This is a genomic window from Methylobacterium sp. J-026, from assembly GCF_022829585.1.
GTDB lineage: Bacteria > Pseudomonadota > Alphaproteobacteria > Rhizobiales > Beijerinckiaceae > Methylobacterium.
On the sequence record NZ_JAKSYC010000069.1, the window covers coordinates 114,123 to 168,634 of the forward strand.

Here is a 54,512-nt window from a genome sequence, read left to right on the forward strand (position 1 = left end):
ACACAGCGGGCGGATGCCGTGCGGGCTAACGGCGAGCGTTGGCGCGCGCCCTACGCCACGGATCCGGCCCGGACCCGCGGACGCCTGATCCCGGAGGAGGCCTCGCCAACCCGGAGCGACTTCCAGCGCGACCGCGACCGGATCATCCACTCCACGGCGTTCCGGCGGCTGAAGCACAAGACCCAGGTCTTCGTGCATCACGAGGGCGACCATTACCGGACCCGGCTGACCCACACCCTGGAGGTCAGCCAGATCGGCCGGGCCCTGGCCCGGGCGCTGGGGCTCGACGAGGATCTCGCCGAGGCGCTGGCGCTCAGCCACGACCTCGGCCACACCTGTTTCGGCCATACCGGCGAGGACGCCCTCGACGCCTGCATGGCCGCCCATGGCGGGTTCGACCACAATGCCCAGACCCTGCGGATCGTCACGCGCCTGGAGCGGCGCTACGCCGGGTTCGACGGGCTCAACCTCGCCTGGGAGACCCTGGAGGGGCTGGTCAAGCACAACGGCCCGCTGCTCGATGCCGACGGCCGGCCGACGCCGCGCTACGCCGACCGGGGCATCCCGGCGGCGATCCTGGAATACGACGCGCTGAACCCCCTCGACCTGTGGAGCCAGGCCGGTCCCGAGGCGCAGGCCGCCGCGCTCGCCGACGACATCGCCTACGCGGCCCACGACCTCGACGACGGCCTGCGCGCCGGCCTGTTCGAGATCCCGGAATTGCGGGAGGTCCCGTTCCTGGCCGAACTCCTGGACGAGATCGACCGGCTCCACCCGGACCTGGAGCCGTCCCGCCAGATCCACGAGCTGGCGCGGCGCGTGATCACGCGCTTCGTCGAGGACGTGATCCGCGAGGGCGGCCGCCGGATCGCCGCGCTCGAACCCCGCAGCGTCGCGGATATCCGCCGGGCGGGTGACCCGGTGATCGCGTTCTCGCCGGAGATCGCCGCGGCGGATGCGGACATCATGCGCTTCCTCTGGCGGCGGATGTACCGGCATCCCGGGGTGGTGGCCGTGCGCAAGAAGGCCGAAATCATCGTCAACGACCTGTTCGCGCGTTTCACCGCGGACCCGGCGCGGATGCCCGAGGAGTGGAGCGCCGGCCTCGACGGCGCGGGGCCGGCGCGCATCGCCCGCCGGGTCGCCGACTACATCGCCGGCATGACCGACACCTACGCGGTGCTGGCGCATCGCAAGCTCCACGACACGACCCCGGACCTGCACTGGGCGTTGCCGAGCCGGGGATTGCCCCTCGCCGAGCCCTGAGCGGCGTCCCACCGGTGCCGTGACACCCTATCGCCCCCTTGCTAGACGGCCCCGGCGGGCGCAGGCCGGACGGGCCGGGCGACGCGATTGCGCGCGAGCGAGACCGAGACCGATGAACATTTTCGCCCTGTTCGAGGCGCGCGTGCGCGAGGCCGTGGAGGCGCTGACGCGCGCCGGCCAGCTGCCCGAGGGCCTCGATCTCGGCCGCGTGGTCGTCGAGCCGCCGCGCGACCCGTCGCATGGCGACCTCGCCACGAACGCCGCCCTAGTCCTGGCCAAGGAGGCCCGGACCAACCCGAAGGCGCTGGGCGAGGCCCTGGCGGCGGAGCTGCGCGGCGATCCGCGGGTCGTCGAGGCCAGCGTCGCCGGCCCCGGCTTCATCAACCTGCGCCTCGCGCCGGCGATCTTTCACGCGGTCCTGCGCAGCGCCCTCTCGGAGCCGGAGGCGTTCGGCCGGGCGCGGATGCAGGGCGGCGCGATCAACGTCGAGTACGTCTCGGCCAATCCCACCGGACCGATGCATGTCGGCCACGGCCGCGGCGCCGTGTTCGGCGACGCCCTATGCAATCTCCTAGTGGCCGCCGGCCGGACGGTGACCCGGGAGTATTACATCAACGACGCGGGCGCCCAGGTCGACGTGCTCGCCCGCTCGGCCTTCCAGCGCTACCGCGAGGCGCTTGGCGAGCCCTTCGCCATCGGCGAGGGCCTGTATCCCGGCGACTATCTCAAGCCCGTGGGCGTGACGCTGGCGGAGGCCCATGGCCGCAGCCTGCTCGATCAGCCCGAGGCCGCGTGGCTGCCTCTGGTGCGCGAGACCGCGCTCGGCATGATGATGGACATGATCCGGTCCGATCTCGCGGCGATCGGGATCCGGCACGACGTGTTCTTCTCCGAGCGGACGCTCCAGCAGAGCGGCGCCGTGAAGGCGCTCCTTCAGGAACTGCGCGAACGCGGGCTCGTCTACGAGGGGCGTCTGCCGCCGCCCAAGGGCCAGCTCCCCGACGATTGGGAGGACCGCGAGCAGACGCTGTTCCGCACCAAGGAGTTCGGGGACGACAGCGACCGGCCGCTGCTCAAGTCCGACGGGTCCTACACCTACTTCGCCTCCGACATCGCCTATCACCGGGCCAAGTACCTGGCGGGCGCCACCGAGCTCATCGACGTGCTGGGCGCCGACCACGGCGGCTACGTGAAGCGCATGCAGGCCGCCGTGAAGGCCGTGAGCGACGGCAAGGCGACCCTCGACGTCAAGCTCTGCCAGCTGGTGCGGCTGTTGCGCGCAGGCGAGCCGGTGAAGATGTCGAAGCGGGCCGGCGAGTTCGTGACCCTGCGGGACGTCATCGACGAGGTCGGGCGCGACGCGATCCGCTTCATGATGCTCTACCGCAAGAACGACGCGACCCTGGACTTCGACCTTGCCAAGGTCGTCGAGCAGTCGAAGGACAATCCGGTCTTCTACGTGCAGTACGCCCACGCCCGGGTGCGTTCGGTCCAGCGTCAGGCCCGCGAGGCTTTCCCCGCGGCCGACCTGTCCGGCCCGGCCCTGCTCGCCGAGGCGGATCTCGGCCTGCTCACTGATTCGGGGGAGGGCGAGATGATGCGGCTCATCGCCCAGTACCCGCGGGTGCTCGAATCCGCCGCCGCCGCGCATGAACCGCACCGGATCGCGTTCCATCTCTATGAGACCGCCTCGGCGCTCCATAGTTTCTGGAACAAGGGCAAAGACTTGCCGCAATTACGGTTTGTTAATGCAACCGATCGAAAGTCGACCTGGGCCCGGCTGGCGCTCGCCGAAGCTCTGCGGAGCACGCTTGCCGCGGGCCTCGCGGTGCTCGGTGTGACCGCGCCGGACGAGATGCGATGACGGACCCGAGACCATCGGGCCTGTGACCGGCGCTGATGTGAGGATGCTGCCATGACGAACGCTTCGCGCGCTCAGGTCGATCTGGACGCCCTCGCGCGCGATCTGCGTCACGATACGACACGCGGATCGCAGGACGGGGCCAAGCCCGATCCGCTGGCCGAACTGGCCCGGATCGTCGGGCAGGACGACCCGTTCCGCGCCCTGCTGGCGGCCCGCGATCAGATGCGCGCGGTGGCGCCCGCGCCGCCGCAGGCGGGCTGGAACGGCCGGGTCGAGCCGAGCTTCGCCCCCGAGCCGGCCAAGCCGAATCCGGCCGACGCCTTCGACCAATACCTCGCCTCTGTGGAGCGTGACACGCATCACGAGGAGGCCCCGTACGGCGCCGGGGCCGATGCGGCCGAGCAAGGTGCCGAGGACGGCTACACGGAGGACCGCCCGCTCCGGCGCGTGAACCCGCGCCGGCGACTCGTCTCAGTGGGGGCCGGCATCGCCGTCGTGGCGGTCGCCGTCACGGGGGCGCTGACCTACAAGGGCCTGCACAGTTCGACCCCCGGCGGCGTGCCGGTGGTCCAGGCCGATGCGACGCCCCTTAAGGTTGCGCCCAAGGTCGCCGACGGTGTCGAGATCCCGGATCAGAACCGGCAGATCTACGATCCGAAGGGCAAGAAGGACGGCCAGATCAAGATCGTCAATCGCGAGGAGCAGCCCCTCGACGTGGCCGAGGCGGCGCGCGCCGCCCAGGGTCCCGCACCGGCCGGAACCAGCCAGGGCGGCACCACGCCGGGCAACGGCCCGTTCGAGGCGTTCGGCGAGCCCCGCCGGGTCCGGACCGTCGCGGTGAAACCCGAGGCGCCGCCCGCGCCCCCGGCCCGGGAGGCGCAGGCCGATGCCGGCCCGAGCCCGATCCCCACCATGGTTCTGCCCACCGACGAACCGCCCGCACCGCCCGCCGCCAAGACCAGGCCGGTCCGCCAGGCCGCGGCCGCCCTGGCGCCCGCGACGCCCGCTTCCGTGGAGGCGCCGCCGGCCCCGACGCCGGTCGAGGCGCCGCCGCCCCGGCCCGTGGCCGTCAAGCCCGCGCCGAAGGCGGTTCAGCGGGTCGCCAGCGCGGCCCCGGATACGACCGCCAGCACCACGACCTCCGACGATGCCGGCCTGAGAAGCGGCCCCGTGGGCGGCTTCTCGGTGCAGCTCGGCGTGCGCGGCTCGGCCGCGGAGGCGCGGGCGGCCTTGCATCAGATGCAGGGCAAGTACAGCGAGCTCGCCGGCAAGCCCGAACTCATCCGGCAGGCGGAGGTCAACGGCAAGACCATCTTCCGCGTCCGCGTCGGGCCGCTGGAGAAGGCCGAGGCGTCCAGCCTGTGCAGCACACTGCAAAGCGCAGGCGGCCAATGCTTCGTGGCCAAGAACTGAGCCGCTGAATCCACCTCCCGGCCGGTCACGGCGGTGACGGCCCCGGAGCGAGCGACGGGCTGATCGGCGGGGGCCTCGACCCGCCGGTTCGCCCCCGCGCAGCCGCCGATGGCGAGTCCCGGCGGCAACACAGGCCCGCCACGAACCGGGACGGCCGCCCCGCGCCGCCGATTCGTCTTGCCGGCTCCCCGTTCCCGCCCGACTCTGCGCGCATCGATTCGGCCCGCCCGAAACCGTCTTCGCTACGCGTGCATCCCCGAGTAGTCCCCGAGACGTCCCGATGACCTCCCGTGCCCTGATCCTCGGCTGTGCCGGCAAGTCGCTCTCCGCCGAGGAGGCGGCCTTCTTCCGCGACGTGCGGCCGTGGGGGTTCATCCTGTTCAAGCGGAACATCGGCACGCCCGACGAGGTGCGCGCCCTGACCGCCGCCTTGCGCGACTGCCTCGGCTCCGCGACCGCGCCGATCCTGATCGACCAGGAGGGCGGCCGGGTCCAGCGGATGGGACCGCCGCACTGGCCGGCCTATCCGGCGGGCGGACGCTACGGCCGGCTGAACGGCAGCGCCACCGCGATCGCGCGTCTCGGCGCCCGCCTGATGGCGCACGATCTGGCCGATGTCGGCATCAACGTCGATTGCGCCCCCGTGCTCGACGTTCCGGCCCCCAGCGCCCACGACATCATCGGCGACCGGGCCTATGGGACGAACCCGGCCTCGGTCGCCGAGATCGGCCGGGCGGTCGCCGAAGGCCTGATGGCCGGCGGGGTCCTGCCGGTGATGAAACACATCCCGGGGCACGGCCGCGCCGCCTGCGACAGCCATCTCGGGCTGCCGGTCGTCGAGGCGAGCCGCGAAGCGCTGGCGGCGCAGGATTTCCGGCCGTTCCGGGCCCTGGCCGACCTGCCGATGGCGATGAGCGCCCACGTGGTCTTCACCGCCATCGACCCCGAGCGTCCGGCGACGCAATCGGCCACCGTCATCCGGGAGGTGATCCGCGGCGAGATCGGGTTCGACGGCCTGCTGATGACCGACGATCTGTCGATGCAGGCGCTGACCGGGACCTTCCGCGCGCGGGCCGAGCGGGCCTTCGCCGCGGGCATCGATCTCGGCCTCCACTGCAACGGCGCGATGGACGAGATGCGGTCGGTGGCCGAAGCGGCCCCGGCGCTCGACGGCCGCGCTGCGGAACGGGCCGCCGCGGCGCTCGCGCGGCTCGATCCGGCCGGCGACGACCTGGACGTGCCGGAGGCCCGGGCGCGGTTCGCGGCGGCCCTGGCGGCGGCCTGAACCGAAGTCCTGACCCGCGGCCTTCCACCACCCCTGGCACCGCCCGTGCTTGTGTTCGGGCGGCGCGATCCCTAGGTTCGCCCCGAAATCCTCAACCGGACGTGGCGTCCCGCTCCCGCTTCCTCGGGGCGCACGCAGGAGGTTGCCATGGGCAGCATGAGTATCTGGCACTGGGTCATCGTCGCGGTCATCGTGATGCTGCTCTTCGGACGCGGCAAGGTCTCCGACCTGATGGGCGACGTCGCCAAGGGCATCAAGGCGTTCAAGAAGGGCATGGCGGAGGACGACACGCCCCAGGCGACACAGGCCCCCGTGGTGCCCGGCGAGCCGGTCCGCACCATCCCCCATACCGCCGAGCCCAGCCCCGGCACCGCCATCCCGGCGAGCCACATTCCGGGCGGCGAACGCAAGCCGGTCTGAGGGCAAGCTCCTCTGAGGGGAAGCCCCTCAGAGGGACTGTCAGGGGACGTGCGCTGGTGTAGAGCCTGGCGGGGCCCGGGCCTTCGGTTCGGTTCCCAGGGCAGCAGGACCGTCGACGACATGCTGGACATGAGCTGGGGCGAGGTGATGCTGATCGGCGGCGTCGCCCTCATCGTCATCGGGCCGAAGGATCTGCCGAAGGCGCTGCGCACCGTCGGGCAGATCACTTCGAAGCTGCGCCGCATGGCCGGCGAGTTCCAGATGCAGTTCAACGAGGCGATCCGCGAGGCCGAGCTCGACGAGGTTCGCAAGGAGGTCGACGGCATCCGCAATACGGTGCGGAATGCGGGTTCGACCTTCAATCCCGTCCAGACCATCCGGGACGAGCTGAAGGGCGCGGTCGAGGGCCGGGCCAAGGTCGGGCCGGAGAAACTCGGCCCCGAACTGCCGGCCGGGGAGACGCGCTCCCTCGCCGACGCGACGGCGCAGCTGAAGGCCGAACAGGACGCCGTGCCGCCGGCAGAGCCGAACTCTCCCGAGCCGCCGCCGGCCGTCGCGCATGCCGAGGCGCCGCTCCCGGTGTCCGGCTCGGTGGACGATCCGTTCGGGCCCCCGCCCGACCCGCCCGTCGTGCATCCCACCTCCGTCGATCCGAAGAACGGCGCCGTCGTCCGATGATCACCGACGCGGACGAGGCCGAGATCGAGGCTTCCCGGGCGCCCCTGCTCGAGCATCTGATCGAACTGCGCGCGCGGCTGATCAAGTCGCTGATCGCCTTCGTGGTAATGTTCTTTGGCTGTTTCTTCTTCTCGCGGGATATCTACAATATCCTGGTCTATCCGTATGTCTCGATCGTCGGCGTGCAGAATGCCGAGCTGATCGCCACGCATTTTCTCGAACAGGTGTTCACCAACATCAAGCTCAGCGTCTTCGGGGCGGCCTTCCTGGCCTTCCCGGTGATCGCCACGCAGATCTACGCCTTCGTGGCGCCGGGCCTCTACCGCAACGAGCGCAAGGCATTCCTGCCCTATCTGGTGGCGACCCCGATCTTCTTCGTGCTGGGTGCGCTGGTGGTGTTCTTCCTGGCGATGCCGCTGTTGATCAAATTCTCGGTGTCGCTCCAGCAGGTCGGCGTCGCCGGGGAGCCGACGATCAAGCTGCTGCCGAAGGTCGACGAGTATCTCTCGCTGATCATGACGCTGATCTTCGCCTTCGGCATCGCCTTCCAGCTACCGGTGGTTTTGACCCTGCTCGGCCAGATCGGGATCATCGACGCGGCCTTCCTGCGCGAGAAGCGCCGCTACGCGATCGTCCTGGTCTTCGTGGCCGCCGCCGTGCTGACGCCGCCGGACGTGATCTCGCAGCTCTCGCTGGCGGTCCCGATGCTGCTGCTCTACGAGGCCTCGGTGTTCTCGGTGTCCCGCGTCGAGAAGCTGCGCGCGGCGCGGCGGGCGGCGGAAGGCCTGGATCCGTGAGGGGCGACCGGATCAGTCGGGTGCCCGCAGGCGGTAGCCGACGCCGGTCTCGGTGAGCAGGTAGCGCGGGCGCTCCGGATCCGGTTCGAGCTTCTGGCGCAACTGGCGCATGTAGACCCGCAAATATTGCGGATCCGAGGTGGCCGGCGCGTGGCGCATGAGCTGGGCGTGCGTCAGCACCTTGCCGGCATGCTGTACCAGGACCCGCAGGAAGTCGTATTCCCGCGGCGACAATTTCACCTCCCGCTCGCCCACGCGCACGATCCGGCGCACGAGATCGACCGAGAGGTCGTCCAGGCGGAAGACCGGCCGCTCGCCCTGCATGGCCAGCCGGTGCCGGAGTGCCGTGCGGATGCGGGCGAGCAGCTCGTTCATGCCGAAGGGCTTCGTCACGTAATCGTCCGCCCCGAGATCCAGGGCCTCGACCTTGCCGCGCTCATCGTCGCGGCTCGACAGGACTAGGACGGGCAGGTCCGGCCAGCGCTCGCGGATCGCCGCGAGCAGCGCGTGGCCGGACATGTCGGGCAGGCCGAGATCGAGGATGGCGAGGTCGATGCCCCCCGCCGCGAGCGCGGCGAGCGCCGCCGCCCCGTCGCCGGCTTCGACGACGCTGTACTCCTGGGTGCCGAGGCCGGTCCGGAGAAGGCGCCGGATCGGGGGCTCGTCGTCGATCACCAAGATGCTGGCCGAGGCAGTCACGCGGCGCTCTCCTCGCAGGCCCGGTCCGGGGGCATCGGCCTCATCCCACCCGCAGCAGCACGTGCCGCTTCTTGCCGAAGGAGAGCTTGATGATGCCGTCGTCGGTCAGATCCCCCTGGCGGAGCATCGCCTTCTCGTCCGTCACCGGCACATCGTTGACGCGCAGGCCGCCGCCCTTGATCTGGCGCCGGGCCTCGCTGGTGGAGGGCACCAGCTTGGCGATCTCGGGGCCGAAGGCCGTCAGCACGCCGAGCCCGGCCTCCAGAATCGCCGCCGGCACGGTGACGCTCGGCAGATCAGCGGCCAGCGTCCCCTCCACGAAGGTCTTGCGCGCGGTCTCGGCGGCGGCCTCGGCGACGTCGCGGCCATGCATCAGCGCCGTCGCCTCCGTGGCCAGCACCATCTTGGCCGCGTTGATCTCGGAGCCGGCGAGCGCGGCGAGGCGGCCCACTTCCGCCATCGGCAGCAGGGTGAACAGCTTGAGGAAGCGGGCGACGTCGGCATCCTCGGTGTTCCGCCAGAACTGCCAGTAATCGTAGGGCTTCAGCATCTCCGGGTTGAGCCAGATGGCACCCGCGGCGGTCTTGCCCATCTTGGCGCCCGACGAGGTCGTCAGGAGCGGGCAGGTCAGGGCGTAGAGCTGCGGCGTGCCCATGCGCCGGCCGAGATCGATGCCGTTGACGATGTTGCCCCACTGGTCCGAGCCGCCCATCTGCATGACGCAGCCGTAGCGGCGGTTCAACTCTACGAAGTCGTAGGATTGCAGGATCATGTAGTTGAACTCCAGGAACGAGAGTTCCTGGTCGCGCTCCAGGCGCAGGCGGACGCTGTCCATCGACAGCATGCGGTTCACCGAGAAATGGCGCCCGACATCGCGCAGCATCTCGATGTAGTTGAGCTTCGTCAGCCATTCGGCATTGTCGACCATCACGGCATCGCCCGCGCCTGCGCCGAAGCGCAGGAACCGGTCGAAGGTCTTGCGGATCTCGGCCTTGTTGGCGTCGATCTGCTCGACGGTCAGGATCTTGCGCGTCTCGTCGCGCCCGGACGGGTCGCCGACCCGGGTGGTACCGCCGCCCATCAGGGCGATCGGGCGGCCGCCGGTGGCCTGGAGCCAGTGCAGCATCATGATCGAGAGCAGGTGCCCGACATGGAGCGAGGGCGCCGTGCAATCGTAGCCGACATAGGTCGTCAGCCGGCCCTCGACGGCCGCGGCGTCGATCCCGGCGAGATCCGAGGTCTGGTGGATATAGCCGCGCTCGGTCAGGATCCGGAGGAAATCGGATTTCGGCGCGAAGCTCTCGGCGGTCATGGATGCCATCTCGGGTCGCTCGCGTCGCGCGACAGGCCGAGGCTCCGCGTGCTAGCTCGCGCTGGGGTCAGGATACGGCGCGCTCTTAGCAGGGCGTTCGCGGAAAGGCACGGGGCAGGACGGCATGGCGATGATGCGCGCGATCGGGCTGATGAGCGGCACCTCGCTGGACGGCGTCGACATCGCCCTGATCGAGACTGACGGCGAGGGGGTCCAAGTGGTCAAGGGCCACAACAACTTCCTCGAGCCGCTGGGGCCGACCGGCTACCGCGGCTACAGCGACGACGAGAAGGCGCTCCTGCGCGCCGCCACGAAGGACGCCGAGTCCGTCCTGCATCCCGGCGACCGGCCCGGCCGCCTGCCGGAGGCCGAGGCCTTCGTCACGCGGGCCCACGCCGAGGCCGTGGAGCGCTTCCTGGCCGAGAACGGCCTTGCCGTGGCCGACATCGACGTGATCGGCTTCCACGGCCAGACCGTCATTCATCGGCCGGACCAGCGGATCTCGATCCAGATCGGCGACGGGCAGGCGATGGCCACCCGGCTCGGCATCCCGGTGGTCTCCGACCTGCGGAGGGCCGATATCGAGGCGGGCGGCCAGGGGGCGCCGCTGGTGCCGGTCTTCCACAAGGCGCTTGCCGAGGCCTCGGGCTTCGACGGGCCGTTCGGCATCCTCAATATCGGCGGCGTCGCCAACGCGACGCTGATCGATTCCCTAGGCGGCGTGATCGCCTTCGATACCGGACCGGGCAACGCGCTCATCGACGAGTGGATGCAGGAGCGTGAGGGCAAGAACCTCGACGATGGCGGCCGCACCGCCGCCCGGGGCCGGGCCGACGAGCCGCTGCTCGCCTGGCTGCTGACCCACCCGTTCTTCTTCCGGAAGCCGCCGAAATCGCTGGACCGGAACTGGTTCTCGCACAAGCTCGCCGGCCAGCTCTCCACCGAGGACGGCGCCGCAACGCTCACGGCCTTCACGGCGCGGGCTGTGGCCCGGGCGCTGGACCACGCCCCCGAGATCCCCACCCGCTGGATCGTGGCCGGCGGCGGCGCCCGCAACGGTGAGCTGGTGCGGCTGCTGAATTACCATCTGCGCGCCGAGATCACGACCGCGGACGCGATCGGCTGGTCCTCGGCCTATCTGGAGGCGCAGGCCTTCGCGTATCTCGCGGTGCGCTCGTTGAAGGGCCTCCCGATCACCTTCCCGTCGACCACCGGGGTGCGCGAGCCGATGACGGGCGGGATTCTGGCGCGCCCGTGAGCCTCGGCTACGCCCTGCGCCGCATCATCGAGGAATATCCGCTCGCGCGGCTCGACCCGCCAGCCGGGCATCCGCTCGCGGCCGTCATCCGGAAAGGGGCGCCGGACGAGTTGCGCGCCGCCCTCGAACCGATCGACGGACCGTTCCTCGTGAAGGGCAGCCCCGGCCGGGGCACGCGCTGGGCTGCCGTGCCGTGGCTGGCGATGTTCGACCCGGCCGTCACCACCAGCGCGACGCGCGGCTACTATCTGGTCTACCTGTTCCCGGCGCACCGCGAGGTCGTTCACCTGTCGCTAGCGCAGGGCACCGTGGCGGCGATCCGCGCGCACGGGGCCGGCGCAATCGATCATCTCCGGACGAGCGGCGCGATGCTCCGGGCACACCTTGAGGATTTCGCCGACCGGCTCCCAAACCGGACGATCAGCCTCGGCACAATGGGCGAGTTGCCAGAGGGCTACGAGGCCGCACATATCCTCGGCACGACCTACGACCACGATGCCCTCGGGGACGAACGGCGGCTGCGAACCGATCTTGCCGTGGCCGTGGCTGCCTACCGGGCGCTCAAGGCGCGGGGCGGTCTTGCACTAAGATGCCGGCTTGTCACGAGCGTCGACAGCAGGGGGTGACGAGGGATGCGCGCTGGTCTCGCGCCGTCCATCTCGAAGCGGATTACGCCACGCTTTTCGCGAACCTCGAATGAGTCGCGCAGGTGGATAACGCGCTTTTCCCCTCGAAACCGACGGCGCGTTCCGTGTTGATCGCGAATGAACGTACGAAGCTGACGGCGATGTACGTCAACGCGATAGCCGGTTCGATCTTCACGGTGGGCGGTTTGGCACCGATTTTCGCAGTGCTCTACACGTCAGGCCCTCCGAGCCTGCCGGTACCGGTGATCGTTGGTCTTGCCGTGATTTGCTGGATCACGAGCGGCACCTTACATTATGCGGCACGGCGCTACCTGAAGGAGCTGCAAGGATGAGCCTCCTGAATGTCATTGTCGTGCTCAGCGTCCCGGCAGCCGCTCTCGTTCTCGGACTCGGGGCCATCCGTTATGCGCGGCGGGCCGATGGTCGCTGAGGATCACGCAGGGTGAATGTGATCCGGTTCCGCCGATCGGCTCGAGCAGGAGGCGGAATAAGACGGTAGTCAGCCGTTTGTGCCCCCGCCGCTCCCGCGCTAAGGCAGCCGCGCCATGTCGCATAACACCTTCGGCCACCTGTTCCGCGTCACGACCTTCGGCGAGAGCCACGGGGTCGCGCTGGGCTGCGTGGTCGATGGCTGCCCGCCCGGCCTGCCGCTGGAGGTTGAGGAGATCCAGGCGGAGCTCGACCGCCGCAAGCCCGGCCAGTCGCGCTTCACCACGCAGCGCCGCGAGCCCGATCAGGTGAAGATCCTGTCCGGCGTGTTCGCCGACGACCGCACCGGCGGACGCCAGCTCACCACCGGCACGCCGATCGCGCTGACCATCGAGAACACCGACCAGCGCTCGAAGGATTATTCCGAGATCCGCGACAGCTACCGGCCCGGCCACGCCGACTACACCTACGAGGCCAAGTACGGCATCCGCGATTATCGCGGCGGCGGCCGCTCCTCCGCCCGGGAGACCGCGGCGCGTGTCGCGGCCGGCGCCGTGGCGCGCAAGGTCATCCCGGGCATCACCATCCGGGCGGCGCTCGTGCAGATGGGTCCGCACGCCGTCGACCGGTCCCGCTGGGACTGGGCCGAGGTCGGCAACAACCCGTTCTTCTGCCCCGATGCCGAGACGGCGGCCTTCTACGAGACCTATCTGGACGGGATCCGGAAGGACGGCTCGTCGGTAGGTGCGGTGATCGAAGTCGTGGCCGAGGGCGTGCCGCCGGGTCTCGGCGCGCCGGTCTACGGCAAGCTCGATGCGGATCTCGCCGCCGCCATGATGTCGATCAACGCCGTGAAGGGCGTCGAGATCGGCGACGGGTTCGCGGCGGCCGCCCTGCGGGGCGAGGACAACGCCGACGAGATGCGCGCCGGCAACGGCGGGCATCCGCGCTTCCTCGCCAACCATGCGGGCGGGATCCTCGGCGGCATCTCCAGCGGCGAGCCCGTGGTGGTCCGCTTCGCCGTGAAGCCGACCTCCTCGATCCTGACGTCGCGGCGCTCCGTCACCCGCGACGGCGCGGAGGTGGACCTCGTCACCAAGGGCCGCCACGATCCCTGCGTCGGCATCCGCGCCGTCCCGGTGGCGGAGGCCATGATGGCCTGCGTGCTCGCCGATCACTATCTGCGCCATCGCGGACAGGTCGGGCAGCAGCCCTGATCCCGCGACCGGCCCCAACGATTCGAGAATGCCCGTGCCCCATTGCACCGTCACCGAGGCCATCGCGGCCTTCGCCAAGGGCGAGATCGTGGTCGTCACCGACGACGACGACCGCGAGAACGAGGGCGATCTTGTCGTCGCCGCCTCGCTCTGCACGCCGGAGAAGATGGCGTTCATCATCCGCAACACCTGCGGCATCGTCTGCGCGCCGCTGTCGCAGAGCGAGGCGCGCCGCCTCCACCTCGCCCCGATGGTGGCCTCGAACGACGCGCCGCTGGGCACCGCCTTCACGGTCACGGTGGACGTCAAGCACGGGCTGACCACGGGCATCTCGGCGGAACAGCGCTGCAACACGGTGCGGGCGCTCGCCAACGGCAATATGGGCGCGGGCGATTTCGTCCGGCCCGGCCATGTCTTCCCGCTGATCGCCCGGGACGGCGGCGTGCTCATGCGCTCGGGCCATACCGAGGCCGCGGTCGACCTGTGCAAGCTCGCCGAGCTGCCGCCGGTCGGGGTGATCTGCGAACTCGCCAACGACGACGGCACCGTGATGAAGGGGCCGCAGATCGAGGCTTTCGCGACGACGCACGGGCTCAAGCAGGTCTCGGTGGCCGATCTCATCGCCTACCGGCAGGCCCGCGACCGGCTGGTGGAGCGGGTCGGGCACTTCCCGGTCCGGTCGAATCACGGGGACATGACCGCCTACGTGTTCTCGACGCCGTTCGAATCGATCCAGCAATTCGCCTTCGTGATGGGCGAGATCGGCGACGGCCGCGACGTGCTGGTGCGGCTCCACCGGTCCAACGTCGCCGCCGACGTGATCGGCGGGGGCCGGCAGATCGACGCGGTGCTGAAGCGGTTCGCGGCCGCCGGGCGCGGGGTGCTGGTCTACCTGCGCGACGGGACCGCGGGCGTGCCGGTGATGAGCGTGACCGAGGAGGGGACGGAGGCGCAGCGCGCCCGCCAATGGCGCGAGGTCGGCCTCGGCGCCCAGATCCTGCGCGACCTCGGCGTGGTCTCGATCCGCAACCTCGCGACGTCGTCGCGGGCGTATGTCGGCCTCTCGGGCTTCGGCATCGAGCTCCTGGGCGACGAACCTCTGGAGGGGTGAGCGACGCGCGTCAGGCGCGCCGCGCGACGGTCCAGATCGCGGCGCCGGCCATGATGGCGGCCGCACTCCGATTCAGCCGCGTCCGGAAGCGGGGTTTGCGCAGCGAGTCCCGCGCCCGCGCCGCCAGGGCGGCATAGGGCGTCATCACCAGGACGAGGACCGACGCGGTCAGGCCCACGAGGCTGGCGTAATCGCCGGGTGTGACGGCGCGAAGGTCGACCAGTGTCGGCAGCACGGCCAGATAGAAGACGATCGTCTTGGGGTTGGCCAGGGTGATGGTGAGCCCGGCGACGAAGCTCGCCAGCGGCCGGTCGGCCGGGCCGCCCTCCACCCGATCGGTCTGCCCGGCCGAGCGCCACAGACGCACCGCCAGATAGGTCAGATACAGGCCGGCGCAGAGCCGAACCACGATGAAGACCTCGCCCAACGTCTCCGCGATCAGGGCCAACCCGAACACCGCGGCCGACAGGAAGGTCAGATCGCCGAGGATCAACCCGGCCGAGAACGCCATGGCGGCCCTGAAGCCGGAACCGAGGGCGCGCGCGATCAGGGCGACGACGCCGGGACCGGGTACGGCGGCGGCAACGCCGAGCGCCAGGGCGTAGGTCAGGAAGCCGGCGAGGGTCATCGCGCCATATTCCGGGCGACCGCCGCGCGGGCCCAAACCCGGTTGATCAGATTCGCCCGCCCGCCCGCTCGCATGATTCTCGATGCTCCCTGAACGCGCCGATTATGTCCGCTCTGGCACCGGCGGCAATCGGGAGAACCGGAAGGAAGCTTACCGCCCCATCAGCGCGTCCACATGCGCGGCGGTCGACTTGGCCAAGCCCTCCAGGCTGTAGCCACCCTCCAGCACCGAGACGATGCGCCCGCCCGCGCAGCGGTCCGCCAGCTCCATCAACCGGCGCGTCGCCCAACCGAAATCCTCCGCCTCGAGCTGCAGGTTCGCGAGCGGATCGAGGCGATGGGCGTCGAACCCCGCGGAGATCACGATCACGTCCGGCCGAAAGGTCTCGAGGCGCGACAGGATGCCGACCTCGAACGCTTCGCGAAAAACCGCCCCGTCGTCGTTCGGCCGCAGGGGCACGTTGACGATCGTGTCCTTGTCGCCCCGCTCAGAGGCGGCGCCGGTGCCGGGATAGAGCGGCATCTGATGGGTGGAGCAGTACAGGACCGAGCCGTCGTCCCAGAAGATGTCCTGGCTGCCGTTGCCGTGGTGGACGTCCCAGTCGACCAGCGCCACGCGCTCCGCACCGTGCCGCGTCCGGGCATAGCGGGCCGCGATGGCGGCGTGGTTGAACAGGCAGAACCCCATGGACCGCGTCCGCTCGGCGTGGTGGCCGGGGGGGCGCATGGCCACGAAGGCGTTGCGGCACTCGCCCGCGACGACGGCGTCCATGGCGTGCGTCGCCCCCCCGATGGCCCGCAGGGTCGCCTCCAGGCTGCCGGGGGACAGGATCGTGTCCGAATCGATCCCGACCATGCCCTGCTCCGGCACCGCCGCCACCAGGGCGTCGACGTAGCTGCGCGGATGGACGAGCGTGGCGGTCTCGACCTCCGCCCGGGGCGCCGAGGCCCGCACGAGGTTGGCGAAGCGCTCGTCCTCCAGCGCACGCTCCACGGCCCGCATCCGGGCCGGTCGCTCCGGGTGACCCTCGGGCACCGCGTGATCGAAGCTGGCGGGATGGCTGACGTACAGAGTGGTCACGACGGTCGCTCCCGGGTCCGATCCTGTCGCGCGCCTGCAACAGGAGCCGGCAATGTGCCACGGGCGTAACGCGTGGACTACGGCGGCGTGCCCACCGCGATTAGGCTTGTCCCGATCTTCCGGTGAATGTCCCGGTCGCCGGTCCGGTCTTCGGGTCGGGATTGCCTATCGAGATTAGCGACATGCGCATCATCCCGATCATCGCCAGTGTAGGTCTCCTGGCGGGCTGCACCTTCAAGGGCGTGCCCGACCCTGCGCTCTCGGCCCGCGACACGGCCTTCATGGCGCTCGTGCCGGATGCCGAGTTCGATCCCCACTTCGCCCGTTACGAGATCAGCGACCCGACCCGGCAGCCGCCCGGGACGATCGTGGTCGAGACCAAGGAACGCCAGCTCTACCTCGTCCTGCCGAACGGGAAGGCGATCCGCTACGGCGTCTCCGTGGGCGACGAGGCCTATGGCTGGACCGGCAACGCCACGGTCGACCGCAAGGCCGAATGGCCGGCCTGGAACCCGCCGGCCGAGATGATCAAGCGCTGGCCGCATGTCCACGCCATGCAGGGCGGGCCGATGAACCCGCTCGGCGCCCGGGCCCTGTACCTGTCGGACCACGGCAAGGACACGCTCTACCGGATCCACGGCACCAACGAGCCCGAGAAGATCGGGCAGGCGGTCTCGTCGGGCTGCATCCGCATGCGCAACATCGACGTGGTCGACCTCTTCAACCGCGTCCCCGTGGGCGCCACGGTCATCGTCCGGTAACGCAACCGGTCAACGTCCCAATAAGCCTGCTTGCTCGCCGCGTGTTTACCTGAACTCTCGTTCAGATCTGGCCATTAACTTCCGGCAGGGAAGCCGTCCCGTAAGTTGAAGGCACACAGGGACTAGCGCCGACCGAAGAAAGGTCGGGGAGGCAGGCAACCATGACCGTGATCACCGTTCAACAATTCTGCAACCATGCGGTTTCGGCCGGCACGATCAGCGACGAGGACCTGCTCGTCCTCAAGCGCGAGGTTGTCCCGGACGGCCTCATGACCCGCGAGGATGCCGATCTGCTGATCGCCCTGGAGCGGGCGGTGATCGGCTCCGACGCCTATGCCGACTTCCTGGTGGCCTCCGTCGTCGACTTCGCCGTGTGGGGCAGCCGTCCGACCGGCTATATCGACCGGGACACCGCCGCCTGGCTCGCCGCCTCGCTCAGCGGCCGGGACGGCCCGAGCCCGGTCGGCACCCGGATCGCCATGGCGATCGTCCGCGAGGCCCAGGGCAGCGCCGAATCGCTGATGGTGTTCGCCCTCGACGCCAACCGCCGGATCCGCGACGCGGTCCAGCCCGCGCGCACGAGCTTCGCGCTGGCGGCCTGAGCGTTCGACACAGGCGCAGCTTCCGTCCGCGACGCATCTGATCTATCGGGACCGTCAAGCCGGTGTGCAATCCGGCGATCTCGAAAGCAGTGCGCCAGCTATGTTCGACAAGATCCTGATTGCCAACCGGGGCGAGATCGCCTGCCGGGTCATCAAGACCGCTCGGAAGATGGGCATCAGGACCGTTGCGGTCTACTCGGACGCCGATCGCGACGCCGTGCATGTCGCCATGGCCGACGAGGCGGTCCGTATCGGGCCCGCCGCCGCTGCCGAGTCCTATCTCGTCATCGACAAGATCGTCGAGGCCTGCCGGCAGACCGGAGCCCAGGCGGTCCATCCCGGCTACGGCTTCCTGTCCGAGCGCGAGGCCTTCCCGAAGGCGCTCGAAGCCGCCGGCATCGTGTTCATCGGCCCAAATCCGGCCGCCATCGCCGCGATGGGCGACAAGATCGAATCCAAGAAGGCGGCGGCTGCCGCCGACGTTTCCACGGTCCCGGGCTTCCTCGGCGTGATCGAATCGCCCGAGCACGCGAAGACGATCGCCGACGAGATCGGCTACCCGGTGATGATCAAGGCGTCCGCGGGCGGCGGCGGCAAGGGCATGCGCATCGCCCATTCGGGCGACGAGGTGGCCGAGGGCTTCGCCCGCGCCCGCTCGGAGGCGGCCTCCTCCTTCGGCGACGACCGCGTCTTCATCGAGAAGTTCATCACCGATCCGCGCCACATCGAGATCCAGCTGATCGGCGACAAGCACGGCAACGTCGTCTACCTCGGCGAGCGCGAATGCTCGATCCAACGTCGTAACCAGAAGGTGATCGAAGAGGCGCCGTCGCCGCTCCTCGACAAGAAGACGCGCCGCAAGATGGGCGAGCAGGCGGTCGCGCTCGCCAAGGCGGTGAACTACGACTCGGCCGGCACGGTGGAGTTCGTCGCCGGGCAGGACAAGTCGTTCTACTTCCTGGAGATGAACACCCGGCTCCAGGTCGAGCATCCGGTGACCGAGATGATCACCGGGCTCGACCTCGTCGAGCTGATGATCCGTGTCGCGGCCGGCGAGAAGCTGCCGATCACCCAGGACGACGTGAAGCTCAACGGCTGGGCGGTGGAGAGCCGCGTCTACGCCGAGGATCCGACCCGCAACTTCCTGCCCTCGATCGGGCGGCTGACCACCTACCGGCCGCCGGAGGAGGGGCGCCAGGGCAAGGCGATCGTGCGCAACGATACCGGCGTGGAGGAGGGCGGCGAGATCGCCATCCACTACGACCCGATGATCGCCAAGCTGGTGACCTGGGCCCCCAGCCGGTCCGAGGCGATCGCCGCGCAGGCCGAGGCCCTCGACGCCTTCGCCATCGACGGCATCCGCCACAACATCCCGTTCCTGTCCGCGCTGATGGCGCATCCGCGCTGGCAGGAGGGCCACCTGTCCACCGGCTTCATCGCCGAGGAATTTCCGAACGGTTTCGTCGCCCCGGAGCCGGCCGGGGCGGTGGCCCTCCGCATGATGGCGGCCGCGGCGGCGATCGACCACAAGCTCAACCAGCGCAAGCGGGGCATCTCCGGCCAGATGCGGGCGCCGGGCCTGTTCGCGTTCGAGCACGACCGCGTGGTGGTCCTGGCCGGTCAATCCTATCCCGTCACGGTGACGCCGGAGGGCGAGGATCTGCTGGTCACCCAGGACGGCGGGACGTCTGTGACCGTGGCGAGCGCGTGGCGTCCCGGCGAGCCGGTCTGGATCGGCACGATCGGATCCGAGCGGGTCGCCCTCCAGGTGCGCGGCCTGCTGAACGGCGTGTTCCTGCAGCATGCGGGCGCGGCGGCCGAGGCGCGGGTCTACACCCGCCGCGAGGCCGAACTCGCCGCGCTGATGCCGGTGAAGGAGCAGGCCGGCTCGGGCAAGCAGGTGCTCTGCCCGATGCCGGGCCTCGTGAAGCAGATCCTGGTCACCGAGGGCCAGGAGGTGAAGACCGGCGAGCCGATCGCCGTGGTCGAGGCCATGAAGATGGAGAACATGCTCCGGGCCGAGCGCGACGCCACGGTGGGTAAGATCCACGCCAAGGAGGGCGACAGCCTCGCGGTCGACGCGGTGATCCTGGAATTCGCCTGAGCCAAATCGCGTTCGTCGTGAGTGCGGTTCACAACGAGCAGACGAAGCTGCTGGCCACTGCGGTGAACAACGTAGCAGTGGCGTTCGCGGTGATCGGCTTCGTGACGCCGATCACCGCGATGAGTTTCGGGATCGCGAGCGCGCCGGCATTGCAGTCGGCAACCGCCTTCTTCGTGGTGATCTGGCTTTGCGCGGCGATCGGATTACATTGGATCGGGCGGCGCGTGCTGCGGAGCATCAGGCCATGAGTTCGGGTGAGATCTTCGTCACCTTTGTGATACCCGCCGTAACCCTGGCGGTTGCCTACGCAGCGATGCGCGCGAACGAATGGGCGATCCAGCGCGAGGAGCGCAAAGCGGGCAAGTGACAGCGCCGAGCGGCTGCTGAGCTCGGCACCATGCCCCTCTATTTCGCCTACGGCGCCAACATGGATGCCGCCGCGATGGCGCTGCGCTGCCCGGTCTCGCGGCTGATCGGCGGCGGGCACTTGCCCCGGCACCGCTTCATCATCATGCGCGAAGGCTATGCCTCTGTGGTGCGCGATCCCGTCCGGATCGTCCACGGTGTGCTGTGGGACCTGGCGCTCGACGATATCCCGGCGCTGGACCGCTACGAGGGCGTCGCCGGCGGCCTCTACGCCAAGGCGACGCTTCCCGTCACGACTGCCGGCGGGGTCAAGCGCGCCCTGATCTATCTCGGACGGTCGACCGCGCCGGGCCGGCCACGGCCGGGCTACCTCGACGCCGTGCTGGCGGCCGCCCGGGCCGCCCAGCTGCCGCCGGCCTATATCCGCGAGATCAGTACCTGGACGCGTGGCCAGCCCGTCTGAACGGCCGGCAACTGGTACGCAACCTGCTTGCTCGCGACCGACCGGGGCAGCGACATCGACAGGCGCCCCGGCCAGCTGTCGTGATTGCGCGGCGCGCCCTACGGTCAACGGCGATCGGCGGCGGCCTGCGAGGGAGAGGTTTGCATGTCCTATCTGGCGCCCGCCGATTTCGTGAAGAAGGCCGTCGATGCCGGTGAATCGAAGGTCTTCATGGCCACCAAAGACACGTTCATCCGCGCCTACATGGCCGGCGCGATCCTGGCGCTCGCCGCCGCCTTCGCGGTCACCATCAACCAGACCACCGGCCAGCCGCTGATCGGGGCGCTGCTGTTCCCCGTCGGCTTCTCGATGCTGTACCTGCTCGGCTACGACCTGTTCACGGGCGTCTGCGTGCTCACGCCTCTGGCGCTGATCGACAAGCGGCCGGGCGTCACCGTGGCCGGCGTCGCCCGCAACTGGGTGCTGGTCTTCTTCGGCAACTTCGCGGGCGCGCTGACCACCGCGGTGATGATGGCGATCGTGTTTACCTTCGGCTTCGCTACCGAGCCGAACGCCGTCGGCAAGCTGATCGCCGGCATCGGCGAGGCGCGCACCCTCGGCTACGAGAAGTACGGCGCCTCCGGCATGCTGACGCTCTTCGTCCGCGCCATGATGTGCAACTGGATGGTCTCGACGGGCGTGATCGGCGCGATGCTGTCGACCTCGGTGCCCGGCAAGGTGATCGCCATGTGGATGCCGATCACGGTGTTCTTCTTCATGACCTTCGAGCATTCGGTGGTGAACATGTTCCTGTTCCCCTCGGCAATCCTCATGGGCGGCCACCTGACCGTGATGGATTACCTGCTCTGGAACGAGATCCCGACCCTGCTCGGCAACATCGTCGGCGGCCTCGCCTTCACCGGTCTCATGCTCTACTCGACCCATGTGCGGACCGGGGCGACCCGGATCGCGGCCGTCGACGCGGGCGTGCGTCGCCCGATCGCGGCCGAGTGAGGCGAACCGGGCCCGCGTCGCACGCGCGGGCCCGATCGACGCGTGTGGACGGCATGAGCGAGCGACGGACGGTTTCCCTCCTCATCGAGGGGCGGGTGCAGGGCGTATCCTATCGCGCCTGGACGCGGGATCAGGCGCGGGCCCAAGGCCTCGCCGGCTCCGTGCGCAACCGCGACGACGGCGCGGTGGAGGCGGTGTTCAGCGGCAGTCCGGAGGCCGTGGACCGGATGGTAATCCTGTGCCGGTCCGGGCCACCGGGCGCCCGCGTCTCCGACATCACCATCCGCGCGCTTGACGACGGTCCCGCGTTATCCGGCTTCGAGATCCTGCGCGGCTGAGGTGGCGGACGGGCGGACGGCTTCTGCGGCGGCCGTCGGGCTGTTATGGCATCGCGGCCCTCGTGAAGCCGCCTCTCGTCGATCATGAACGACCTATCCGCCGGCCAAGCCGCGTTCTCGCCCCTGGATCTCGGAGCCCTCCTCTACTTCATCGTCGCCTGGGTGGCGTACGGGCTGTCGGTCGGGCGGCTGCGGGGCCGGATGGTCCCCCTCAGCCAGATCATGAACGGCCATCGGTCCAACTGGGCCCGGCAGGTGATCGGCCGCGACAACCGGGTGGTCGACACCCAGATCAACGCCTCCCTGCAGAACGGGACCGCCTTCTTCGCCTCGACCTCCCTGATCGCCCTCGGGTCGGTCCTCACCCTGTCGCGCTCGGGCGACGATGTGCTGAACCTGTTCGCAACCCTGCCCTTCGGCACCGTGGCGACCCGCCTGACCTGGGAGCTGAAGGTCGCCGGGCTCGCGCTGGTGTTCGTCTATGCCTTCTTCAAGTTCGCCTGGGCCTATCGCCTGTTCAACTACGCGGCGATTCTCCTCGGCGCGGTGCCGCCGAAGGGGTCCGGGGCCAGCGAGACCGAGATGATGCGGGCGGTGCGCCGGCTCGCGGCGATGAACGTCAGCGCCGGCCGGCATTTCGCCCGAGGGCAGCGGGCGTTCTTCTTCGCGCTCGCCTATCTCGGCTGGTTCGTGAGCCCCTACGTGCTCATCGCCTCGACATCGGCGGTGGTGATCATCATGTGGCGTCGGCAGTTCGCTTCCGAGATCCGCGCGGCGCTGCTCGAAGCGGGGGAGGGTCCCCACGAGGGTCCGCTCCTGCCTCCCCTGGAAGAGGCGAGGACATGACCGACACGAGACCCGACGATGCGGCGATCGAGACGGCGATGCTCGGCCTCGTCGCCGCGCGCGGTGCGGACAAGACGGTCTGCCCGTCGGAGGTCGCCCGGGCGCTGGGCGGCCCGCATCCGGATGGTTGGGGGCCCCTGATGCAGCCGGTGCGGCGGGTCGCGGTCCGCCTCGCCCATGCGGGCCGTGTCGCGATCCTGCGCAAGGGCAAGCCGGTGGATCCGGACGATTTCCGCGGCATCTACCGCCTGGCGCTGCCCGCGGGGGATTCGTCGGGGCCCGGCAGCCAGTCCGGCGTGTAGCCGGCCCACCGATAGACCGCGAGGCCGATCCACTCCTTCAGGGCGAGATCGAGCTGGAACAGGCCGTCGGAGGCGAAGCCGTTGAACCGGGTCACGTCGCCCCAGCCGCGCGTCCGGTAATCCACCGGGACCGCATCAACCGTGAAGCCGGCCTGCCGGAAACAGCCGACGGCCCGGGGCATGTGCCAGGCCGAGGTGACGAGGAGCCAGCGCTCCCCGGGCTTCGGGTGGACCAGGGCCGCCGTGAAGGCCGCGTTCTCGTGGGTGTTGCGCGACCGGTTCTCCAGGATCAGCCGGCTGCGGGGAACGCCGATCGTGTCCGCCTGGCGGCTGACGATGTCGGCCTCCGCGATGCCGCCGCCGATGAAGCCGCTCCCGCCCGAGAAGACGAGTCGCGCCGCCGGGAAGCGCCGGGCCAGATCCGCGAAATAGATCGGCCGTTCGCCGGCATCGTTGACGATGATCTGGTCCCGCGCCTCGGACAGGCCGGCCTCGATCCCGCCGCCGAGCACGATGATGCCCGCGGGTGCCGGACCGTCCGCCGGGAAGGGCGCGAAGCGCTGCTCGAGCGGGAGGAGCATCGTCTCCGCGAGGGGCGACAGGCCGCCGACGCCGAGACCCACGGCGCCGAGGAGCGCGAGGCCGGTCCCGGTCCGGCGCAGCCGCGTGGCCGAGAGCAGGAGCAGCCCCCCCAGGACCAGGAAGATCAGGAAGTTCGACGGGGTGATCAGGAAGTAGATCAGCTTCGACAGCGGGAAGAACACGGCGCTCACGCCGGCTTCGTCTCGGCCTGGAACCGGGCCAGGGCGGCGGCATCCGGCGGTAGCAGGCGCGCGAGGCTCTCGCCCCGCTCCACCTCGCGCTGGATCCAGAGGTCGAGGCGCTGCTGCTCCACGGCTTCGAGGGCAATCCGCTCGGCGATCCCGGCCGGCAGGGCGACGATTCCGTCGCCCGCGCAGACCACGATGTCGCCCGGATGGATCGCCGCCCCGCCGCAGGTGACGGGTTGTTGCGTGCCGACCAGCGCGAGGGCTCCGCCCGCCCCCTGCGGTGCGCTCCAGCTCGGCAGGCCGATCGCTTCCGGCAGAGCCGCGTCGGTGATCAATCCGGCGGCGCCGCGCTGATCGAGCCGCGCCGCCAGGATCGCCCCGAACGGCAGAACCAGGCCGGTCGCGGCGGCATCGATCACCACCAGCGAATCCTCGGGAACGGCGTCGATGGCGGCGGCGAGGTCGCCCGCGGCATCGTCGCGGGCCGGAATCATCCGCAGCGTGTAGGCGATGCCGATCGCGCTGCCGCTGGTGCCCGGGGACAGCCCCCTGGGGCTGAAGGCCTTCACGCCGGCCCGCGTCAGAGCGCGGGCGAGGCTTGCCGGCGTCACGGCGGAGAGCGCGTCGCGCAAGGTCGGGTCGATCGCCATCGGGGCTTCCTCGATGCGGCGGTCCAATCCGCGCCGCGCGTTCTGCCAAGTGGATCCCCGGCGCCGGACGGCAACCGTTCGTCCCGGAATAGAGATCCGTCGCCGGGAAGCTCAGAGGTCCGTCCTGATAACGGTCGGAAACCCCAGGATGAAGTCGGGTCCGAAGGCGGTGACCGGAGTTTGGAAGCCGGCCGGGACCGCGCCCGATGCCACGCGCCGGGCGATCTCAAGGGCGGTCAGGACCGTGAGGCTGTAGCCCTCGGGGGTCTCCATGCGGCTCGCCGCGCGCGCGCCGGCACCGTCCCAGGCCTCGGCCAGGAAGGTGCTGCGCGCCGACGCCCGGGCCGAGTCCGAGGGGCCTGCCGGCAGCCTGTCGATGCCGCGGTTGATCAGGCGCTGCGCGGTCCCGCCGGCGATGAGCCGCCGGATCCCCGCCGGCAGGCCCGCGGCGGCCGCCATGGCCGGGAAGGCCTCGAAATACACCGCGATGTTCGGGATGCGCGTGGAGTACCACGCGCTCGACACGTCGCCCCAGCCGAGCCCAACGGTGCGCCGCGGGCCCCGGCCGAAATCGGCCCGGCCGCGGGGCGGGCTCGGCAACTCGACGATGCGGCCGGCCCGGCGCACCCGCGTCCCCCAGGCGATGCCCTCGACCATGGTGCGGGCCGTGCCCCGGCTGAAGCCGCCGAAGCCGCCGATCGAGATCCGCAGATGCGTGGCCCCGGGCACCCGGCCGGCCACGTGGGCGGCCAGGCAGTCGCTCGGCACAACGTCGAACCCGGCCGCCGGCAGCAGGACGATGCCCGCCGCCTTCGCGTCCGCGTCCCGGGCGGCGAGCGATTCCAGCACGTCGATCTCGCCGGTGATGTCGACGTAATGCGCGCCCGCGGCGAGACAGGCCTCGGCCATGGGTCGGGCCGTCCGGGAGAACGGGCCGGCGGCGTGGATCACCGCCGCGACGCCCGCCAGCATGGCCCGCAGGGGACCCGGTTGGTCGAGGCGCGCGGCCCGCGATTCGAGGCCGAGCCGCGCGGCGAGCGGACGGAGCTTCTCCGGATCACGCCCGGCCAGGATCGGCCGCAGGCCCTGCGCGACGGCGTGCTCGGCGATCAGCCGGCCCGTATAGCCGGTGGCGCCGTAGATAAGAATCGTGCTCATGACCGGGCTTCTGCCACCGCCTCCGCGGGTGTCAAAACGCGCTGCGCGCCGGGCGGGTTCGCGGCATCGCTTGCCCAGCCGGGACTTGGCTCAGGAGCCATGAGACGATGAACCGTGTCCTTCGACCCTCGCCAGCCGACCGGGCGGCACGTCGGCGCGGCGCCTGCGTCGGCGCGCTCCTCGTCGCCCTGGCAGGCCCGGCTGCGGCGGCCGACCGGGCGGTCGGCCTGAAGGCGCAGCCCGAGTTGATGCCGGGTATCGATGCGATGCCGCAGATAGAGGCGCCCGCCGACGACGCGGAGCGGCGAATCAACGCCGCGCTCCGGCGGCTCGACGAGAAAGTCCGCAAGGCCGCCCAGGCCTGTCGGGCCGAGGGGGGGACGCACAGCGATTGGGGGCGGACCGTGAAGACCCCGATGCGCGGCCCGCGCTTCCTGAGCGTCGAGATCGCCGACGGCACCTATTGCGGCGGGCCCCACCCGAATGCCGCACTCATGGCGATCGTCTACGATCTCACGGCCGGAGCGCCGGTGGATTGGACCGCGCTGCTTCCGCCGTCCCTGACCGGCAAGGCCGCCCTCGAGACAGGTGCGGATGGGACCAAGATGGTGACGCTCGCCTCCGAGAGGCTGCACGCCCTGTACCTCAAAGGGTATCGCCCGAAGACGGGCGATGCGAAGCGCGAGGGCGACGATGACGAATGCCGGGAGACCGTGTCGGATACGTCCCTGAACGGGCCACCGGCCATGATGGCATGGCTGGATGCCGGGGCGGGCGGTCTCGCCGTCCATTTCGACCTGGCGCACGTCGTTCAAGCCTGCGCCGACACGGTGGTGATTCCCACCGCGGTGCTGCGCCGCGAGGGCGCCAAGCCGGCTCTGACGGACGCGCTCGACGCCGCGCATGCCAAGCCGTGAGGGCCTGAAGGGCGGGCATGTGGTCGTCGTGACTTCAACCGCGGCGGCGGAGGGCGTAGCGTGCGCCATGGCCGGCGTAAGAGCCCGCCCGGCATCCCCGGGGGATGATCCTTGCCCGCATCTCGCAGCGCCGAGAACGCAGCCGACCCGTTCGGATCCTGGGCCGACCGGCCGAGCCTCTCGCCCCTGCGTGGGGCCGTGGTCGCGGCCTGCCGGCAGCCCGAGGCGGATTGCGTCGCCGGGCTCCTCGATCGGGCGCGGCTCCCCGCCGAAGCTGCGGCGCGTGTCGCGGCCACGGCCCGGCAGCTCGTGGAGGCGCTCCGGAGCAAGGCCCGCCGCGGCGGGGTCGAGGGGCTCATCCACGAATATGCCCTGTCGAGCCAGGAGGGCGTCGCGCTGATGTGCCTCGCCGAGGCCCTGCTGCGCATCCCCGATGCGGCGACCCGCGACGCGCTGATCCGCGACAAGATCGCCGGCGGGGACTGGGCGGCCCATCTCGGCCACAGCCCGTCGCCCTTCGTGAACGCGGCGACCTGGGGCCTGCTGGTTACCGGCCGCCTCGCCGCCACCCGGGACGAGGCGGGCCTCTCCCACGCGCTCACCGGCCTGATCGCCCGCGGCGGCGAGCCGCTGATCCGCAAGGGCGTGGATCTCGCCGTTCGCCTGATGGGCGAGCAGTTCGTGACCGGCCGGACCATCGCCGAGGCCCTGCGCAACGCCGGGCGGCTGGAGGCGAAGGGCTACACCTATTCCTACGACATGCTGGGCGAGGCCGCCGTCACCGCCGAGGATGCGGCGCATTATCTCCGCGCCTACGCGGACGCGATCCGGGCGATCGGGGCGTCCTCGGCCGGGCGGGGATGGCTGCTCGGGCCGGGCATCTCGATCAAGCTGTCCGCGCTCCACCCGCGCTATGTCCGGTCGCAGCGCGGCCGCGTCCTGGCGGAGCTGCTGCCCCGGGTCCGGGACCTCTGCCGGCTGGCCCGGGGCTACGGGATCGGGCTCAACATCGACGCCGAGGAGGCCGACCGGCTCGACCTGTCCCTGGACATCCTGGAGCGGCTCGCTCTGGACCCGGAGCTTTCCGGCTGGGACGGGCTCGGCTTCGTGGTCCAGGCCTACGGCAAGCGCTGCCCCGTCGTGATCGACGTGCTGATCGACCTCGCCCGGCGCAGCCGCCGGCGCCTGATGGTGCGCCTCGTCAAGGGCGCCTACTGGGACAGCGAGATCAAGCGCGCGCAGGTCGACGGGCTTTCCGACTTCCCGGTGTTCACCCGCAAGGTCCACACGGACGTGTCGTACCTCGCCTGCGCCCGCCGGCTCCTCGACGCCCCCGACGCGGTCTTCCCGCAATTCGCCACCCACAACGCCCAGACCCTGGCCACCATCGTGGAGATGGCGGGGCCGGATTTCCGGCTCGGCCAGTACGAGTTCCAGTGCCTGCACGGGATGGGCGAGCCGCTCTACGAGGCCGTGGTGTCCGGCGCGTCCCTCCAGCGCCCGTGCCGGATCTACGCGCCCGTGGGGACGCACGAGACCCTGCTCGCCTACCTGGTGCGCCGGCTCCTGGAGAACGGAGCGAACACCTCCTTCGTCCACCGGATCGCCGACGACTCGGTGCCGGTCGAGGCGCTGATCGCCGATCCGGTCGCGGTGGTGGAGGCGATGCCGGTGCCGGGGGCGCCGCACGAGCGGATCGCCCTGCCCGGCGCCCTCTACGGATCCGCCCGCGTCAACGCCGCCGGCCTCGATCTCGCCGACGAGGCGGCGCTCGTCCGTCTGGGGGATGGCTTGGCGGCGAGCGGCCGGACCGCGTGGCGGGCAATGCCCCCGGAGAGCGATGCGGACCCGGCCGGGACGCCCGTGCGCAACCCGGCCGATCACGGGGACGTGGTCGGATATGTCCGCGCGGCGGCGCCCGCCGATATCGAGCGGGCCCTCGCGCGCGCCGATGCCGCGGCCCCGGCCTGGGCGAACACGGCGCCGGCCGGGCGGGCCGCCGCCCTGCGGCGCGCCGCCGACGCCTTCGAGGCGGGGATGCCGCCGGTGATCGGGCTGATCGTGCGCGAGGCCGGCAAGTCGTATGCGAACGCGGTCGCGGAGATCCGCGAGGCCGTGGATTTCCTGCGCTATTACGCGGCCGAGGCCGAGCGGACGCTCGGCCCGGGACACGCGCCGCTCGGCCCCGTGGCCTGCATCGCGCCCTGGAATTTTCCGCTGGCGATCTTCGTCGGGCAGGTGGCGGCTGCCCTGGCGGCGGGCAACCCGGTCCTCGCCAAGCCCGCCGAGGAAACGCCGCTCGCCGCCGCGGAGGCGGTGCGGGTGCTGCACGCGGCGGGGATTCCGGACGCCGTGCTGCAGATCCTCCCGGGTGACGGCGCGGTCGGCGCCGCCCTGGTGGCGGACCCGCGGGTGCAGGGGGTGATGTTCACCGGCTCGACGGCGGTCGCCCAGGCGATCCAGCGTTGCCTCGCCGAGCGCCTGGACCGGCACGGGGAGCCCGTGCCGCTCATCGCCGAGACCGGCGGCCAGAACGCCCTGGTGGTGGATTCCTCCGCCCTGTCCGAGCAGGTGGTGGCGGACGTGATCGCCTCGGCCTTCGACTCGGCGGGCCAGCGCTGCTCGGCCCTGCGGATCCTGTGCCTGCAGGAGGAGATCGCCGAGCGGACCCTGCACATGCTGAAGGGCGCCCTCGACGAGCTGGCGGTCGGCGATCCCCGCCGCCTCGCCACCGATATCGGCCCGGTCGTCACCGCCGCGGCCGCCGAGCGGATCGACGCGCACGTGGCCGCGATGCGCGCCCGGGGCTTTGCCGTCCATCACTGCGCTCTCCCGGCCGAAACCGGCACCGGGACCTTCGTGCCGCCGACCCTGATCGAGATCGACGGCGTGGCCGATGTCGAGCACGAGGTCTTCGGGCCGGTGCTGCACGTGCTGCGCTACCGGCGCGCGGATCTCGGGCGCCTCTTCAAGGCGATCGCGCCCACGGGCTACGGCCTGACCTTCGGCGTCCACAGCCGCATCGACCAGACGCTCGCCCAGGCCCTCGCTGGCGTTCCGGTCGGCAACCGCTACGTGAACCGCACCCTCATCGGCGCCGTCGTGGGCGTGCAGCCCTTCGGCGGTTCCGGCCTGTCGGGCACGGGCCCGAAGGCCGGCGGGCCGCTCTATCTCGGGCGGCTGGTCCGGAGGGCGCCGGAGGCCGCCCTGGACGGGATCGCGGCGGCCGCGTTCCCGGTCCCCTCCTATCTGGAATGGCTGAGAGCACACCGGCACGGCACCCTGGCCGCGCGCCTCGCGGCGGCGCGCTCCCCCGCCCTCGCGGAGATCGCCCTGGCCGGTCCGGTCGGTGAGCGCAACCTCTACGCCCTGCGGCCGCGCGGACGCGTCGCCGCCGTTGCGGAGACGGAGGCGGGGCTCCTGCTCCAGCTTGGCGCCATCCTCGCCTGCGGGAACTGCGCGGTCGTCGTCGGCGCCGAGGGCAGCCGCGCTGTCCTGCGCGACCTTCCGGCCGAGCTGGCGGCGCGGATCGGGCACGCGCCCGACCTCGACGCAGCGGGCGAGCTCGGGGCGATCCTGTACGAGGGCGAGGCGGCGGGGCTGCTGGCCCTGGTCCGGGCGGTCGCGGCCCGGCCGGGGGCGATCCTGACGGTCCAGGCCCGCCGGCCGGACGCGCTGGCGGCCGGGGATCTCTACGGGGTGGCCGGCCTCGTCGGGGAGGTCTCGACCTCGGTCAACACGGCCGCGGCCGGCGGCAATGCCAGCCTGATGAGCGTCGGCTGAGCGCGGGTGTCCCCGTCAGGCCGAGCGGCGCAGGTTCCAGAACAGCGGCAGGCCGGTCAGCATGCCCTCCAGGTCGCGCCGATAGGCGGTCGGCTGAAAATACTGGCCGCAGGGGAGATACGCGCCGACCGCGAGGACCCGGGCCTGGATCCGGGCCGCCAGCGCTTTCTGAGCCGCGAGGTCCGGCGCCGCGAACCAATCGGCGCGCAAGGCCTCCAGGGGCGCGTCGGTGAGCCAGCTCGGGATGCCGGCCCGGCCATTGCCGCGGATCGCCAGATGGTAGGCCGGCGAGAGGTGATCGAGGCCGCCGGAGAAGATGCCGAACATCGACCATCCGCCCTGATCGAGGGGCTTCGGGCTCAGGATCCGCTGGTTCACCGTGCCCCAGTCGGTGGACACCAATTCGAGGTTCATCCCGAGCTTGCGGCAGAGCTCGGCCATTACCTCGCAGAGCGCGTTGATCCGCGGCACGTCCGTGCCGGAGAGCAGGACGACCCGCTCCCCGCGATAGCCCGCCGCGGACAAAGCCTGCTTCGCCGCGTCGAGGTCGCGCGGCCCGGTGAGCACCGCGATCCCGGCCTCCGAGGCCATCGGGCCGCCGGGGGTGAAGACACCCACCGGGCCGCGCCGGATCGACGGATCGCTGCCGGCGACCGCATCCATCATCTCGGTCTGGTCGATGGCCGTGAGCAGGGCATGGCTGATCGCCGGGTTGTCGAAGGGCGGCAGCGTGTGATTGAGGCGGATCTGGCCGATCAGGCCGGCGGTCTCCACCAGCTCCACCCGCAGGGACGGCTGCCGCATCAGGTCGGGGACGAGATCGACCAGGGGCTGCTCCCACCAATCGACCTCGCCGGAGCGCAGGGCGCCCGCGGCGGTGGCGCCGTCCGGGATGGTGCGCCACTCAACGCGATCGAAATGCGCGATCCGCGGACCGGCCGTGAAGCTCGGGCGGCCCTCCAGGCGGGGCCGGTAATCCGCGAAGCGCTGATAGACGTTGAGCGCGCCGGGCACCCGCTCGGCGGCGACGTAGCGGTACGGCCCGCTGCCGACGATCTCGGGCACCGCCTGCGTGGCGGGGGTGGTGCTCAGCCGCTCGGGCATGATCACCGGGATGTAGGAGGTCGGCTTCGCCAGGGCGTCCGGCAGCAGCGGGAAGGGCCGGTTGAGCCGGAACTGCACCACCGTGTCGGAGGGGGCGGACAGCTCGTCCACCGCGGCGAACAGGGCGCCGCCATAGGCATCGCGCTTGGACCAGCGCGCCAGGCTCGCCACCACGTCGCGGCCGAGGACCGGGGTTCCGTCGTGGAAGCGCAGGCCGTCCCGCAGCGTCAGGCGCCACGTCAGCCCGTCTTCTGCCACCGCGTGCCCGGCGACCATCTGCGGCTGGGCGCGATAGGCGGCATCGAGGCTGTAGAGGGTGTCGAAGACCATCAGCGCATGGGTGCGCGTGACGTAGTTGGTGGTGATGATCGGATCGAGCAGCGCCAGATCGGCGTAGGGCACGAAGCGCAGCGTCGTGGCCGAGGCCGCCCGGACCAGCGCCGGCCGCGCCAGGGAGGCGGCCATCAGGGCCCCGGCGCCTCCGAGCAGCCTGCGTCGCTCCATCAGCCAGTCCCCGTCGCATCGGCCGGCGACCCCTGCAAGGGGTACGCCAGCGGCGCGATCAGGCGGGGCGACGGGGCGGGCGGCCGATCAGGCCGCGCGCGACCAGCGGATGTCGCCGAGGCTCTCGCGGAAGGCGAAGCGGGCCAGGTGATCGGCCACGACATTCTCCAGCCGGGTGAGGTTCACCGGATCGGAACTGTCGATGCGCATCACGAGGGCGTCCGGCTCGGCGTCGAAGGTGCAGACGCGATCCTCGCCGAACGGCACGGTGCCGTGCTCGGGGGTCGCCTCGACCTTGAACTTGTGGCTCCAGTGCCGGCAGAGCTGCTGCAGGTAGCGGCTCGCTTCCGTGGTCTGCACGCGGGCCAGTGAGGTAGGCATTCCGTCGATCTCCAGATGGGTGTGATACAGCCTGTCGTTGACGGTTCGTCAGTCGATCTCGCATCTGCGAGATAGGAAGAGTCCAGAGCAATTGCTATGCCGGGCTCCGACGCACCGGTCCGCGCCGTTGTCGAGAAGGGTGTGTCCGCCGCGTTAGCAGGGGCTTAACGCGACGGGCCGGCGCCGCGGATGGCGGCGGGGCGTGGCTGTCCTGCACCGGCCTCGGTGCCGAATTATGGCGCGCTGCACAAAATCCTCATCCCTGGGAGTCCGGTTCGCGGGTGCGCCCGGCGATGACCTTTCCAGGGTTGAGGAGGTGCTGCGGGTCGAGGGCTTCCTTGAGCCTGCGCATCAGGTCGAGGCCAACCGGATCGCCGTAGCGTTCGAGTTCGTCGCGCTTGATCAGACCGACACCGTGCTCGGCCGCGATGGAGCCGCCGAGCCCGTGCACGATGTCGTGAACGATGCGGTTGAACCGGCCCCATTCGGCCAGGAAGTCCGCGGGCGCCATGCCGACGGGCTGCGACAGGTTGAAGTGGATGTTGCCGTCCCCGAAATGGCCGAAGCCGCAGGGGCGCAGGCCCGGCATCGCCGCCGTGCAGGCCGCGCCGGCCCGCTCCAGGAACTCGGGCAGGCGCGACAGGGGGACCGACACGTCGTGCTTGATCGAGGCACCCTCGCGAGTCTGCGCCTCGGGGACGCCCTCGCGCAGCCGCCAGAGAGCGTCGTTCTGCGCGCCGCTCGCGCCGATCGTGGCATCGGCGATCAGCCCGTCCTCCAGCGCCGCGCCGAGCGCCGATTCCAGCGCACCCCGCACGTCCGCGTCCGGGCGGGCCGAGGCGACCTCGATCAGCGCGTAGGCGCCGTGCGTGCCCGCGAGCGGCGGGACCGTACCCGGGACATGGCGCAGGACGATCTCCAGCGCGAAGGGCGGCAGGTACTCGAACGCCGTCAGGTCCCGGTCCATCCGGCCCCGCAGGGCCACGAACAGGTCGAGGGCGGCGCGGGCCGAATCCAGCCCCACGAAGGCGACGCTCGTGGCGCGCGGCCGCGGGAACAGCTTCAGCACCGCCGCGGTGACGATGCCGAGGGTCCCCTCCGAGCCGATGAACAGCTGCTTCAGGTCGTAGCCGGCATTGTCCTTGCGCAGGGCTCTCAGGCCGTTCCACACCCGGCCGTCCGCCAGGACGACCTCCAGTCCGAGGACGAGATCCCGGGCATTGCCGTAGGCCAGGACGGCGATGCCGCCGGCATTGGTGGCGATCCCGCCGCCGATCCGGGCCGAGCCGCGCGACGCATAGGAAAGCGGGAACAGCAGACCGGCGGCCTCCGCGGCGTCCTGGACGTCCTGGAGGATCATCCCGGCCTCCACGGTGATGGTGGCGTCCACCGGGTCGACGGCGCGCAGGCGCGTCATCCGTTCCAGGGACAGGACGAATCCACCCTGCGGGATCCCGGCACCGGTGAGCCCGGTATTGCCGCCGAGCGGCACCACCGGCAGGCCCGCCTGCGTGCAGGCACGCAGGGCGAACGCCACCTCCGCGGTGCAGCCGGGCCGCAGCACCGCCAGGGCCGTGCCCGTGAACAGCTTCCGGCTCTCGACCAGATAGGGCGCCAGATCCTCCGGCTCGGTGAGCACGTGGCGCGGGCCGAGTCCGTCGCGGAGCGCGGCGAGGAGGGTGTCGTGGGCGGTCGCGGTCGGGATCATCGCGAAGATTTTGTAGACCAGAGGGCGCGAACGGCAACCGACAGTATGGCGCGCGGCACCATGGACCTTACAACGGTCGCGTCGATCCCGGGTCTCTCCATGCCCGACCCCCGGACGTTCCACCGCAGAGGCTGAGATGCTCTCCGTCATCCAGAACCCGCCCCGCATCGCGCTCCCGGTCGCCGGCAGCGGCGATCTCTTCCCCGTCCGCCGCGTCTATTGCGTGGGGCGCAACTACGCCGCCCATGCCCGCGAGATGGGCGCCGATCCGGACCGCGAGCCGCCGTTCTTCTTCATGAAGCCCGCCGATGCCCTGCAGATCGTGGGCTCCGAGCCGACGGCCCACCCCTATCCGTCCAAGACCAGCAACTACCATTTCGAGGTCGAGCTGGTCGCCGCGCTCGCCGAGGGCGGCAGCGACATTCCGGCCGAGAGCGCCCTGGACCACGTCTACGGCTACGCGATCGGCCTCGACATGACCCGGCGCGACGTCCAGGACGAGGCCAAGAAGCTGTCGCGCCCCTGGGATACCGCCAAGGCGGCTGACGGATCCGGACCGATCGGTCTCCTGCACCCGGTGTCGCTGATCGGCCACCCGGCGCGGGGCCCGATCACCCTGTCGGTGGACGGCGAGACCCGGCAGAGGGGCGACCTCGGCGACATGATCTGGTCGGTGGCCGAGCAGATCGCCTATCTCTCGGGATACTTCGCGCTCCAACCGGGGGATCTCATCTTCACCGGCACCCCGTCCGGCGTCGGTCCGGTCGAGCGTGGCCAGCGCATGGTGGCCTCGATCGCCGGCCTCGGCGCGATCACCCTCGACGTCGTCTGATCCGGGCGGCGGCGATCGTCATGCTCCTCGACCGGCGGCTGCTGCGGCGCCTGTTTCACCTCGGGGCCCTCGCGACAAGGGGGATGACCCTGGGCGTCCGCGGGGTCGCCATCGACCCGCAGGGCCGCGTGGCCCTGGTGCGCCACACCTATGTCAGCGGCTGGCACCTGCCGGGGGGCGGCGTCGAGCGGGGCGAGACCGCGGCCGAGGCGATCATCCGCGAGTTCCGCGAGGAGGCGGAGATCGTCCCGGACGCGCCGCCGCGCCTGCTCGGCCTTTTTCGGAACGTCGTGGCTGCGCCGCGCGATCACGTGGCGCTGTTCGTCCTGCCGGCCTTCACGGTGCTGGGTCCGAAGGCACCCGACCGGGAGATCGCCGCCTGCGCGTTCTTTCCGGCGGATGCGCTCCCCGAGGGGACGACCCGCGGCACCCGCGCCCGCCTGAACGAGATCCGCCGGAGCCTCCCGCCGGACCCGAACTGGTGAATCGTCCTGAGCGGGCAAAAGAGACGCTTGCGTCGCCCGGCGGAATGGTGTTTAGAGAGCGCCGCCGGGGCCGCCGGCACGAAAGTCCAGGCGGCGCGGCACTAGTGAGCGGGTGTAGCTCAGGGGTAGAGCACAACCTTGCCAAGGTTGGGGTCGAGGGTTCGAATCCCTTCGCCCGCTCCAGTTTTCCCAATTCTTCTTCCGATATGGACAGACCCACCCAGGGCCGTGCGGATCGTCGCGCTGCCCTGGTGGTTGCGTTCGCCGGACCCGACCGCGGCGTCGCGGTCGCGCGGGCGCGGCCGTCCGATGGAACGACCGCAGCGAGTCCCCTGGTGTGCTAGGCCCGCCTCAGCAGGCTCGGTGAGCGGAAATCCGAACCGCGGCTCTGGGCGACGGCCGCGCGCGGCGCCGACACCCGCTGGTCCGCCTTCAGGATCTGCTCGATCAGCAGCGGCTTGGCGTAGTAGAAGCCCTGCGCGCAGCGGATCTGGGTCGCGCCTAGCAGGTAAGCGACCTCCTCGAAGGTCTCGACGCCCTCGGCCACCACCGACATGCCGAGGGCCAGCCCGAGCGACTCGATCGCCTTCAGGACGATCTGGCTGCGCGGCCGCTTGTCGATGTCGGTGATGAACGAGCGGTCGATCTTCAATTCGTCGGCGGTGATCTCCGCCAGCGCGGCGAGCGACGAGTAGCCGACGCCGAAATCGTCGATGGAGACCCGCGCGCCGATGGCCCGGATGCGCGGCAGCACCTCGCGCTGGAACCGGCCCTTGGTGAAGAACGCCTCCTCGGTGAGTTCCAGCACGAAACGGCCCGCCAGACCCGTCGCGCCCAGGGCGTCGCAGAAGGCTGACATGAACGGCACGTCGCAGGCCTGCTTGGCGGCGATGTTCAGGCTCACCGTCACCTCCGGCCCGAACACCTCGTCGATGTCGGGCATGGTCCGCACGGTCTCGCTCAGGACCTGCAGGGTGATCTCGTTGATCAGTCCGAGCTCGATGGCCAGCTCGATGAAGTCGCCCGGCGCCTGGATCATCCCGAGTTCGTCCCGCCACCGCAGCAGCACCTCGACGCCCACCACCGCGTGGGTGCGCATGTCGACCTTCGGCTGGAAGGCGCAGCAGAAGCACCGGTCGCGGATCGCCAGGCGCAGGCGCTGCTCCACCGCCATGCGGGCGGTGGCGGCGTGGCTCATCGTCTCCTCGAAGACGCTGACGCCGCCCTTCACGCCGCCCTTCACCCGGTACATGGCGTTGTCGGCCTGGCGGCGCAGGACCTCGTAGGTCGTCCCGTGCTCCGGAAACAGGCTCAGGCCGATCGACGCGGAGGCGAAGATTTCGTGGTCGTCGATGAAGAACGGCTGCTTCAGGCGCTCCGAGATGTCGAGCACCGCCGCCAGGATCGCGTCCCGGTCGGTGACCGGGTTGAGCAGCAGCACGAACTCGTCGCCGCCGATGCGCGCGAGCATGTCGCTCGGACGCAGGGCGCCGCGGATCCGGTCGGCGACCTTGCGCAGCAGGGCGTCGCCCGCGGCGTGACTGTAATAGTCGTTGATGTGCTTGAAGTTGTCGAGGTCGATGAAGGCCAGGGCGAAGCGGTCGCCGGGCCCCGCCTCGACGATCAGTTCCTCGATGCTCTGCTCGAACATCGTCCGGTTGGGCAGTCCCGTCAGGGCGTCGATGAACGCCCTGGCGATCAGCTCCCGCTGCATCGCGTGGTGGTGCGTGACCTCGGTGAGGGTGGTGAGCGTGTAGGTCGCCCCCTCGGTCACGACCGGATGTGCCTGCGCCTCGACGACGTGCTCGCCGATCGCCTCGACGATCGCCGCAGCCGGGCTCGCCAGGGCGCTGTCCGAGAGCTCATCGACGGCACGCGGCCCGAGGGCACGGGCCGCGGCGTTGGCCAGGATACACTGACCCTGCTCGTCATGGACCACGACACCGACCGGAAGGGCCTGAATGGCGGCTTCGAGCAGGCTCTGGCGATAGCGGGCGGTGGATGCGGTCACGTCAGCCCTGCTGCCAGAGCGTCTTGGCCGCGCGGAGGCCGACCTCGCCGGGGGTGTCACCGGCTTCGAGGGGACGCCGGAGCAGCCTGCGATGCACCTGGTCGAGGGCGGCGCCGTGACCGCCTTCCGCACCGGGCTCACGGGCGAGGCGTCCGGTGGCGGAGGGATCCGCTTCGAGACCGCTGACCTTGCTCATGGTGGCGCCGCGCCAGCGCTCGACCACGGCGCCGACGAACGCCGCGCCGGCGATCGCCCCACCATGCTCCGAGACGCGTCCGCTCATGTCGTTGCGCGGCTGACGGTCCGGGGGCAGGGGGGTGAACTTCATCCGCACGGGCATGGGCACGCCCTCGCCGAAGGCGATGACCTCGCCGGTGCCCAGGGACGGCACGAAGGTGAGCAGGTTCACGGCATCGGACACCGCCGCGGCGAGGAAGGCCTGATCGCGGTCGTTGGTCATCCGCATGGCGAACAGGGTGCTGCACTGGGACATGATCGTCGCGTCGAGTTCCGCCGGCCGCTGCGTCACGAGGCCGAGATAGACGCCGTGCTTGCGCCCCTCGCGGGCGATCCGCGACAGGGCGCGGCGCGTCGGGGTGAAGCCCACGGACCGGTCGGCCGAGGCGAAGCGGTGCGCCTCCTCGCAGACGAACAGCAGCGGGATCGCGCCCTCGCTCCAGATGCCGAACTCGAAGGCCAGCCGGCACAGCACGCAGACGACGGCGTCCACGACCTCCATGGGAAGCCCGGCAAGCTGCATGATCGTCATCGGGCGCCCGTCCGGATCGAGCCGGAACAGGTGGCCCAGGATCTCGCCCATCATGTCGCCGCCGACATTGGCGTTCTCGAACATGAAGCCGTAGCGCGGATCGTTGCGGATCGCCTCGATCCGGGTGATCAGCCGGTGGTAGTGCATCCGGCCAACGCGGTTCTCCAGGCGGCCCATCCGCTCGTCGATCAGCGCGATCAGGTCCTGCAGCATGTACGGGACGGGGGTGTCGACGGTGAAGCCCGAGCCCTTGCCGATGGTGCGCTTCACGACCTGCCGGTCGCTCGCCTCCTTGTATTGCGCGTACTTGCTCTTCGCGAGGGGGATGACCTCCGCGAGGATCTCGATCTCCTCGTCGACGGGCGACCGGCCGCCGTAGACCACGTCGGCGATCTCCTCGAGGTTGAACAGCCAGAACGGCAGCTTGAGGGTGCGGGGGCTGATGACGCTCGCATGCTCACCGAAACAGGCCGCGTACTCGTTGTGCACGTCCAGCAGGAAGATGCGCACCGCCTGCTGCGCGCGCATCACCTGGTCGAGGATGACCGCCACGCCGCTGGATTTGCCGACGCCGGTCGTGCCGAGCACGGCGAAGTGCTTCGTCAGCAGATCCTCGACCTTGATACAGGCCGGCGTGTCCGGATCCTGGTACAGCGCACCCACGGCGGCCATGTTGGCGGAGGCGACCTGATAGAGGATCCGCAGGTCGCCCGGCGGCAGCAGCTCGACCGCGTCGCCGATGGCGGGATAGCAGGTAACGCCGCGGCGGAACCGCTTCACCCCCTCGTCCGACAGGATCTCGCCGAGAAGGTCGATGCTCGCGTAGGCGCCGGGCTGGCGGGCATGGTCGTTGCCCGACGACAGGGTCGTGATGATGCCGATCAGCAGGGCGGAGCCGGCCTCGATCCGGACGAAATTGCCCACCGTGGCCCGGACGAGGGGACGGCCGTTCTGTCCGGCGAGTTCGAGGTGGACCTTCGACCCGTCGATCGAGGTCACCGAACCCATCCGCGCCGTCGGCCCCTCGCTCCGGCCCAGACTGTCACCGTTCAGCATCGCGTGTTCCCGAGCCTGCTCGTCCAAGGTGCCCCCAGGATGCCGGGCCCCGCTTAAGAATCCGACAAAGACGGCGTCTCCGGCCAAGTGATGATTAATCGTTCCTTGTATAAATAGCTGTTTAACCTGAGCGATAGAAATAATACGGCGTGCTCACGGAGCCACGTTGTATGACAAGCGGCAGAAATGCACGCGGAAGTACTGGATTATGTCGGCTGCGCACGCACCGATTGCATCAGCCATCTGCCGGGCATCGGGCCTGCCTGCTCCGCCGCCGGGGCCCGCCGAGACCAGACATCGCCGGCCGGCGTGGGACGGGCCGGACCACCGCTCCCGACTGGGCTGCGACGTCCGCATAGCGGCCTCGGGATAGCGCGACATACCTCCTTGTCCGTGTAGATGTGCGGTTTGGAAGCGGAGCCATCCGGCGGGCCTGACGGTGGGGTCGAAGGCCCGAAGGGCGCGCTCGTCGGCCCGACCGTTGCCCATGTCCGGCGACGCCGTGTGGATTTTGCAGCCCATGCGCGCGCGGGGCCTGCCGCACCCCGTCATCGGCACGTGCTGACCGGAAGAGTCTGCCAACCGGGAGAGTCTATAGCCCACGCGGCGATCGGCGCACGCGGCGCCCCACACTCGCCCGAAAGCCCAGCGAAGGCTGCGCGTCCCCGTCCCGGAACCCGCGATGAAACCGTCCCTGCCCCTCCTCGCCGCCTGTGCGACGCTCCGGATCCTGCCGGCGGCCGCGACGTCCTACGAGTTCGTGCCCGCGCCGCAGACCGACCTGAACCGCATGTACCGGGTCGACAAGGTGACCGGCGAGGTCACGTCCTGCCAGTACGGGCTTCAGGAATCGGCCGGCGGCATCGGCCAGACGGTCTGCTTCGGAGCCGGCGAGGGGGCCGGCCCCCAGACCCCGTCGGAATACGGGCTGGTGGCGAGCCGGCACACCCGCGAGGCCGGCGTGTTCCGGGTCAATTACCGGACCGGCGAGATGAGCATCTGCTTCGTGCTGGTGAAGAAGGAGCAGGTCGTCTGCACCCAGCAGGGCAAGCCCGGAGCCGAGGGCGCCTCCGACGCACCGCTGACCGGCCCCGCGCCTGGCCGGGCCGGGGCCAGCGCCACGCCCGCGCAGGGCGTGCGCCCGTGACGCGGCATGCGCGGCCCGGCCGTTCCGGTCGGCCCGGTCCCGTGCTAGGGGCCGCGCGATCTTGGCGGAAAGGCCGGCCCCCGATGACATGCGCCGTGACGTGCGCCCTCTCCCTCCACCGCGCCGCCCGGGCGCTCCCCCGGTGAGCGGCCCGGACCTGCGCCGGGCCGCGGCGGCGCGCGCCCTCGACCTCGTCGAGCCCGGGATGCGGCTCGGCCTCGGCACCGGATCCACCGCCGCGGCCTTCGTGGCGCTGCTCGGCGAGCGGGTCCGCGACGGGCTCGACATCCTCGGCGTGCCGACCTCGGAGGCGACGCGCGCCCAGGCCCAGGGCCTCGGCATCCGCCTCGCGACCCTCGACGAGCAGCCGGAGCTCGACCTGACCATCGACGGCGCCGACGAGGTCGACGACCAGCTGCGCCTGATCAAGGGCGGCGGCGCGGCGCTCCTGCGGGAGAAGATCGTCGCCTGCGCGAGCCGCCGCATGGTGGTGATCGCCGACGCGGCCAAGCGGGTGGCGCGGCTCGGCGCCTTCCCGCTGCCGATCGAGGTCAACCCCTTCGGCCTCGCCGCCACCCATCGGGCCGTCGAGGCCGCCGTCGCGGGTGCAGGCTGCACGGGCGCGGTCCGGCTGCGCCGCCAGCCCGACGGCGCGCCGCTCGTCACCGATGGCGGCCACCACATCCTCGACGCGCATCTCGGCGCGATCCCCGATCCCGAGGCCCTCGGCGCCGCGCTCTGGGCGGTGCCGGGCGTCGTCGAGCACGGCCTGTTCCTCGGCATCGCCGACGCGGCGATCCTGGCGGCCGCCCGGGACGGGCGGGCCGACATCACCGTTCTCGGCAGCCTCGCCTGAGGCGCCGCTCTCCTCGCCGGCCATCCTCGCAAGAAAGTCCAGCATGTCCCGACGCCTCACCGCCGCGCTCGGCCTCGCGCTCCTGGCGCTCCCCTCCGCGGCCCTCGCCCAGAAGCCCGCGCCCGCCAAGCCGGCGGCACAGCCCGCGACCCCGGCCGCCAACACGCCGGCATCGGCCTTCACCCCGAGCCACCTCGCGCTCGCCCGGGAGGTGATGCTCTCTTCCGGCATCGCCCGCTCGTTCGATTCGGTGCTGCCGGCCTTCGCCGACCAGATCCGCAAGCAGACGGTGACCCGGCCGGAGCTCGCCAAGGACCTCGACGAGGTTCTGGTGTCGCTGCAACCCGAGATGGAGCTGCAGAAGCAGCGCATGATCGACATCGCGGCGCGCACCTACGCGTCGAAATTCTCGGAGGCCGAGCTGAAGGAGATCGCGACCTTCTTCCGCTCGCCCGCCGGCAAGCACTACGTGGAGGCGCAGCCGCAGCTCCTCGACGAGATGGTCCAGGAGATGCAGGACTGGACCCAGGACGTGTCGGAATACGTGATGGTCCGCGTCCGCGCCGAGATGGGCAAGCGCGGGCACCAGATGCAGTGACGGAATCCGCTCCCACGCGGATCATCGTGACGACCGCACCATGAGCGCGGCCGGCCGCCTCTACGCGGCGGGCGGGGTCCTCCTCGCCGCCATGCCGCTCGCGATGGTGCTGGCCAACCGGTCGAGCCCGCTGGTGGTCGGGCTGGCGGCGCTCGCCTTCCTGGCCGGGCGCGCGGTGGAGGACCGCCACGGTCTGGCGCGCCGGATCCTCACGCCGCTCGCCGATCCGCTGGCCGGGGCGGCGCTCGCCTTCCTGGCCTGGGGCCTCGTCTCGCTCGCCTGGAGCCCGGTCCCGGCCGCGTCCCTGCGGGTGGCGGGCGAGTTCCTGCCGGCGCTGGCGGGGGCCTACCTCCTGGCCTGTCTGGCGCCGGGGCGGATCCCGCCCTTCGCGCCCCGGCTCGGGGTTGCGGCGATCGCGCTGGCCGGCCTGGTGATCGCGGGGGATCTAGCGGCCGGTCTGGCCCTGGAGCGGGCCCTGGGGCACCGGGCCGCCGCCTTCGTGCACAACCGTCCGGCCCTGACCCTGGATCTCGTGGCCGGCCCCCTCGCGCTGGTCCTGTGGCGCGGGCGCACCCGCGGCCTCGCGGTCGCGACGCTGGCCTTCGCGGCCCTCGGCGTGCTGCGCTCGATCAGCGGCGCCGCCCAACTCGGCCTGCTCGCCGGCGCCGCATTGTTCGCGGTGACCCGCCTGCTGCCCCGGCGCGCCGGCATCGGCCTCGCGGGCCTCGGCCTCGGCCTCGCCGTGGCGCTGGCCCCGGTGGAGGGCGACCTCCTCGCCCGCACCATGCCGGAGGCGGCCCATGAGCGCCTGGTGCAATCCTCCTCCCGGGCGCGGGTCGCCATCGCCCGCAGCTTCGGCGCCGCCGTGGCGGCCGATCCCTGGCGCGGGGCGGGCTTCGGCACGAGCGCGCGTTTCGCCGAGACGCCCGCGGCGCAGGCGGTGCCCCCCGAGATGCGGGTGCTCCTCGGGGTCGGGCATCCGCACAACAGCTTCCTCCAGGTGTGGGTCGAGCTGGGCCTGCCCGGCGCGGTGCTCGCGGCGCTGACCCTCATGCTGATGCTCGCCCGCATCGCCCGGCTGCCGCAGCCGGACCGGGCAACGGCGCTCGCCCTCGTGGCCGGGGCGGCGGCCATCGCCTTCGTGGAGCATAACGGCTGGGCGGCGTGGTGGACGGCGGGCCTCGGCGCTGCCATCTCGTGGCTGCGCGAGGCGGCCCGGACCCGCGCCGAGACGAGCCCCGGGAGGGACGGATCCGCATGAGCGATTTCGACACCGACCTCTTCGTCATCGGCGGCGGCTCCGGGGGCGTGCGCGCGGCGCGGATCGCGGCGGGCTACGGCGCCCGGGTGATGCTGGCCGAGGAATACCGGGTCGGGGGCACCTGCGTGATCCGCGGCTGCGTCCCGAAGAAGCTGATGGTCTATGCCGGACGCTTCGCCGACGAGTTCGCGGACGCCGCCGGCTTCGGCTGGACGGTGGGGACGCCGCACTTCGATTGGGCCACCCTCAAGCGCCGCCGGGACGCCGAGGTCACCCGCCTCGAAGGGATCTACGACGCCAACCTGATCCGGGCCGGCGTCGAGATCGTGCCGGAGCGGGCGGTGATCGTGGATCCGCACACGGTGCGTCTGGTCGCGTCGGACCGGACGGTCCGGGCAGAGCGGATCCTGGTCGCGGTCGGTGCCCATCCGGTGAAGGAGCCCGCGGTGCCCGGCATCGAACTGGCGATCACCTCGAACGAGGTGTTCGAGCTGGAGAGCCTGCCGGAGCGCATCCTGGTGATCGGCGGCGGCTACATCGCGGTGGAGTTCGCCGGCGTGTTCGCGGCGCTCGGGAGCGCCACGACCCTGCTGCACCGGGGCGACAGGCTGCTGCGCGGCTTCGACGACGAGGTCCGCGACGCCCTCGCCGAGGCCTACGGCCACCGGATGGACCTGCGGCTCGGCCGCACCCTCCTGGGCATCGAGCGGCGGGAGGGCGGCCTGTGCGCACGCCTCGACGACGGCAGCGAGATCCTGGCCGATCAGGTGCTGGTCGCCACCGGCCGGCGGCCCAACGTCGGCGGCCTCGGCCTGGACCGGGTCGGGATCGACCTCGACGCCGCCGGGGCGATCCCGGTGGATGCCTATTCGCAGACCAAGGTCCCGTCGATCTACGCGGTCGGCGACGTCACCAACCGCGCCAACCTGACCCCGGTGGCGATCCGCGAGGGCCACGCCTTCGCCGACACGGTCTACGGCGGCAGGCCGACCTGCGTGGATCACCGCCTGATCCCAACAGCGGTGTTCTCGACCCCCGAGATCGGCGTCGTCGGCCACAGCGAGGCCGCCGCCCGCGAGGTCTACGGGACGATCGACGTCTACAAGGCACGCTTTCGCCCGATGAAGGCGACGCTGTCGGGCCGCGAGGAGCGGATCCTGATGAAGGTGATCGTCGATTGCGCCACCGACCGGGTGGTGGGCGTCCATATCTTCGGCCACGATGCCGGCGAGGTGATCCAGGCGGTGGGCATCGCGGTGACCCTGGGCGCCACCAAGGCCGATTTCGACCGGACCATCGCGGTCCACCCGACGGCGGCCGAGGAACTGGTGACGATGCGGGTTCCGGAGGTCACCAAGCATCCGGTCGGCGTCGGCTGAGGGCTCTCCACCCCCCGGGGCCTCGACGCCGTGCCCGACCGAGCCATATCAGGGGGATGGGCAAGCAGGGCGCAGGCAAGGGACGCGGCGAGGACGACGCGCACGCGCGGCGGCAGGCCATCATCGATGGCCTGCTGGCGGACGCCCTGCGCCCGGCCTTCCACCGACCCCCGAGCCACGAGGCGCTGCCCCCCGACATCCGCCGCGCCATCGATCAGTTGCTCGCCAAGGCGGAGGCCCAGCGCAGCCGCTGCCTGACCTACGACGATCTGGAGGAGGCCCTGCCGCCCAGGGACGTCTCCGCGGAGGATCTGGAAGCGATCTTCTGGATCCTCGCCGAGCATGGAATCGAGGTCGAGGACGGCGAGGCCTGAGGCCGGGGCGCGCCAGCCCCTCGCATTCCGACACTCGTCAGCCCAGGGGAACCTCTCTATAAGCCGCGCTTCGCGCGAAGCGCGGTCGCACGAAAGGTGCGCGGAGAGAGGCCATGGGCGAGCGTTGGACACCGAAGAGCTGGAGACACCTGCCGATCGAGCAGGTCCCCGCCTATCCGGACACGGCCGCCCTGGGTGCCGTCGAGTCGCAGATCGCGAGCTTTCCGCCGCTGGTCTTTGCCGGTGAGGCCCGCAAGCTGAAGGCGGCCCTGGCGCGCGTTTCCGCGGGCCAGGCGTTCCTCCTCCAAGGCGGCGACTGCGCCGAGAGCTTCGACGAGCATTCCGCCGACAACATCCGCGACTTCTTCCGGGTGTTCCTGCAGATGGCGATGGTGCTGACCTTCGCGGGCGGCTCGCCGGTGGTGAAGGTCGGGCGCATCGCCGGGCAGTTCGCCAAGCCGCGCTCCTCGCCCACCGAGACCCTCGAGGGCGTGAGCCTGCCGAGCTACCGGGGCGACATCGTCAACGGCATCGGCTTCTCGGAGGAGGCCCGGATCCCGGATCCCCGGCGCCAGCTCGAAGCCTACCGGCAATCGGCCGCGACCCTGAACCTGCTGCGCGCCTTCGCCACCGGCGGTTACGCCAATCTGGAGAACGCGCATCGCTGGATGCTGGGCTTCGTGAAGGATTCGCCGCAATCCTCGCGCTACCAGGACGTGGCCGGCCGGATGACCGACGCCCTCGACTTCATGCGCGCCATCGGCATCAACCCGGAGACCCATCCGGAGGTGCGGACCACCGATTTCTACACCAGCCACGAGGCCCTGCTGCTCGGCTACGAGGAGGCGCTGACCCGCGTCGATTCGACCACCGGCGACTGGTACGCGACCTCCGGGCACATGCTCTGGATCGGCGACCGGACCCGGCAGCCGGACCATGCCCATGTCGAGTACGCCCGCGGCATCCGGAACCCGATCGGCCTGAAATGCGGCCCGTCCATGAAAGCGGACGGGCTGATCCGGCTGATCGACCTGCTCAACCCGGAGAACGAGCCGGGACGCCTGAGCCTGATCTGCCGCTTCGGGGCCGACAAGGTCGGCGAGCACCTGCCGGCCCTGATCCGCGCCGTCGAGCGGGAGGGCCGCACGGTGGTGTGGATCTGCGATCCGATGCACGGCAACACCGTGGCGGCGGGCCGCTACAAGACCCGGCCGTTCGAGCGGGTGATGCAGGAGATCGAGGGCTTCTTCGGCGTCCACCGGGCCGAGGGCACGATCGCCGGCGGCATCCACCTGGAGATGACCGGCAAGGACGTGACCGAGTGCACCGGCGGCGCCCGGGCCCTGACGGCCGACGACCTGCAGGACCGCTACCACACCTACTGCGACCCGCGCCTCAACGCCGAGCAGGCCCTGGAGGTGGCGTTCCGCACGGCGGAGCTGGTGAAGGCTGAGCGCAGCCACGTGGAGGCCCCGCGCCTCGACGCGGCGGAGTAGGACAGGGAATCCACGTCTCCCTCCTCCCTGTGCGGGGGAGGGTAGGCGCGCGACCCTTCTGGACTGGCATAGCCGCCGGCCACGCGATGACCCCAAACGCGGAGCGCGAATCCGCCCCCCGCTCCGTCCTCACGCGATCGCCCGGCTGGCGCCGTTCCAGCGGCTGATCACGGCGGCGACCTCCGAGACGGGGACCGGGCGGCTGAACAGGTAGCCCTGGACTTCGTCGCAGCCCTCGGCGCGCAACCGGGCGAGCTGCGCCTCGGTCTCCACGCCCTCGGCGGTGGTGGTCATGCCGAGGCTCGCGCCCAGCCCGATCACCGCCCGGACGATGAAGTCCGTCCCGTCCTTGATGCAGAGATCGCGCACGAACGACTGGTCGATCTTGATCTTGTCGAAGGGGAAGCTGCGCAGGTAGCTGAGCGACGAGTAGCCGGTTCCGAAATCGTCCATGGCGACGCGCACGCCCAGCGCCTTGAGGCTGTGGAGGACCGCCGTGGCGGCGCCGGGATTGGCAACCAGGACCGATTCGGTGATCTCCAGCTCCAGCCGCCGGCCGGGCAGGCCGGTCCGCCGCAGGGCCTCTCGCACCACGTTCACGAGGCTCGCAGAGGTGAACTGAACCGCCGAGACGTTCACTGCGACCTTCAGGCCGTCCGGCCAGCGGGCGGCCTCCTCGCAGGCCCGGCGCAGCACCCACTCGCCGAGCGGCACGATCAGGCCGAGTTCCTCTGCGATCGGGATGAACTCGGCCGGCGAGATGAAGCCGCGGACCGGGTGGTTCCAGCGCAGCAGGGCCTCGAATCCGCAGACTCGGTCGGCATCGAGGCTGTAGATCGGCTGGTAGTAGACCTCGAACGCTTCCCGGGCGAGGGCGTCGCGCAGGTCCCGCTCCAGGATCCGCCGCGCCTGGAGGCGGGCATCCATCTCGGGCTCGAAGAACCGGAACGAGCCCCGCGCCTCGGTCTTGCCGCGGTCGAGGGCGACCTCGGCGTTCTTCAGGAGCTTTTCGCAGCTCGTCCCGTCGCTCGGCGCGAGGGTGATCCCGATGGTCAGCCCGACGCTGATCTCGTGGCTGCTCAGGCTGTAGGGCGCGCCCACCACCTCGATGATGCGCCGGGCGAGCACCGCGGCATCCTCCGGCCGGTCGATGCCGCGCTGGATGACGATGAACTCGTCGGCGCCGAGGCGGGCGACGCAGTCGATCTCGCGCACGCAGGCGGTGAGCCGGTTCGCCACCGCGGCGAGCAACTCGTCCCCGACCCCGTGCCCCAGGGTCTCGTTGACCGGCCGGAAATCGTCGAGATCGATGGCGAAGACCGCGAAGCCGTGGTCGCGCCCCGCCTGGGCGACCGCCATCTCGATCTGCTGGCCGAGGGCGATCCGGTTCGGCAGGCCGGTGAGCATGTCGTGATGGGCCAGAAAGGCGATGCGGGCCTCGGCGTGCCGCCGCTCGGTGACGTCCTCGTAGGTGGCCACGAAGCCGCCATCGGCGGTCTTGCGCCGCTCGATCGCCACGATGCGCCCGTTGCACAATTCCTGGAAATGCGTGTGCCAGGCTCCCCCGTGGAAGGCCTCGCGCTGCTGGCGCAGCAACGTCTCGATGTCACAACCCGGATGGTTGCCGGCCAGGAGGCTGGCGTTCATGACCTCGACGGCGCTCATCCCGGGCGCGACCGCCTGGCTGGGCAACCCGTAGATCTCGCTGTAGCGCCGGTTGACCACCATCAGGCGATCCTGCGCGTCGTAGAGGCACAGCCCCTGGGACATGTTGTCGAGGGCGGCGTCGAGGCGGAGGTTGGTCTCGGTCAGCCGATCCTCTTGCTCCTTCAGCAGGCTGATGTCGCTGCACACCGCGATGAAGCCGCCCTGCTGGGTGGCGCTGCGGCTCACCCGCAGCCATCGCCCGTCCGCCAGCCGGATATCGCCGTCGCGGGCCAGGGCCCGGAAGCAATCCCCGAGCGTTTCCGGTGCGCCGGTCTCCGGGCCGCCGGCATGGCCCCAGACCGAGACCCCGGCTTCGATGGCCTCACCCAGCCCTTCGAAGAAGCGCTGGGCCTGGGCATTGGCGAGGGCGATCCGGCCGGCAGCGTCGACGACGACCACGCCCTCGCGGGAGGTCTGGAGCGCGTCCGTGACCAGGGACTCGGCGCGGCGGCGCTGGCTGACCTCGCGGGCCATCATCGCGTGGATGTTGTCGCGCATCACCGCCATCGACCGCAGCAGGCTGCCGAGCTCGTCGCGGCCCCCCGCGGGGATGCGATCGTCGAGGCGGCCGCTGGCGATGCGCTCCGCGGCGCGCGAGGCCGCGGCCAGCGGTCCGGTAATGCGCCGGTTCAGCAGCCAGGCGACCAGCGCGCAGACGACGGTCGCCAGGGCCGCCGCGATGGCGTTGACGCGCATCTCCCGGACCACCAGCGTGCGCGCCGCCTGCCGGAACGTGAAGCCGTCGCCGGCCGTGTAGTTGACGAGCATGTCGATCTGGCTATCGACCACGCTGGCCTGCTGATCCAGGGCGTCCCAACGCTCGGGGCGGGCCGTGGCGGGATCCAGGGCGCGGCGCATCTCCTCCCAGGCAGAGACCGCCGCCTGGACCGCGCCCGCGGTCCGCACCGCCCGGTCGGACTGGGACCGCTCCACCGCGATCGTCAGATCCTCGGCCAGCGTCGTCGACAGATCGGCGATCTCGGCGTTCAATTTGGCCGTCTCGGCCTCGCCGCGCAGGTGCATCCGCCGGGCGAAGGCCGTGCGCATCTTGGCGAAATCGGCCGCGGTCGCCCGGGCGTAATTGATGGACATCAGCGACTCGTCGTAGGTCCGATTGACCAGAGTGCCGATGTGCGCGATCGCGACAACCGCGTAGAGCCCGAGGGCGCCCGACAGCAGGCTCATGCTCAGGAAGGCGACGAAGATCCGGCCCCGGACGGTGGTGAAGAACCCCAGCATCCCACGCGCGATACCTGACGGCCTCATCGGGGACCTGTCCTCCTGAGCCGTCTCGGGGTCTTGCATCGCACCGGCCGCCGCGCCACACGTGCAACGATCTGTAGTTGCAACATGTTAAGAGGCACTTAGTTCGCAGCCCTGGCAATTCGATTCCGTGGCGCGTGCGAATACCGGTCGATGCGCGAATATCGCTCGATCGCATACAAAATCCAGCTTCGGAAAATGATTTCTCAAGGAAATCTGTGCGATCATGGCATCCGGAAACCGAGGGATCACATGTCCGCCTCCGAATCCCGGATCGTTTCAAGCTTGAATTGGCGCGCCGCGCTCCCGGCGGTGCTGGCCCTGGCATTGGGCGCGACCTGCGGATTGCTGATCACCGATCGGCTCCAGGCCTCCGCCATCGCGGTGTCCCAGAAGGGCCGGATGTTCCATCCCGACAACCTCGCGGTCGCCCGCGGCGAAGTCGTCACGTTCGTCAACGACGACAGCGATCTGCTGCACCACGTCTTCGTCGAGTCCGACACGTTCAACTTTGATTCCGGGGATCAGGAACCGGGCAGCCGCACGCCGATCACCTTCACCGAGCGCGGCACCTTCCAGGTTCTGTGCGGCATTCATCCCAAGATGAAGCTCGTCGTCCGGGTGAATTGACGGTTCCCGGACCGGTCAGCGCTGGGCCGAACGCATCGGCGTGGGCTCCGGCGCCGGTTTCAGCCGCTCGATCGCCTGGCCGTCGCGGAGTTCCGGGGGCGGGCTGTAGACGATGCGGCTGTCGGCCGAGAGGCCGGATTCGAGCTCGATCGTGCGTCCGAGATCGCGCCGCACCTTGACGGTCCGCCACGTCACCCGGTCGTCGTCGCCGACCTGGGCGACCTGGAGCCCCTTGCTGTTGAACACCGTCGCCTCCGCGGGCACCGAGACCGCAGGCTCGGTGCGCGGGATCTTCAGGGTCACGTAGGCGTAGAGCCCAGCCCGCAGCACTCGGTCGGGATTGGGCACGTCCACCTGCGTGGTCAGGGTGCGCGAGGCGGCATCCAGGGCGACGGAGCTGCGCTCCACGAAGCCGTCGAAGGACCGGCCCGGGAGCTGCGGCACCGTGATCACCGCCTTGACGCCGGGCTTGACCCCGACCGCGTCGTTCTGCGGCACGTTCACGGTGATGCGCAGGGTGCTGTCCTGATCGATGCTCAGGAGCGGCGTGCCGCCGTTGTCGGCCCGGACGAGATCGCCGACATCGACGTTGCGGGTCGTGACGACCCCGTCGAAGGGCGCGACCACCCGCTCGAACGCCGCAAGCGCCTTCAGCCGGTCGACCACGGCGTCCTGCGACTTGATGTTGGCGGTCGCCACCTTCACGCCGGCCTCCGCGGCCGCCAGGGTCGCCGCCTGCGAGAGGACGCCGGCCTGCGACGTGTCGGCGTTCTGCCGGGAGGCCCAGCCCTGCACCGCAAGCGTCGTGGTCCGGTTGTTGGTGAGGTTGGCGAGGTTCACGTTGGCGCGGGCCTGCTCGACCTGCGCCTGCGCCTGCAGGAGTTGCGCCTTCAGCTGGCCGACCTGCGCCTCGGCCTGGGCGAGCTGCTGGTCGAGATCCGGGGCGGCGATCCGCAGGAGCAGGTCTCCGGCCTTGATCCGCGATCCGATATCGACCCGGCGCTCGGCAATGTAACCGGTCGCCCGGGCCGCGATCGCCGCCGTGGTGAAGGCCTGCATCTCCCCCGGGAGCACGAGATCGATCGGCCCCGCCGCCCGCTCGGCCGCGACCGTGCGCACCTGCGGGACGAGGGTCGTGATCCGCTCCAGCGTCGCCGTCGCCGCCACGTCCCGCTGCCAGTGGCCGTAGGCGCCCCAGGCCAGCAGCCCGACGCCGACGAGGCCGACCAGGAGGAACGGGACTATGCCGGGGGGCGGGGGTACGTCGCGCGCCGCGTCCTGGGCCATCATCGCTCGGCTCTCCGCCCGGCGCCCGCAGACGCCGCCGCGACGGTAGCGGTCAACGGCAGCGCCCGCCAGAGCGGGCTTTGCCGCAGTGCCGTCTACGCGGTGCGCGGGCCGGCCAGGCGCAGGTCCCGGCTGAGGCGCTTGTGCAGGTGGACCATCAGGGCGATCCCGAAGAGCGGCGTTAGCAGGTTGAGGATCGGCACAACCATCAGCGCCGAGAGCAGGCAGCCGGCACCGAGCGTCCGGACCGAGAAGGCGCGGCGCATGGCGGCCGCCTCGGGCAGGGGCCGGAACCGGGCCGCCGCCATCTCGAAATACTCGCGGGCGAGCAGATAGGCGTTGGCGGCGAAGAAGGCCGCGATCCCGATCACCGGGACGAAGAAGATCACCAGAGCCGCGAGGTTGACGAGCAGCGCCACCCCGGCGAAGCGGACCGTGTAGAGCATCGCGGTGCCGAACGGCATGGCCCGGCCCGGCGGCTCCCCGGGGAAATCCGTCCGCTCGACGATCTCGGCCGCGTCGTCGAGGAAGAAGCCCGCCACCAGGATCGAGACCGCCGGCATCAGGTAGGCGAGCACCACGAACAGGCCGAAACCCGCCAGGTAGTAGGCGAGGCTGTCGAGGATCGGGTACTGGGACGAGATGTGATGGCTCGCCTGGAACGCCTGGACCAGCCGGGTCAGGCCGAGCCAGACCAGGACCAAGAGCCCGAGCGTCAGGCCAAGGGATTTCCAGAGGATCGCCCGCATCGGGGGCGAGAAGGTCTGGCGCAAAGCCGCCGTCGCGGACTCGACGAGCATCGGGTGCGGGTTCCGGTCGCCGCCGGGCGCGGCGCCGGCGGATGTGGAGCGGTGCGGCCGGCGGCGCAAGGCTGCGGGTGAAGCAGCGCGGGTGAGGGACGGGGAGCGCACGTGCAGGACCAGAGGCGACAGGATGCGGGGCGAGGGGTCTCGCCGGATCCGCGGGCGGCCGGGGATCGCAGCGCCGACCCGCCCCGCGCGCCCGCCTACCGGCCCCGGCTCGCGCCGCTGCCGGACGATCCGGAGGTGCTGGTGATCGGGGCCGGGGCGGCGGGGATCGGCGCGGCGCGGACGCTCGCGGCCCGGGGAGTGGCGGTGGCGGTGCTGGAGGCCCGGGACCGGGTCGGCGGCCGCGCCCTGACGGTGACGCTGCGCGGCCACGCCCTCGACCTCGGCGCCCACTGGCTCCATGCCGGACCGATCAACCCCCTGGTGGCCCTGGGCCGGGCCCGCGGCGAGCGCCTGCGCCGGGCGGCGCAGGACAGCCATGTCTGGGTCGGGCGCCGGCCGGGACGGAGCGACGAGGTCCGCGCCAACGCCCGGGCCTTCGCCCGCGCGGACCACGCGATGACCCGCGGCGCCGCGCAGCCCGGGGCCGACCGTCCGGCCGCGCGCGCCCTGCCGCCGGGCCTCGGCCCCTGGGGCGCCCGGGTGGCGCAGGTCCACGGCTTGGTCTCGGGCCGGCCGCTGGGCGAGGTCTCCCTCCAGGACTTCCCCAGCATGGAGTACAGCGACAACTTCTTCCTCGCCGACGGCTACGGCAGCTATCTGGCCCGCCTCGCCGACGGGCTGCCGGTGGCGCTGGGGACCGCGGTGACGCGGGTCGACTGGTCGGACCGCCGCGTCCGCCTGACCACCGCCGGCGGCCGGGAATACCGGGCGCGGGCGGTGATCGTCACCGTGCCGATGATGGTGCTGCGCGACGGGCCGGCCTTCACCCCGCCGCTGCCGAATGCCGTGCGTGCCGCCATCGACGGCTTCACCACCGGGATCTACGAGCACGCGGTGCTGCACTGGCCGTCGAGCCCGTTCCGCGGCCGCGACCGTCTGGCGGCGATCCACGGGAGGCGCCACACGCCCCCGGGCCTGCTCACCCGCATCGACGGCACGCCGTTCCATTACTACGAACTCGACCTGCACGAGGCCGCGGCCCTGGACGCCGCCGGGGCCGGGGCGGACGGGGTCCGCCGGCACGTCCGGGCGGTCCTGGGCAATCTGTTCGGGGCGGCACGCCTGCGCGACCTGACCATCCCGGCGGTGAGCGCGTGGCGCCACGACCCGTGGTCCCGGGGCTCCTGGGCCGTGGTCCCGCCGGGCCACGCGCCGGCCCGGCAGAGCCTGCACGCGCCCGTGGGCGACACGGTCTGGTTCGCCGGGGAGGCGCTCTCCCGGGAGCAATGGGGCACCGTCGGGGGCGCCTATGCTGAGGGGTCGCGGGCCGCCGAGGCGGTCGCCGCGCGTCTCCGCCCGGGCACGGCCTGAGGCCTACGCACCGCCCGGACACCCGGGCGGCTTGCGGGCGATCCAGCGGACGGGCATCCCCCGAGCCATCGGCAAGGGGGACGACCATGGATTGGATCGAGGCGATCGGCTACCTCGGCACGGCACTGACGATCTCGGCCACCGCCATGAGCACGATGATCCCCTTACGGATCATCTCCCTCTGCGCGAGCTGCGCGGTGATCATCTACGGATCGCTGATCGGCAGCATGCCGGTGGTGCTCACCGAGTTGATCCAGATGCCCTTCAACGCCTATCGGCTCTGGCAGATGCTGCGCCTCGTCCGCGACGTCGAGACCGCCGCCGACGGCGACCTGTCCCTCGAATGGCTGCGCCCGTTCGGTTCGCGCCGCCCGTTCGGCACCGGCGAAGTCGTTTTCCGGAAGGGCGATACCGCGGACGAGATGTATTACGTCGAGAGCGGCGCGTTCCGGATCCCCGAGGTTGGCATCGAGGTGCGCGCGGGCGGGATCGTCGGCGAGCTGGGCCTGCTGTCGCCGGGCAACACGCGCACCGCCTCCCTGATCTGCACCGAGCCCGGCCACGCCTTGTGCGTGACCTATTCCGACGTCAAGCAACTCTACTATCAGAACCCCGAATTCGGCTTCTATTTTCTCAAACTGACAAGCGAGCGCCTCTTCCAGGGCGTTCAAGTCATGAAACGCCCGAGTGTTACGGGCGACGTCATCTGACGCAATCCTGTCTGCGGGCCGCGTCGCCGCGCAGATCGTCTTGCGAAAGCGATGCGCCCTACGTTACCTGGGCCGCGCAATCGGTTCGGCGGGGCGGGCATGGATTGGATCGAGGGGATCGGTTATCTCGGCACGGCCCTGGTGATCCTGTCGACGGCGATGACCACGATGATACCCCTGCGGATCATCGGTCTCTCCGCGAGCTTCGCCCTGGTGACCTACGGGACCCTCATCGGCAGCATGCCGGTCGTCCTCACGGAACTGTTCGAGATCCCGTTCAACATCTACCGGCTGTGGCAGATGTTCCGTCTGGTCGGCGACGCGTGGAAAGCCGCCGCGGGGGACCTGTCCCTCGGCTGGCTGCGCCCGTTCGGGACGGAGCGGGCCTTCGGGGCGGACGAGACCGTGTTCCGTGCGGGCGATCCCGCCCACGAGATGTACTACATCGAGAGCGGCGTCTTCCGGGTCCCGGAGGTCGGGATCGCGGTGCGGGCGGGCGGGATCGTCGGCGAGCT

52 protein-coding genes and 1 tRNA gene are annotated in these 54,512 nt (G+C 70.9%); 37 read left to right on the forward strand and 16 right to left on the reverse strand.

The window, feature by feature from the left end:
* Window positions 1-18: 18 nt before the first annotated feature.
* From MKK69_RS07400 to tatC, 7 genes are all read left to right on the forward strand, one after another.
* Entirely contained in the window at window positions 19-1,266 is a 1,248-nt protein-coding gene (locus tag MKK69_RS07400; RefSeq protein ID WP_243967118.1) for a deoxyguanosinetriphosphate triphosphohydrolase, read from the forward strand.
* A gap of 112 nt (window positions 1,267-1,378) precedes the next feature.
* Window positions 1,379-3,130, forward strand: a complete 1,752-nt coding sequence (gene argS, locus MKK69_RS07405) for an arginine--tRNA ligase (protein ID WP_243967119.1) — start codon at window positions 1,379-1,381, stop codon at window positions 3,128-3,130.
* Between the two features lie 51 nt (window positions 3,131-3,181).
* A complete protein-coding gene (locus MKK69_RS07410) occupies window positions 3,182-4,543 on the forward strand; it encodes an SPOR domain-containing protein (protein ID WP_243967120.1) in 1,362 nt (453 codons plus the stop codon).
* 280 nt (window positions 4,544-4,823) lie between these two features.
* Window positions 4,824-5,828, forward strand: coding sequence for a beta-N-acetylhexosaminidase (gene nagZ / locus MKK69_RS07415; protein WP_243967121.1), 1,005 nt, complete (start codon window positions 4,824-4,826; stop codon window positions 5,826-5,828).
* Between the two features lie 147 nt (window positions 5,829-5,975).
* A complete protein-coding gene (locus MKK69_RS07420) occupies window positions 5,976-6,248 on the forward strand; it encodes a twin-arginine translocase TatA/TatE family subunit (RefSeq protein ID WP_243967122.1) in 273 nt (90 codons plus the stop codon).
* A gap of 120 nt (window positions 6,249-6,368) precedes the next feature.
* The gene (tatB, locus tag MKK69_RS07425; protein ID WP_243967123.1) at window positions 6,369-6,926 is read left to right on the forward strand and encodes a Sec-independent protein translocase protein TatB; all 558 of its coding nucleotides are present in this window, start codon (window positions 6,369-6,371) and stop codon (window positions 6,924-6,926) included.
* Window positions 6,923-7,723, forward strand: a complete 801-nt coding sequence (gene tatC, locus MKK69_RS07430; RefSeq protein ID WP_243967124.1) for a twin-arginine translocase subunit TatC — start codon at window positions 6,923-6,925, stop codon at window positions 7,721-7,723. The genes tatB and tatC overlap by 4 nt, the downstream gene beginning before the upstream one ends.
* A gap of 12 nt (window positions 7,724-7,735) precedes the next feature.
* On the opposite strand, the gene MKK69_RS07435 is transcribed toward tatC, so the two are convergent.
* Together MKK69_RS07435 and tyrS are read right to left on the reverse strand one after the other, a co-directional pair.
* Window positions 7,736-8,422 (reverse strand): response regulator, encoded by a 687-nt coding sequence (locus MKK69_RS07435; RefSeq protein WP_243967125.1) that lies wholly within the window; start codon window positions 8,420-8,422, stop codon window positions 7,736-7,738.
* Between the two features lie 40 nt (window positions 8,423-8,462).
* Window positions 8,463-9,734, reverse strand: a complete 1,272-nt coding sequence (tyrS, locus tag MKK69_RS07440) for a tyrosine--tRNA ligase (RefSeq protein WP_243967179.1) — start codon at window positions 9,732-9,734, stop codon at window positions 8,463-8,465.
* Between the two features lie 124 nt (window positions 9,735-9,858).
* Between tyrS and MKK69_RS07445 the strand changes: the two genes are divergently transcribed.
* The 5 genes from MKK69_RS07445 (at window position 9,859) to ribB (ending at window position 14,396) form a co-directional block, all read left to right on the forward strand.
* Window positions 9,859-10,992 carry an anhydro-N-acetylmuramic acid kinase gene (locus MKK69_RS07445; RefSeq protein ID WP_243967126.1) on the forward strand — a complete coding sequence of 378 codons (1,134 nt, stop codon included), beginning with the start codon at window positions 9,859-9,861 and terminating at the stop codon, window positions 10,990-10,992.
* On the forward strand, window positions 10,989-11,618 hold the full coding sequence (locus MKK69_RS07450) for a DUF3578 domain-containing protein (protein ID WP_243967127.1): 630 nt from the start codon (window positions 10,989-10,991) through the stop codon (window positions 11,616-11,618). Before MKK69_RS07445 ends, MKK69_RS07450 begins: the two co-directional genes overlap by 4 nt.
* An 83-nt stretch (window positions 11,619-11,701) precedes the next feature.
* Window positions 11,702-11,971: an amino acid transporter protein gene (locus tag MKK69_RS07455; protein ID WP_243967128.1), complete on the forward strand. Its 270-nt coding sequence runs from the start codon at window positions 11,702-11,704 to the stop codon at window positions 11,969-11,971.
* A gap of 213 nt (window positions 11,972-12,184) precedes the next feature.
* The gene (gene aroC, locus MKK69_RS07460; protein ID WP_243967129.1) at window positions 12,185-13,285 is read left to right on the forward strand and encodes a chorismate synthase; all 1,101 of its coding nucleotides are present in this window, start codon (window positions 12,185-12,187) and stop codon (window positions 13,283-13,285) included.
* Window positions 13,286-13,319: 34 nt separating this feature from the next.
* Entirely contained in the window at window positions 13,320-14,396 is a 1,077-nt protein-coding gene (ribB, locus tag MKK69_RS07465) for a 3,4-dihydroxy-2-butanone-4-phosphate synthase (protein WP_243967180.1), read from the forward strand.
* A gap of 10 nt (window positions 14,397-14,406) precedes the next feature.
* Here the strand turns inward: ribB and MKK69_RS07470 are convergent, their stop codons facing one another.
* Together MKK69_RS07470 and MKK69_RS07475 are read right to left on the reverse strand one after the other, a co-directional pair.
* Window positions 14,407-15,024 (reverse strand): LysE family translocator, encoded by a 618-nt coding sequence (locus MKK69_RS07470; protein WP_243967131.1) that lies wholly within the window; start codon window positions 15,022-15,024, stop codon window positions 14,407-14,409.
* Between the two features lie 150 nt (window positions 15,025-15,174).
* Window positions 15,175-16,104, reverse strand: coding sequence for a histone deacetylase family protein (locus MKK69_RS07475; RefSeq protein ID WP_243967132.1), 930 nt, complete (start codon window positions 16,102-16,104; stop codon window positions 15,175-15,177).
* A gap of 182 nt (window positions 16,105-16,286) precedes the next feature.
* On the opposite strand from MKK69_RS07475, the gene MKK69_RS07480 reads away from it, so the two are divergent.
* From MKK69_RS07480 to MKK69_RS07490, 3 genes are all read left to right on the forward strand, one after another.
* Window positions 16,287-16,865 (forward strand): L,D-transpeptidase, encoded by a 579-nt coding sequence (locus MKK69_RS07480; protein WP_243967133.1) that lies wholly within the window; start codon window positions 16,287-16,289, stop codon window positions 16,863-16,865.
* 161 nt (window positions 16,866-17,026) lie between these two features.
* Complete coding sequence (locus tag MKK69_RS07485; RefSeq protein ID WP_243967134.1) at window positions 17,027-17,467, forward strand: hypothetical protein; 441 nt, start codon at window positions 17,027-17,029, stop codon at window positions 17,465-17,467.
* A 100-nt stretch (window positions 17,468-17,567) separates the two neighbouring features.
* The gene (locus tag MKK69_RS07490) at window positions 17,568-19,571 is read left to right on the forward strand and encodes an acetyl/propionyl/methylcrotonyl-CoA carboxylase subunit alpha (RefSeq protein WP_243967135.1); all 2,004 of its coding nucleotides are present in this window, start codon (window positions 17,568-17,570) and stop codon (window positions 19,569-19,571) included.
* Between the two features lie 28 nt (window positions 19,572-19,599).
* Here the strand turns inward: MKK69_RS07490 and MKK69_RS07495 are convergent, their stop codons facing one another.
* On the reverse strand, window positions 19,600-19,809 hold the full coding sequence (locus MKK69_RS07495) for a hypothetical protein (protein WP_243967136.1): 210 nt from the start codon (window positions 19,807-19,809) through the stop codon (window positions 19,600-19,602).
* A gap of 6 nt (window positions 19,810-19,815) precedes the next feature.
* Between MKK69_RS07495 and MKK69_RS30940 the strand changes: the two genes are divergently transcribed.
* From MKK69_RS30940 to MKK69_RS07520, 6 genes are all read left to right on the forward strand, one after another.
* Window positions 19,816-19,938 carry a hypothetical protein gene (locus MKK69_RS30940; RefSeq protein WP_279598232.1) on the forward strand — a complete coding sequence of 41 codons (123 nt, stop codon included), beginning with the start codon at window positions 19,816-19,818 and terminating at the stop codon, window positions 19,936-19,938.
* A 30-nt stretch (window positions 19,939-19,968) separates the two neighbouring features.
* Entirely contained in the window at window positions 19,969-20,400 is a 432-nt protein-coding gene (locus MKK69_RS07500) for a gamma-glutamylcyclotransferase family protein (RefSeq protein WP_243967137.1), read from the forward strand.
* A gap of 144 nt (window positions 20,401-20,544) precedes the next feature.
* Window positions 20,545-21,393: a formate/nitrite transporter family protein gene (locus MKK69_RS07505; RefSeq protein ID WP_243967138.1), complete on the forward strand. Its 849-nt coding sequence runs from the start codon at window positions 20,545-20,547 to the stop codon at window positions 21,391-21,393.
* Window positions 21,394-21,446: 53 nt separating this feature from the next.
* Window positions 21,447-21,731, forward strand: a complete 285-nt coding sequence (locus MKK69_RS07510) for an acylphosphatase (protein ID WP_243967139.1) — start codon at window positions 21,447-21,449, stop codon at window positions 21,729-21,731.
* Window positions 21,732-21,815: 84 nt separating this feature from the next.
* On the forward strand, window positions 21,816-22,577 hold the full coding sequence (locus tag MKK69_RS07515; RefSeq protein WP_243967140.1) for a DUF599 domain-containing protein: 762 nt from the start codon (window positions 21,816-21,818) through the stop codon (window positions 22,575-22,577).
* Complete coding sequence (locus tag MKK69_RS07520; protein ID WP_243967141.1) at window positions 22,574-22,879, forward strand: DUF3253 domain-containing protein; 306 nt, start codon at window positions 22,574-22,576, stop codon at window positions 22,877-22,879. Before MKK69_RS07515 ends, MKK69_RS07520 begins: the two co-directional genes overlap by 4 nt.
* On the opposite strand, the gene MKK69_RS07525 is transcribed toward MKK69_RS07520, so the two are convergent.
* The 3 genes from MKK69_RS07525 to MKK69_RS07535 form a co-directional block, all read right to left on the reverse strand.
* Complete coding sequence (locus MKK69_RS07525; protein WP_243967181.1) at window positions 22,819-23,643, reverse strand: YdcF family protein; 825 nt, start codon at window positions 23,641-23,643, stop codon at window positions 22,819-22,821. The genes MKK69_RS07520 and MKK69_RS07525 overlap by 61 nt on opposite strands.
* 5 nt (window positions 23,644-23,648) lie before the next feature.
* Window positions 23,649-24,299 carry a dimethylmenaquinone methyltransferase gene (locus tag MKK69_RS07530; protein WP_243967142.1) on the reverse strand — a complete coding sequence of 217 codons (651 nt, stop codon included), beginning with the start codon at window positions 24,297-24,299 and terminating at the stop codon, window positions 23,649-23,651.
* 111 nt (window positions 24,300-24,410) lie between these two features.
* Window positions 24,411-25,457 carry a saccharopine dehydrogenase family protein gene (locus tag MKK69_RS07535; RefSeq protein WP_243967143.1) on the reverse strand — a complete coding sequence of 349 codons (1,047 nt, stop codon included), beginning with the start codon at window positions 25,455-25,457 and terminating at the stop codon, window positions 24,411-24,413.
* 107 nt (window positions 25,458-25,564) lie between these two features.
* Here MKK69_RS07535 and MKK69_RS07540 point away from each other — a divergent pair, with 107 nt between their 5' ends.
* Window positions 25,565-26,374, forward strand: coding sequence for a hypothetical protein (locus MKK69_RS07540; protein ID WP_243967144.1), 810 nt, complete (start codon window positions 25,565-25,567; stop codon window positions 26,372-26,374).
* Between the two features lie 111 nt (window positions 26,375-26,485).
* Window positions 26,486-30,157 carry a trifunctional transcriptional regulator/proline dehydrogenase/L-glutamate gamma-semialdehyde dehydrogenase gene (putA, locus tag MKK69_RS07545; RefSeq protein WP_243967145.1) on the forward strand — a complete coding sequence of 1,224 codons (3,672 nt, stop codon included), beginning with the start codon at window positions 26,486-26,488 and terminating at the stop codon, window positions 30,155-30,157.
* Window positions 30,158-30,172: 15 nt separating this feature from the next.
* Here the strand turns inward: putA and MKK69_RS07550 are convergent, their stop codons facing one another.
* The 3 genes from MKK69_RS07550 to MKK69_RS07560 form a co-directional block, all read right to left on the reverse strand.
* The gene (locus MKK69_RS07550) at window positions 30,173-31,765 is read right to left on the reverse strand and encodes an ABC transporter substrate-binding protein (RefSeq protein ID WP_243967146.1); all 1,593 of its coding nucleotides are present in this window, start codon (window positions 31,763-31,765) and stop codon (window positions 30,173-30,175) included.
* A gap of 87 nt (window positions 31,766-31,852) precedes the next feature.
* Window positions 31,853-32,146 (reverse strand): DUF2218 domain-containing protein, encoded by a 294-nt coding sequence (locus MKK69_RS07555; protein ID WP_243967148.1) that lies wholly within the window; start codon window positions 32,144-32,146, stop codon window positions 31,853-31,855.
* 256 nt (window positions 32,147-32,402) lie between these two features.
* The gene (locus tag MKK69_RS07560) at window positions 32,403-33,854 is read right to left on the reverse strand and encodes an FAD-binding oxidoreductase (protein ID WP_243967149.1); all 1,452 of its coding nucleotides are present in this window, start codon (window positions 33,852-33,854) and stop codon (window positions 32,403-32,405) included.
* Between the two features lie 136 nt (window positions 33,855-33,990).
* Between MKK69_RS07560 and MKK69_RS07565 the strand changes: the two genes are divergently transcribed.
* From MKK69_RS07565 to MKK69_RS07575, 3 genes are all read left to right on the forward strand, one after another.
* Window positions 33,991-34,686 carry a fumarylacetoacetate hydrolase family protein gene (locus MKK69_RS07565; protein ID WP_243967150.1) on the forward strand — a complete coding sequence of 232 codons (696 nt, stop codon included), beginning with the start codon at window positions 33,991-33,993 and terminating at the stop codon, window positions 34,684-34,686.
* Window positions 34,687-34,706: 20 nt separating this feature from the next.
* Complete coding sequence (locus MKK69_RS07570) at window positions 34,707-35,171, forward strand: NUDIX domain-containing protein (RefSeq protein WP_243967151.1); 465 nt, start codon at window positions 34,707-34,709, stop codon at window positions 35,169-35,171.
* A 108-nt stretch (window positions 35,172-35,279) separates the two neighbouring features.
* Window positions 35,280-35,354: transfer RNA gene (locus tag MKK69_RS07575), tRNA-Gly, on the forward strand.
* 157 nt (window positions 35,355-35,511) lie between these two features.
* Here MKK69_RS07575 and MKK69_RS07580 read toward each other — a convergent pair.
* Window positions 35,512-37,182, reverse strand: a complete 1,671-nt coding sequence (locus MKK69_RS07580; protein WP_243967152.1) for a putative bifunctional diguanylate cyclase/phosphodiesterase — start codon at window positions 37,180-37,182, stop codon at window positions 35,512-35,514.
* Between the two features lies 1 nt (window position 37,183).
* Window positions 37,184-39,007, reverse strand: a complete 1,824-nt coding sequence (locus MKK69_RS07585; RefSeq protein WP_243967153.1) for an ATP-binding protein — start codon at window positions 39,005-39,007, stop codon at window positions 37,184-37,186.
* A gap of 682 nt (window positions 39,008-39,689) precedes the next feature.
* On the opposite strand from MKK69_RS07585, the gene MKK69_RS07590 reads away from it, so the two are divergent.
* The 7 genes from MKK69_RS07590 (at window position 39,690) to MKK69_RS07620 (ending at window position 46,118) form a co-directional block, all read left to right on the forward strand.
* Window positions 39,690-40,154 (forward strand): hypothetical protein, encoded by a 465-nt coding sequence (locus MKK69_RS07590; RefSeq protein ID WP_243967154.1) that lies wholly within the window; start codon window positions 39,690-39,692, stop codon window positions 40,152-40,154.
* A gap of 142 nt (window positions 40,155-40,296) precedes the next feature.
* Window positions 40,297-41,010 (forward strand): ribose-5-phosphate isomerase RpiA, encoded by a 714-nt coding sequence (rpiA, locus tag MKK69_RS07595; RefSeq protein WP_243967155.1) that lies wholly within the window; start codon window positions 40,297-40,299, stop codon window positions 41,008-41,010.
* Between the two features lie 43 nt (window positions 41,011-41,053).
* Window positions 41,054-41,608 (forward strand): DUF2059 domain-containing protein, encoded by a 555-nt coding sequence (locus tag MKK69_RS07600; RefSeq protein ID WP_243967156.1) that lies wholly within the window; start codon window positions 41,054-41,056, stop codon window positions 41,606-41,608.
* Between the two features lie 40 nt (window positions 41,609-41,648).
* Window positions 41,649-42,869, forward strand: coding sequence for an O-antigen ligase family protein (locus MKK69_RS07605; protein ID WP_243967158.1), 1,221 nt, complete (start codon window positions 41,649-41,651; stop codon window positions 42,867-42,869).
* Entirely contained in the window at window positions 42,866-44,248 is a 1,383-nt protein-coding gene (gene gor, locus MKK69_RS07610) for a glutathione-disulfide reductase (protein ID WP_243967159.1), read from the forward strand. The genes MKK69_RS07605 and gor overlap by 4 nt, the downstream gene beginning before the upstream one ends.
* Before the next feature lie 56 nt (window positions 44,249-44,304).
* On the forward strand, window positions 44,305-44,622 hold the full coding sequence (locus MKK69_RS07615) for an RNA polymerase sigma factor region1.1 domain-containing protein (RefSeq protein WP_243967160.1): 318 nt from the start codon (window positions 44,305-44,307) through the stop codon (window positions 44,620-44,622).
* Window positions 44,623-44,735: 113 nt separating this feature from the next.
* Window positions 44,736-46,118: a class II 3-deoxy-7-phosphoheptulonate synthase gene (locus MKK69_RS07620; RefSeq protein WP_243967161.1), complete on the forward strand. Its 1,383-nt coding sequence runs from the start codon at window positions 44,736-44,738 to the stop codon at window positions 46,116-46,118.
* 129 nt (window positions 46,119-46,247) lie between these two features.
* Here the strand turns inward: MKK69_RS07620 and MKK69_RS07625 are convergent, their stop codons facing one another.
* Window positions 46,248-49,091 (reverse strand): EAL domain-containing protein, encoded by a 2,844-nt coding sequence (locus tag MKK69_RS07625; RefSeq protein WP_243967162.1) that lies wholly within the window; start codon window positions 49,089-49,091, stop codon window positions 46,248-46,250.
* Window positions 49,092-49,241: 150 nt separating this feature from the next.
* Here MKK69_RS07625 and MKK69_RS07630 point away from each other — a divergent pair, with 150 nt between their 5' ends.
* A complete protein-coding gene (locus MKK69_RS07630; RefSeq protein WP_243967163.1) occupies window positions 49,242-49,718 on the forward strand; it encodes a plastocyanin/azurin family copper-binding protein in 477 nt (158 codons plus the stop codon).
* A 15-nt stretch (window positions 49,719-49,733) separates the two neighbouring features.
* On the opposite strand, the gene MKK69_RS07635 is transcribed toward MKK69_RS07630, so the two are convergent.
* Window positions 49,734-51,008 (reverse strand): efflux RND transporter periplasmic adaptor subunit, encoded by a 1,275-nt coding sequence (locus MKK69_RS07635; RefSeq protein ID WP_243967164.1) that lies wholly within the window; start codon window positions 51,006-51,008, stop codon window positions 49,734-49,736.
* Window positions 51,009-51,100: 92 nt separating this feature from the next.
* The gene (locus MKK69_RS07640; RefSeq protein WP_243967165.1) at window positions 51,101-51,805 is read right to left on the reverse strand and encodes a sulfate transporter family protein; all 705 of its coding nucleotides are present in this window, start codon (window positions 51,803-51,805) and stop codon (window positions 51,101-51,103) included.
* A gap of 246 nt (window positions 51,806-52,051) precedes the next feature.
* Here MKK69_RS07640 and MKK69_RS07645 point away from each other — a divergent pair, with 246 nt between their 5' ends.
* The 3 genes from MKK69_RS07645 to MKK69_RS07655 all read left to right on the forward strand — a co-directional run.
* Window positions 52,052-53,287 (forward strand): flavin monoamine oxidase family protein, encoded by a 1,236-nt coding sequence (locus MKK69_RS07645; protein WP_243967182.1) that lies wholly within the window; start codon window positions 52,052-52,054, stop codon window positions 53,285-53,287.
* An 86-nt stretch (window positions 53,288-53,373) separates the two neighbouring features.
* On the forward strand, window positions 53,374-53,997 hold the full coding sequence (locus MKK69_RS07650; protein WP_243967166.1) for a Crp/Fnr family transcriptional regulator: 624 nt from the start codon (window positions 53,374-53,376) through the stop codon (window positions 53,995-53,997).
* A gap of 99 nt (window positions 53,998-54,096) precedes the next feature.
* On the forward strand, window positions 54,097-54,512 hold a 416-nt coding region (locus tag MKK69_RS07655), incomplete at its 3' end, for a Crp/Fnr family transcriptional regulator (protein ID WP_243967167.1).

Coding starts and splice junctions, on each gene's coding strand:
- MKK69_RS07590 (WP_243967154.1), top strand. CDS start 39,690: ATGAAACCGTCCCTGCCCCTCCTCGCCGCCTGTGCGACGCTCCGGATC.
- tatB (WP_243967123.1), top strand. CDS start 6,369: ATGCTGGACATGAGCTGGGGCGAGGTGATGCTGATCGGCGGCGTCGCC.
- MKK69_RS07555 (WP_243967148.1), bottom strand. CDS start 32,146: ATGCCTACCTCACTGGCCCGCGTGCAGACCACGGAAGCGAGCCGCTAC.
- MKK69_RS07620 (WP_243967161.1), top strand. CDS start 44,736: ATGGGCGAGCGTTGGACACCGAAGAGCTGGAGACACCTGCCGATCGAG.
- tatC (WP_243967124.1), top strand. CDS start 6,923: ATGATCACCGACGCGGACGAGGCCGAGATCGAGGCTTCCCGGGCGCCC.
- MKK69_RS07630 (WP_243967163.1), top strand. CDS start 49,242: ATGCGCGAATATCGCTCGATCGCATACAAAATCCAGCTTCGGAAAATG.
- MKK69_RS07420 (WP_243967122.1), top strand. CDS start 5,976: ATGGGCAGCATGAGTATCTGGCACTGGGTCATCGTCGCGGTCATCGTG.
- MKK69_RS07515 (WP_243967140.1), top strand. CDS start 21,816: ATGAACGACCTATCCGCCGGCCAAGCCGCGTTCTCGCCCCTGGATCTC.
- MKK69_RS07495 (WP_243967136.1), bottom strand. CDS start 19,809: ATGCTCCGCAGCACGCGCCGCCCGATCCAATGTAATCCGATCGCCGCG.
- MKK69_RS07410 (WP_243967120.1), top strand. CDS start 3,182: ATGACGAACGCTTCGCGCGCTCAGGTCGATCTGGACGCCCTCGCGCGC.
- MKK69_RS07605 (WP_243967158.1), top strand. CDS start 41,649: ATGAGCGCGGCCGGCCGCCTCTACGCGGCGGGCGGGGTCCTCCTCGCC.
- MKK69_RS07650 (WP_243967166.1), top strand. CDS start 53,374: ATGGATTGGATCGAGGCGATCGGCTACCTCGGCACGGCACTGACGATC.
- MKK69_RS07490 (WP_243967135.1), top strand. CDS start 17,568: ATGTTCGACAAGATCCTGATTGCCAACCGGGGCGAGATCGCCTGCCGG.
- MKK69_RS07615 (WP_243967160.1), top strand. CDS start 44,305: ATGGGCAAGCAGGGCGCAGGCAAGGGACGCGGCGAGGACGACGCGCAC.
- aroC (WP_243967129.1), top strand. CDS start 12,185: ATGTCGCATAACACCTTCGGCCACCTGTTCCGCGTCACGACCTTCGGC.
- MKK69_RS07585 (WP_243967153.1), bottom strand. CDS start 39,007: ATGCTGAACGGTGACAGTCTGGGCCGGAGCGAGGGGCCGACGGCGCGG.
- MKK69_RS07500 (WP_243967137.1), top strand. CDS start 19,969: ATGCCCCTCTATTTCGCCTACGGCGCCAACATGGATGCCGCCGCGATG.
- MKK69_RS07505 (WP_243967138.1), top strand. CDS start 20,545: ATGTCCTATCTGGCGCCCGCCGATTTCGTGAAGAAGGCCGTCGATGCC.
- MKK69_RS30940 (WP_279598232.1), top strand. CDS start 19,816: ATGAGTTCGGGTGAGATCTTCGTCACCTTTGTGATACCCGCCGTAACC.
- MKK69_RS07600 (WP_243967156.1), top strand. CDS start 41,054: ATGTCCCGACGCCTCACCGCCGCGCTCGGCCTCGCGCTCCTGGCGCTC.
- MKK69_RS07520 (WP_243967141.1), top strand. CDS start 22,574: ATGACCGACACGAGACCCGACGATGCGGCGATCGAGACGGCGATGCTC.
- MKK69_RS07535 (WP_243967143.1), bottom strand. CDS start 25,457: ATGAGCACGATTCTTATCTACGGCGCCACCGGCTATACGGGCCGGCTG.
- MKK69_RS07510 (WP_243967139.1), top strand. CDS start 21,447: ATGAGCGAGCGACGGACGGTTTCCCTCCTCATCGAGGGGCGGGTGCAG.
- gor (WP_243967159.1), top strand. CDS start 42,866: ATGAGCGATTTCGACACCGACCTCTTCGTCATCGGCGGCGGCTCCGGG.
- MKK69_RS07445 (WP_243967126.1), top strand. CDS start 9,859: ATGGCGATGATGCGCGCGATCGGGCTGATGAGCGGCACCTCGCTGGAC.
- MKK69_RS07635 (WP_243967164.1), bottom strand. CDS start 51,008: ATGATGGCCCAGGACGCGGCGCGCGACGTACCCCCGCCCCCCGGCATA.
- nagZ (WP_243967121.1), top strand. CDS start 4,824: ATGACCTCCCGTGCCCTGATCCTCGGCTGTGCCGGCAAGTCGCTCTCC.
- MKK69_RS07625 (WP_243967162.1), bottom strand. CDS start 49,091: ATGAGGCCGTCAGGTATCGCGCGTGGGATGCTGGGGTTCTTCACCACC.
- MKK69_RS07485 (WP_243967134.1), top strand. CDS start 17,027: ATGACCGTGATCACCGTTCAACAATTCTGCAACCATGCGGTTTCGGCC.
- MKK69_RS07530 (WP_243967142.1), bottom strand. CDS start 24,299: ATGGCGATCGACCCGACCTTGCGCGACGCGCTCTCCGCCGTGACGCCG.
- MKK69_RS07540 (WP_243967144.1), top strand. CDS start 25,565: ATGAACCGTGTCCTTCGACCCTCGCCAGCCGACCGGGCGGCACGTCGG.
- MKK69_RS07640 (WP_243967165.1), bottom strand. CDS start 51,805: ATGCTCGTCGAGTCCGCGACGGCGGCTTTGCGCCAGACCTTCTCGCCC.
- MKK69_RS07565 (WP_243967150.1), top strand. CDS start 33,991: ATGCTCTCCGTCATCCAGAACCCGCCCCGCATCGCGCTCCCGGTCGCC.
- MKK69_RS07470 (WP_243967131.1), bottom strand. CDS start 15,024: ATGACCCTCGCCGGCTTCCTGACCTACGCCCTGGCGCTCGGCGTTGCC.
- MKK69_RS07550 (WP_243967146.1), bottom strand. CDS start 31,765: ATGGAGCGACGCAGGCTGCTCGGAGGCGCCGGGGCCCTGATGGCCGCC.
- MKK69_RS07480 (WP_243967133.1), top strand. CDS start 16,287: ATGCGCATCATCCCGATCATCGCCAGTGTAGGTCTCCTGGCGGGCTGC.
- MKK69_RS07560 (WP_243967149.1), bottom strand. CDS start 33,854: ATGATCCCGACCGCGACCGCCCACGACACCCTCCTCGCCGCGCTCCGC.
- MKK69_RS07570 (WP_243967151.1), top strand. CDS start 34,707: ATGCTCCTCGACCGGCGGCTGCTGCGGCGCCTGTTTCACCTCGGGGCC.
- tyrS (WP_243967179.1), bottom strand. CDS start 9,734: ATGACCGCCGAGAGCTTCGCGCCGAAATCCGATTTCCTCCGGATCCTG.
- argS (WP_243967119.1), top strand. CDS start 1,379: ATGAACATTTTCGCCCTGTTCGAGGCGCGCGTGCGCGAGGCCGTGGAG.